The sequence below is a fragment of the Rathayibacter sp. Leaf248 genome (assembly GCF_920939495.1).
Taxonomy (GTDB): Bacteria; Actinomycetota; Actinomycetes; order Actinomycetales; family Microbacteriaceae; genus Rathayibacter; species Rathayibacter caricis.
Genome location: NZ_CAKLAV010000001.1, coordinates 224,141 through 281,433, shown reverse-complemented (window position 1 = coordinate 281,433; position 57,293 = coordinate 224,141). Strand labels below are relative to the sequence as shown.

Genomic DNA, 57,293 nt, shown 5'->3' with positions numbered 1-57,293 from the left:
CCAGCTACTCGCTCGCCCCGTCGCGGCCGGTCCTCGCGGACCGACTGTTCGCGCGCTCGATCGTCACCGATCTCGTCCTGGTGGTCGCCGCCGCGGCCTTCACCGCCGGGATGGCCCAGCTCTACATCCCGATGTGGCCCGTGCCGATCACCGGCCAGACCTTCGCCGTGCTCCTCGCGGGAACCACGCTGGGCGCGCTCCGCGGCGCGCTCGCGATGAGCGTCTACGCGCTGGTCGGCGTGCTCGGCGCCCCGGTCTTCACCGAGGGCTCGAGCGGCTGGGCCGTCCTCGCCGGCCCGACCGGTGGTTACATCGTCGGTTTCGTCCTCGCTTCGATCGTCACCGGATGGCTGGCGCAGCGTCAGTGGGACCGCCGCGTCGTCGGCACCCTGGTCACCTTCCTCGCGGGCACCGCGACGATCTACCTGGTCGGACTCCCCTGGCTCGCGACCGCGCTCGGCTCGCTCGGCTACCCCGCCGATCTCGGCTCCGTCCTCACCGCCGGTCTCGTCCCGTTCCTGATCGGCGACGCCCTCAAGATCGTGCTCGCCGCCGCACTGCTCCCCACGACCTGGGCTCTGCTCCGCCGCCGCTCGAACTGAGCCCGCACGACGGTACGGCGAAGGGCCGGGAGGATGATCCTCCCGGCCCTTCGCCGTACCGGTCTCAGATCGAGAAGCCGAGAGCGCGCATCATGTCGCGGCCGTCGTCGGTGATCCGCTCGGGACCCCACGGCGGCATCCAGACCCAGTTGATCCGGAACGCCTCGACGATGCCGTCGAGCGACTCGGCGGTCTGCTCCTCGAGCACGTCGGTCAGCGGACAGCCCGCCGAGGTGAGCGTCATGTGGATGACGAGAGCGTCGTTCTCGTCGTCCCACCCGAGGTCGTAGATCAGGCCCAGATCGACGACGTTGATCCCGAGCTCGGGATCCATGACGTCCTTGAGCGCCTCCTCGACCTGGTCGAAGAGCTTCGGCTCGAGCGTCGTGACGGCCATGATCAGGCCGTCGCCGTCGTGAGGAAGCGGTCGTAGCCCTCGTCCTCGAGTCGGGTGGCGAGCTCCTTGCCGCCCTGCTCGGCGACGCGGCCGGCGACGAAGACGTGCACGAAGTCGGGCTCGATGTAGCGCAGGATGCGCGTGTAGTGCGTGATCAGCAGCACGCCCAGTCCCGTGTTGGCGTGGGCGCGGTTCACGCCCTCCGAGACGATCTTGAGCGCGTCGACGTCGAGGCCGGAGTCGGTCTCGTCGAGCACGGCGAACTGCGGGGCGAGCAGCTCGAGCTGGAGGATCTCGTTGCGCTTCTTCTCGCCGCCCGAGAAGCCCTCGTTGACGTTGCGCGCCGCGAAGGAGGGGTCCATCCGCAGGTTGCCCATGGCCGCCTTGACGTCCTTGGTCCAGGTGCGGATCGCCGGAGCCTCGCCCGCGATCGCGGTCTTGGCGGTGCGGAGGAAGTTGGTGTTCGTCACTCCGGGGATCTCGACCGGGTACTGCATGGCGAGGAAGAGGCCGGCGCGAGCGCGCTCGTCCACGGACATGTCCAGGACTTCGACGCCGTCGAGGGTGATCGAGCCGCCGTCGACGTGGTACTTGGGGTGGCCCGCGATCGTGTAGGCGAGGGTCGACTTGCCGGACCCGTTCGGGCCCATGATCGCGTGGATCTCACCCTGGTTGATGGTGAGATCGACACCGCGGAGGATCTGCTTGGTCCCCTGCTCGGTCTCGACACTGACGTGGAGATCGCTGATCTGGAGAACGGACATTCAGACTTCCTTCGTGACGGTCGGGTCGATGTAGACGTCGCCGTCGATGATCTCGACGACGAAGACGGGGACCGGCTCGTAGGCCGGCAGGTTGAGGGGCGTCCCGGTGCGGAGGGAGAACTGCGAGCCGTGGGCCCAGCACTCGAGGCTGTCGCCCTCGACGAAGCCCTCAGAGAGGGAGATCTCGCCGTGCGTGCAGGTGTCGCCGATGGCGTGGATCTCGCCGGCCGAGTCCTGGACGACGGCGATGGCGACTCCGTCGACCTCGACGCGCATGGCCTGGTTCGGGACCAGCTCGGAGACCGAGCAGATCATCGCGGCGTTGCTCATGCGGACACCGCCGAGTTGCCGGAACCGGTCTGGCCGGCGCTGCCCGCCAGCTCGGCCTCGATCGCCAGCTGCAGGCGGTCCTCCAGCTCGGCGACCTTGATCTGCTGCACGATCTCGCTGAGGAAGCCGCGGACGACCAGGCGGCGCGCCTCGTCCTCTCGGATGCCGCGCGACTGCAGGTAGAAGAGCTGCTCGTCGTCGAACCGGCCGGTCGCCGAGGCGTGGCCCGCTCCGGCGATGTCGCCGGTCTCGATCTCGAGGTTCGGGATGGAGTCGGCACGGGTGCCGTCGGAGAGGACCAGGTTGCGGTTCTGCTCGTAGCTGTCGGTGCCGGTCGCGCTGTTGCGGATCAGGACGTCGCCGATCCAGACCGTGCGAGCGCCCTGGCCCTGCAGCGCGCCCTTGTAGGTCACACGGCTGCGGGTGTCGGGGGCATCGTGGTCGACGTACACCTGCTGCTCGAGGTGCTGGCCGCCGTCGGCGAAGTAGAGCCCGAAGAGCTCGCCGTCGGCACCGCGCTCGACGAGGTGTGCGGAGGGGTTGACCCGGACGATCGAGCCGCCGAGGGTGACGACGATGTGCTTGACCTTCGCGTCGCGGCCGACGCGGATGAAGTGGTTCGCCAGATGGCGCGCCTCGTCGTCCCACTCCTGCACGGACACGACGGTGAGCTGGGCTCCCTCGCCGACAAGGATCTCGACGTTCTCGGCGAGCGTCGCCGGGCCGTCGTTCTGGAGGACGACGACGCCGCGCGCGTACGGCGCCGCCTCGATGATCGTGTGAGCGGCGCGAGGAGTGGACCCGAGATCCGAGCGGACCAGGGTCGCCACCTTCTCGTCCTCGCCCGCGATGCGCACGACGAGGGCCTGCTCGAAGCTCGACCAGGCGTTGGCGGCCGCGCGGTCCTCGGGCAGTCCGGTGGTGCCGATCCGCTGGTCGTCGCGGCCGACCCACGAGACGTCCACGCCGTCGACCGCGGCGTATTCGAACGCGGTCGGCGAGCCGTCGAGCGGTCCGTCGATGAGATCGGCGAGGCGGGCGACGGGGGTCAGCTTCCAGGCGATCTCGCGCCCGGTGACGGCCTCGAAGGCGTCGACGTCGACCGACGCGAAGCGCTCCGAGCGCGTCTGCACGGGCGTGAAGGCCCCGTCGGAGTGGGCGCTGATGCCCAGGCGCTCGGCAGCGGCAGCGCCGTCGATCTCGGGGGTCGCGGCGCTCGTGGGGACCGTCATCAGGCGGTGGTTCCTTTCGATGGGTGCGGGGCGCCCCGTCCGGGCGCCCCTTCGAGGGGGGAGGCGGGCGTCAACCGACGCTGCCCTCCATCCCCATCTCGATGAGCTTGTTCAGCTCGAGGGCGTACTCCATGGGCAGCTCGCGGGCGATCGGCTCGATGAAGCCGCGGACGATCATGGCCATGGCCTCGTCCTCCGGCAGGCCGCGCGACATCAGGTAGAAGAGCTGCTCCTCGCTGACCTTCGACACGGTCGCCTCGTGGCCGAGCTGCACGTCGTCGACTCGGATGTCGATCGCCGGGTAGGTGTCCGAGCGCGAGATGGTGTCGACGAGCAGTGCGTCGCAGCGCACGGTGTTGGCCGAGTGGTGCGCGTTGGCGTCGACCCGGACCTCTCCGCGGTACCCCGCTCGACCGCCACCGCGGGCGATCGACTTCGAGACGATCGACGACTGCGTGTAAGGCGCCATGTGGACCATCTTCGCGCCGGCGTCCTGGTGCTGCCCGGGCCCCGCGAACGCGACCGAGAGGGTCTCGCCCTTGGCGTGCTCGCCGACCAGGAAGATCGACGGGTACTTCATCGTGACCTTGGATCCGATGTTGCCGTCGATCCACTCCATCGTCGCGCCTTCGTGCGCGATCGCGCGCTTGGTGACGAGGTTGTAGACGTTGTTCGACCAGTTCTGGATCGTCGTGTAGCGCACGCGGGCGTTCTTCTTGACGATGATCTCGACCACGGCCGAGTGCAGCGAGTCCGACTTGTAGATCGGCGCGGTGCAGCCCTCGATGTAGTGCACGTAGCTGTCCTCGTCGGCGATGATCAGCGTCCGCTCGAACTGGCCCATGTTCTCGGTGTTGATGCGGAAGTACGCCTGGAGCGGGATGTCGACGTGCACGCCCTTGGGGACGTACACGAACGAACCGCCCGACCACACGGCGGTGTTCAGGGCCGCGAACTTGTTGTCGCCCGCGGGGATGACGGTGCCGAAGTACTCCTCGAAGATCTCGGGGTGCTCGCGCAGCGCGGTGTCGGTGTCCATGAAGATGACGCCCTGCTCCTCCAGATCCTCGCGGATCTGGTGGTAGACGACCTCGGACTCGTACTGCGCCGCGACGCCGCCGACGAGGCGCTGGCGCTCCGCCTCCGGGATCCCGAGCTTCTCGTACGTGTTCTTGATGTCGTCGGGGAGGTCGTCCCAGGTCTGCGCCTGCTTCTCGGTCGAGCGGACGAAGTACTTGATGTTGTCGAAGTCGATCGCCGACAGGTCGGCGCCCCACGTCGGCATGGGCTTGCGCTCGAACAGCTTCAGCGCCTTCATGCGGCGGTCGCGCATCCAGGCGGGCTCGTTCTTGAGCGCGGAGATGTCGGAGACGACCTCGGGCGAGATCCCGCGGCGCGCGGACGCCCCCGCGGAGTCGGAGTCGGCCCAGCCGAACTCGTAGACGCCGAGGCTCTCGAGCTCGGGGCGGTCGATCAGGATGTCTGACATGTGTACCTCGTTTCCTACCCACTGCTAACCGGTCGGGTTCCGGAGTCATTCCCCGTGGGGCGACCCGGAGCACATTCCGGCTGGTCGCGATCGTGGACGATGCGCGGGGGCGGTTGATGTGCGTGCCTGAGATGTCCTAAGAGAAGTGCTGCGGCGCGTCATCGGGCCGGTGGTCCCTGTCGACGCCGTGTCCGCGCGGATGCCGGGGTCTCACGTCGTACCTGAACCAACTACTCATTCTACAGAGGCGCGCCCGGATGGGAACCCGCTCACCTGGGTGTCGGCCGGGTGCGACGTCCCGCGCCACCAGACGATGGTGGCCATACCGGTGTCGGTGGTCCGTGATGATCTTCGGGCATGCCGAACGACGACTCGATCCCACTGCTCCCCCGCCTCCTGCTCGCCTCCGCAGGCCTCGGGCTCCCGCCCGCGGAGGCCGCGCTCCACCGCCGCCTGGGCACCGCGCTCGCGCGAGACCTGCCCGTCCGGGCGCTGCCGCTCGCCCTGCTGCGACTCCGTGGGCACCTGCGGCGGCCGTCGCGAGGAGGCGCCGGTCGATGAGCCGCGGGGACCCGTCGGGAGCACGGCCGGCGGTGTCAGTGGACGGGCTCGAGCTCCTCCGCCGCCCGGCGGCGCTGAGCACGGACGGTGAACAGCCGGGGGTTCACGTCGAGGAGCACGCGCACGGTGCCCACCCAGACGAGCGCCGAACCCAGCAGGTGCACGGCGACCAGGGCCTCCGGGAGAGCGAGGAGGGACTGCGCGACCCCGACGAGCGCCTGCAACACGACCACGGCGATGTAGGTCGCCGCCCGTCGGCGCGCGAGCTCCGCACCGGCGACCCGGCGCAGGAGCGCGAACAGGACGATGCCGAGCGCGAGCGACGCCGTGCCGAGCACGCCGTGCACCACGGTGACGCTCTCCCAGTGGAAGCGCATCCGGGGCACCTCCGCGGAGTCGCCTGCATGAGGACCGGTGCCGGTCACGAGCGTGCCGACGAGGATCACCAGCAGGGTGACCACGACGAGGGCGATGCTGACGGCGCGGGTGAGCGCGTCCGGCTCGAAGTCCGTGGACTGCGACCGGTGGGCGCGGTGCCACGTCAGCGACGTCGTGGTGAGCAGGGCGATGGCCAGGACGAAGTGCCCCGCGACGATGTAGGGGTTCAGACCCGAGTGCACGGTCGCTCCGCCCGCGAGGGCGTTCGCGACGACCAGCCAGAACTGCGACCAGGCCAGTCGCGTCATCGTCCGGTCGCGCGGCTTCTGGAGTCGCGCCGCAGTGATCGCCCAGCCGACGGCGATGATCAGCACGCCGGTGAAGGCTCTGTTGGTGAACTCGATGAAACCGTGGATCCCGAGCTCCGGGGTCGATGTGAGGGATCCCGCGTCGCAGGCCGGCCAGGTCGGGCAGCCGAGGCCCGATCCGGTCAGTCGCACCACTCCCCCGAAGAAGATGATCAGGATGCTCGCGACGAGTGCCGCGGTCGTGCCCCAGCGCAGGGCCCGCGGCGAGAGCGTGACCCGCTCGGCGAGGAACGAGAAGGGGGTCACCATCAGAACGGCAGCAGGGGATCGATGCCGACGGCGAGGAACAGCAGGGTGAGGTACCCGATCGAGCCGTGGAACACGCGCATCGGCGAGACGTGCTCGTGACGGATCGCGAGGTTGTAGAGGCGGTGGGTCTCGGCGATGAACCAGACGCCGCTCGCGAGCGCGACGACGGTGTACACCGCGCCCATCCCGGCCACGGGGATCAGCAGGAGCGAGCAGGCCACCGTCGCCCAGGCGTACAGGATGACCTGCAGCCCGACGACCGTGCGGCCGCGGACCACCGCGAGCATCGGCACTCCGGCGGCCTGGTAGTCGTCGCGGTACTTCATCGACAGGGGCCAGTAGTGCGGCGGAGTCCACAGGAAGATGACCGAGAAGAGGATCACGGGCGCCCAGTCGAGCGAGTTCGTGACGGCGGCCCAGCCGATGAGCACGGGCATGCACCCGGCGATGCCGCCCCAGACGATGTTCTGCGGGGTGCGGCGCTTGAGGAAGAGCGTGTAGAAGACCACGTAGATGAGGATCGCCGCGAGCGAGAGCCCGGCGGCCAGCCAGTTCGCCGTCAGCCCGAGCCAGACGATCGACAGCACACCGATCGTCGTGGCGAACACCAGCGCGGCCCGGTCCGAGATCTCGCCCGTCACGAGCGGGCGGTTCTTCGTCCGGTTCATGATGCGGTCGATGTCGCGGTCGAAGTAGCAGTTGAAGGCGCCGGCCGACCCGGCGCTCAGCGCTCCGCCGATGAGGACGTTGAGCACGAGCCAGAGGTTCGGGATGCCGCCCTGGGCGAGGATCATCGTCGGGGCCGTCACCACGAGGAGGAGCTCGATCACGCGGGGCTTCGTCAGCGAGACGAAGGCCTTCACCTTGCGAGACAGGGTCGCCCCGGGCGATCCGCCCCGTTCGATCGCGGTGGTCTCTACGGCTACGTCCATTGCTCCTCTAACGTTCGACAATCCCGAACGAGTGTAATGCGCGCAGGCTGGACCCGGGCCCGGTCCATCGGTTCCGTCACACCGCTCCCGCCGCGTGCACGCTTGCCCAAACGACTCCCTACATATGCATCCCGCAACCCCCGTCGGCGAGCGCACCCCCCTCCGTATACTCGGGACTGCTCGCCAGAGCGCCCGGCACGCACCCGAGCCCGCCCCGACCGATCGGTCGCCGCGAGGCCCAGAGGGTCGCCGCCGGAGCATCGTGCCGAAGTCGTCGCGCGGCGTGCTCCACCATGCGAGAGGGCGGACGGTCTGCGTCTGCCCCACGTCTCGAGAAGGGTCAGTACCAAGTGTCAGAACTGCAATGGGAATCCATTGACGAGAAGGCAGTCGACACGGCGAGGGTCCTCGCCGCGGATGCCGTGGAGAAGGTCGGCAACGGTCATCCCGGGACCGCCATGAGCCTCGCTCCGGCCGCGTACCTCCTCTTCCAGAAGGTCATGCGCCGCGACCCCTCCGACAGCACCTGGATCGGCCGCGACCGCTTCATCCTGTCGGTCGGCCACTCCTCGCTGACCCAGTACGTCCAGTTCTACCTGGGCGGCTACGGCCTCGAGCTCGACGACCTGAAGGCGCTGCGCACCTGGGGCTCCAAGACCCCCGGGCACCCCGAGTACGGCCACACGGACGGCGTCGAGATCACGACCGGCCCGCTCGGCCAGGGCCTCGCCTCTGCCGTCGGCTTCGCCTACGCCTCGCGCTTCGAGCGCGACCTGTTCGACCCCGAGGCCGCCGCGGGCACCTCGCCGTTCGACCACTTCGTCTACGTGATCGCCGGCGACGGCGACCTGCAGGAGGGCGTCACCAGCGAGGCCTCCTCGCTCGCCGGCCACCAGCAGCTCGGCAACCTGGTCGTCATCTACGACTCCAACCAGATCTCGATCGAGGACGACACCAACATCGCCTTCACCGAGGACGTCAAGGCCCGCTACGAGGCGTACGACTGGCAGGTCCAGATCGTCGACTGGAAGAAGACCGGCGAGTACCACGAGGACGTCGCCGAGCTCCACGCCGCGATCGAGGCAGCCAAGGGCGAGACCGACAAGCCGTCGCTCATCATCCTGCGCACCATCATCGGCTGGCCCTCGCCGAAGAAGCAGAACACCGGCAAGATCCACGGCTCCGCCCTCGGCGCCGATGAGCTCCGCGGCCTCAAGGAGGTGCTCGGCTTCGACCCCGAGAAGACCTTCGACGTCGCCGACGAGGTCATCGAGCACACTCGCAAGGCCGTCGAGCGCGGCCAGGCGCAGCACGCCGAGTGGACCGAGCAGTTCGACGCGTGGGCCGCGGCCAACCCCGAGAAGAAGGCCCTGCTGGACCGCGTCCTGAGCGGCGACCTCCCCGAGGGCGTCGAGGACGTGCTCCCCGTGTTCGAGCCCGGCAAGGAGGTGTCGACCCGCGCCGCGTCCGGCAAGGTCATCAACGCCCTCGCCGGAGTGATCCCGGAGCTGTGGGGCGGCTCGGCCGATCTCGCCGAGTCGAACAACACCACCATCGAGGGCGCCGGCTCGTTCGTGCCGTCCGAGTTCTCGACCCACGAGTGGACGGGGAAGAAGGGCGGCCGCGTGCTGCACTTCGGCATCCGCGAGCACGCCATGGGCTCGATCCTCAACGGCATCGTCCTGCACGGGAACACCCGCCCCTTCGGCGGCACCTTCCTGATCTTCTCCGACTACATGCGCCCGGCGGTCCGTCTCGCCGCGCTCATGAAGGCGCCGGCCATCTACGTCTGGACCCACGACTCCGTGGCGCTCGGCGAGGACGGCCCGACGCACCAGCCGGTCGAGCAGCTCGCGTCCCTCCGCGCGATCCCGGGACTGGACATCGTCCGCCCCGGCGACGCGAACGAGGTCGCCTACGCCTGGAAGACGATCCTCGAGCGCCGCGAGGGCCCCGCGGGCCTCGCGCTGACCCGTCAGAACATCCCGGTGTTCGAGCGCGGCGAGGGCGAGGCCGAGGGCGAGACCTTCGCTCACGCCTCGAACGTCGCCAAGGGCGCGTACGTGCTCGCCGAGGCGCCCGGCGGCACGCCGGACGTCATCCTCATCGCGACCGGGTCCGAGCTCCAGATCGCCGTCGAGACGCGCGAGAAGCTGAAGGCCGAGGGCGTGAACGCCCGCGTCGTCTCGGCTCCGTCGCTCGAGTGGTTCGAGGAGCAGGACGCGGCCTACCGCGAGAAGGTCCTGCCCTCCGCTGTGAAGGCCCGCGTCTCCATCGAGGCCGGACTGAGCCTCGGCTGGCAGAAGTACGTCGGCGACGCCGGCCGCTCGGTCTCGATCGAGCACTTCGGCGCGTCGGCCGACTACAAGACCCTGTTCCGCGAGTTCGGGATCACCACGGAGGCGGCACTCGCCGCCGCCAAGGAGTCGCTCGCAGCCTCCTGAGCCGAAGGCCGCGTCCACACGGACGCGGCCTTCGCCGTCGGGGCTCCGGCTCCACGCCCGCATCACCTCCGAACGAAGAAGAGAAGAAGAGACATGACCGAGAACACCCCCACCGCAGACCTCTCCGCCGCCGGCGTCAGCATCTGGCTCGACGACCTCTCCCGCACGCGCATCTCCTCGGGCGGGCTCCAGAAGCTCATCGACGAGAAGAACGTCGTCGGAGTCACGACGAACCCGACGATCTTCGCGGCCGCCCTGGCCAACGGCGAGTCGTACGACGCCCAGGTGCGCGAGCTCGCCGCCTCCGGCACCTCCGTCACCGACGCCGTCTTCGAGATCACCACCGACGACGTCGCCGCCGCGTCGGACGTCTTCCGTCCGATCTACGACGCCACCAACGGCTACGACGGCCGCGTGTCGATCGAGGTCGAGCCCGGCCTGGCGCACGACGCGCAGGGCACCATCGAGCAGGCTAAGGCCCTGTGGGCCAAGGTCGACCGCCCGAACGCCATGATCAAGATCCCCGCGACCGTCGAGGGCCTCGAGGCCATCACCGAGGTCATCGGCTCGGGCATCTCGGTCAACGTCACGCTGATCTTCTCGCTCGCCCGCTACCGCGCCGTCATCAACGCGTACCTCGCCGGCCTCGAGAAGGCCAAGGACGCCGGCATCGACCTGTCGACCATCCACTCCGTCGCCTCGTTCTTCGTCTCGCGCGTCGACACCGAGATCGACAAGCGCCTCGAGGCCGTCGGCACCGACGAGGCGAAGGCGCTCAAGAGCAAGTCGGGCGTGGCCAACGCCCAGCTCGCCTACGAGGTCTTCGTCGAGGCGTTCGCGACCGAGCGCGCCCTGCTCCTGCAGGAGTCCGGCGCCAATCGCCAGCGTCCGCTGTGGGCCTCGACCGGGGTGAAGTCGACCGATCTCCCCGACACGCTCTACGTCACCGAGCTCGTCGCGGCCGGCGTCGTCAACACGATGCCCGAGAAGACCCTCGAGGCGACCTTCGACCACGGCGTCATCACCGGCGACACGGTCACGGGCGCCTACGCCGACGCGAACGCCGTCCTCGACGCCGTCGCGGCGCAGGGCGTCTCGTACGCCGAGGTCACCGAGCTGCTCGAGAAGGAGGGCGTGGAGAAGTTCATCGTCTCCTGGAACGAGCTGCTCGACACCGTCACCGCGGCTCTCGAGGGTGCGAAGGCGCAGGCCTGATCATGGCGATCCAGATCCACGTCAGCGGAGACGCCGAGAAGGCCGTCGACCGCGTCGTCCCCGATCTCGTCGCCGACGAGGTCGCCTCGGGCATCACCGCGCAGGTCCCCACGCTGTGGGGCGCCGCCGCGGAGGAGGAGTCGGCCAAGCGCCTCGGCTGGACCGAGTCGACGTCGGTGTCGCGCCCGCTGATCCCCGAGATCCTGGCGCTCCGCGAGGAGTTCGCCTCGAAGGGCATCGATCACATCGTGCTCGGCGGGATGGGCGGATCGTCGCTCGCCCCCGAGGTCATCACGCGCACGGCCGGCGTCGAGCTGACCGTCCTCGACTCGACCGCTCCCGGTCAGGTGCTGGCGGCCCTCCGGGACCGCCTCTCCTCGACCGCCGTCGTGATCTCGTCGAAGTCGGGCTCGACCGTCGAGACCGCGAGCCAGAAGAAGGCCTACGAGAAGGCGTTCACCGAGGCGGGCATCGACCCCCTCGAGCGCATCGTCATCGTGACCGACCCCGGCTCGCCACTGGACACGTCCTCACGCGAGGCCGGCTACCGCGTGTTCAACGCCGACCCGAACATCGGCGGCCGCTTCTCGGCGCTCTCCGCGTTCGGCCTGGTCCCCTCCGGACTCGCCGGCGCCGACATCGAGGCCCTCCTCGACGAGGCCGCGGAGGCCTCGCTCGGTCTCGCCGTCGACTCCCCCGAGAACCCGGGGCTCGTGCTCGGAGCGGCGATCGCCGCCACCAGCCCGCGCCGCGACAAGCTCGCGATCGTCGCCGACGGCACCCACATCGTGGGCTTCGCCGACTGGGCGGAGCAGCTGATCGCCGAGTCCACCGGCAAGGACGGCACCGGGATCCTGCCGGTCGTCCTCGGCACGCTCGCCCCCGAGCTGTCGGAGGACCTGCCCGACGTGCAGGTCGTCCGCCTGGTCGACGACGCGAGCGCGCTGCACCTGTTCCCGCGCGACCGCCACGAGGGCGAGATCCTGCTCTCGGGCTCGCTCGGCGCGCAGATGCTGACCTGGGAGTACGCGGTCGCCGTCGCAGGACGGCTGCTCGGCATCAACCCGTTCGACCAGCCCGATGTCGAGTCCGCGAAGATCGCGACCCGCGCCCTGCTCGAGAAGCGTCCCGAGCCCGAGGCGCCGGCCTTCACCGACGCCGGCATCGAGGTCACGGGCAGCCCCGTGGTCACCGAGGGCGTCTCGACCGTCGCCGAGGCCGTCGACCGCCTCCTCGCCCAGCTCGGCGAGGGCGGCTACGTGGCCATCCAGGCCTACGTCGACCGCCTCGCCGTGCCGCAGCTGGAGGGCGTCCGCGATCTCCTCGCCGCGCAGGCCCAGCGGCCCGTCACCTTCGGGTGGGGTCCCCGCTTCCTGCACTCGACCGGTCAGTACCACAAGGGCGGCGCCCCGACCGGCGTCTTCCTGCAGATCACCGAGCGCGCTACCGCCGATCTCGAGATCCCGGACAGCCCGTTCACCTTCGGGCAGCTGATCCTCGCGCAGGCGGCCGGCGACGCGAGCGTGCTCGCCGAGCACGGCCGACCGGTGCTGACGCTGACGCTGACCGATCCCGAGGCCGACCTCGAAGCCCTCTTCGAGGCCCTCAACAGCTGATCCGACGGGCACGCCGCTCCGCCCCACCGGGGCGGGCGGCGTGCCCGCGATCGGTCCCACCCACTCCTCATCGAGAGCAGTGCGCCGGAGAAGCCGGCACACAGAAGGACACTGCACATGTCTGTGGACATCACCCCCGAGTTCAACCCCCTGCGGTTGAGCTTCGACCGGCGGTTGAACCGGATCGCGGGGCCCAGCGGCCTCGTCATCTTCGGCGTCACCGGCGATCTCTCGCGCAAGAAGCTGATGCCGGCGGTCTACGACCTCGCCAACCGCGGACTGCTGCCCCCCGGATTCGCGCTCGTCGGCTTCGCCCGGCGCGACTGGGACGACCAGGACTTCGAGCAGGTGGTGCACGACTCCGTCAAGAAGTACGCGCGCACCGAGTTCCACGAGGAGGTCTGGGCGCAGCTCGCGCAGGGCATCCGCTTCGTGCAGGGCGAGTTCGACGACCCCGAGGCGTTCACCCGCCTGAAGACCACCGTCGACGAGCTCGATCGCGAGCGCGGCACGATGGGCAACTTCGCCTTCTACCTCTCCATCCCCCCGAAGTCCTTCCCGCAGGTCACCGAGCAGCTGCGCAACTCCGGTCTCGCGGAGCAGAAGGAGGGCCAGTGGCGGCGCGTCGTCATCGAGAAGCCCTTCGGCAGCGACCTCACGACGGCCCGTGAGCTGAACGCCGTCGTCGAGTCGGTCTTCCCGCCCGACTCGGTGTTCCGCATCGACCACTACCTCGGCAAGGAGACGGTCCAGAACATCCTGGCGCTGCGCTTCGCCAACATGATGTACGAGCCGCTCTGGAACTCGAACTACGTCGACCACGTGCAGATCACGATGGCCGAGGACATCGGAGTGGGCGGCCGCGCCGGCTACTACGACGGCATCGGGGCCGCGCGCGACGTGATCCAGAACCACCTCCTCCAGCTCCTCGCCCTCACGGCGATGGAGGAGCCGATCTCGTTCGACGCCGCCGACCTGCGCGCCGAGAAGGAGAAGGTCCTCGCAGCGGTCCGCCTCCCGAAGGACCTCTCCACGGCCACCGCCCGCGGGCAGTACGCCGGCGGCTGGCAGGGTGGCGAGAAGGTCCTCGGCTTCCTCGAGGAGGACGGCATGAGCCCCACCTCGACGACCGAGACGTTCGCGGCCATGCGCCTGGACATCGGCACGCGCCGCTGGGCGGGTGTCCCGTTCTACCTGCGCGCAGGCAAGCGCCTCGGTCGTCGCGTCACCGAGATCGCGGTCGTCTTCAAACGGGCTCCGCAGCAGCTCTTCGCAGAGAGCCAGACGACCTCGCTCGGTCAGAACGCACTCGTCATCCGCGTGCAGCCGGATGAGGGCGTCACCATGCGCTTCGGCTCGAAGGTCCCGGGCGCCGGCATGCAGGTGCGCGACGTGACGATGGACTTCGGCTACGGCCACGCGTTCACCGAGGCGAGCCCCGAGGCCTACGAGCGTCTGATCCTCGACGTCCTCCTGGGCGAGCCCCCGCTGTTCCCCCGCCACGAGGAGGTCGAGCTCTCCTGGAAGATCCTCGACCCGATCGAGGAGTTCTGGGAGACCCAGGGCCAGCCCGAGCAGTACCGCCCCGGAACCTGGGGCCCCGAATCCGCCGACGAGCTCCTCGCCCGCGACGGCCGTACCTGGAGGCGTCCATGATCGTCGATCTGCCCGACACCACGACCAGCGAGGTCTCCAAGACCCTGGTCAAGATCCGCGAGGAGGGCGGCGCCGTCGCTCTCGGACGCGTGCTGACCCTCATCATCGCGACCTCCCGGGGTCACGAGGAGGAGGCGATCGACGCGGCGAACGACGCCTCGCGCGAGCACCCGATGCGCGTCATCGTCGTCTCCAAGGACGACGGGCTCACCACGGTCCCCGTGGACGCCACCCCGCGCGTCGACGCCCAGATCCGGGTCGGCGGCGACGCCGGCGCGAGCGAGGTCGTCGTGCTCCGCCCCTTCGGCGACGCGGCGAACGACGAGGAGAGCCTGGTCACGGGCCTCCTCCTGCCCGACGCCCCCGTGGTCGCCTGGTGGCCGAACAGTGCGCCCGAGAGCGCCTCGAAGTCGCCCATCGGCCGCATCGCGCAGCGGCGCATCACCGACGCCTCGGCGCAGTCGAACCCGGCGGAGGCATTGCACCACCTCGCCTCCACCTACGCCCCCGGCGACACCGACTTCGCCTGGACGCGGCTGACCCTCTGGCGCGCGCAGCTCGCCGCGGTCCTCGACCAGCCGCCGTACGAGCCGATCACGGCCGTCGAGGTGTCGGGCGCTCCCGACTCGCCGTCGACGATCCTGCTCGCCGCGTGGCTCCAGCTCGAACTCGACATCCCGGTCGATCACGAGCTGACCATCAGCGCGACCGGGTCGAGCGGCATCCACGGCGTCAAGCTGATCCGCGCGTCGGGGACCATCGAGCTGGAGCGCTCGTTCCCCAACGTGGCGACGCTGACGCAGCCGGAGCAGCCCGTCCACGACATCTCGCTCCCCCGCCGCAGCCTCCGCGACTGCCTGGCCGAGGAGCTGCGCAGGCTCGACCCGGATGACCTGTACGGTGAAGTCATCTCGCGCGGCGTCGACATGCTCACCGAGCAGACCGGGGCCCGCAGCGCTTCCTGACACGGAGCCGACCATCCGCCGATCGGCATTCGAACCCGAAGGAGACCTCTCATGACCACCGAACGTCGAGTGCTCGTCCACCGCGACAAGCAGACCCTCGCCGGGTCGGTCGCCGCCCGCTTCATCACGAAGACGATCGACATCCTCGACGATCTGGGGTCCGCCAACGTGATCCTGACCGGCGGGACCATGGGGGCGGCGACGCTCGCCGAGATCGCCACGTCGTCCGCCTCCGGCAACGTCGACTGGTCGAGGGTCCACTTCTGGTGGGGGGACGAGCGCTGGGTTCCCCGCGGCCACGAGGACCGCAACGACGTCCAGGCGGGTGATCTGTTCACCCGCCTCGACGTCCCCGCCGAGAACGTGCACGCATTCCCGGCATCTGACGACGGGATCGACCTGGACGCGGCCGCGACCCTCTACGACGCGGAGCTGCGCGCTCACGCGACGGAGGGTCGCGACTACCCCCGGTTCGACATCACGTTCCTCGGAGTGGGTCCCGACGGTCACATCGCGTCGCTGTTCCCCGAGCGCTCGGCGATCCGCTCCACCGAGGCCGGGGTGCTCCCGGTGCGCAACTCCCCCAAGCCGCCTCCGGAGCGCCTCACCCTGACCCTCCCGCTCATCAACCAGTCCGACCGGATCTGGATGGTGCTCGCGGGAGCGGACAAGGCGTCTGCTCTCGGTCTCGCGCTCGCCGGTGCCAACACGAACGAAGTGCCGGTCGCCGGAGCCTTCGGCCGCAAGCGCACGGTCTTCTTCGTCGACCAGGAGGCCGCGGCCGAGGTTCCGGAGTCTCTCATCGCGCCCAGCTACTGAGCGCGCCCGGTCCCTCCGGGCCCACCACGGCGAAAGGCCCGATCCTCAGCGGATCGGGCCTTTCCTCGTTCCTGCGGGAGCAGGATCAGGACGGAGTCGCGGTGCCGCGACGGGCGCGCAACTGCTGCAGCGCCTCCTCGAGGAGCTGGGCCGCCTCGGCCTCGGTGCGACGCTCCTTCACGTAGGCGAGGTGTGTCTTGTAGGGCTCGGTCTTCGCGACCTGCGGGGGGTTCGCACGGTCGCGTCCCGCGGGAAGACCGGACTGGGGTGAGTCGATCACCTCGGGGATCTCGTCCTCGGGGAGGGCCGCCGAGAAGTGGCGCACCGTCTCGTTACCGAGAGCGTCCCAGTAGGACACCGCCACTCGCTCCGCGTGGAAGCCCCGGTCCTGCTCGCCCATGGGTCCCGCGCCGACGCGCGAACCGCGGATTGCACTGCCGCCTGATGCCATTCCGTGTACCCCTATGCTCCGGTGTCGAACTTGGTGATGAGACCGAGCACCACGATGCACGCCAGCCAGACGAGGCCGAGGATCACGGTGATGCGGTTGAGATTGCGCTCCGCGACACCCGAGGCGCCGAGGTTGGAGGTGACTCCACCGCCGAACATGTCGGACAGTCCGCCGCCGCGCCCCTTGTGGAGCAGGATCAGCATGGTGAGCAGGAGGCTCGTGATGCCCAGGATGACCTGGAGCACGACCTGGAGGATGTCCACGCGGTACCTTTCGAAGTTCCGGCGCATTGCGCGCCCCGACGAGTATAACGGCGCCTGCGAATCCGCGCGGAATGCGTCCACCCGTGTTCGGCTCGCTGTATACGGCGTCGTGCGACTGCTGGAGTGGGCGGAGGGGGTGGCCTCGTCGCGGCGCCCTCCCGCGCCCCTGCGGGGCGCCCGCCAGACCCGAGCCGGTCGCCGCGACGAGACCACCCCCTCCGCCCGCGTGCCGCGAGGCACCCCACCAGCAGTAACGGCGAACGACCTGGAACAGAGAATGGGATGGGATCGGCTCCGTCAGGTCGGTCCATCGGACGACGGCCCTCGCGCCGCGAGGCCGACCGGCGATCCACGTGCCAGCGAATCGCCGTGGCCGAACATACGACGCTCTGCGGAACGCAACCACCTCGAACAACCGACTGCGCCACGCCGCGTAGGAGCGGCGTCGACGACGGAAAGGCGGCGGGCCCGATGGGCCCCGTCCGGACGATCGATCGGACGACGGCCCTCGCGCAGCGAGGCCGACCGGCGATTCGCGTGCGAGCGAATCGTCGTGGCCGGACGCAGGACGCTCTGCAGAACGCGACCACTTCGATCAACCGACTGCGCCACGCCGCGCAGGGAGCGGCGTGGACGACGGAAAGGGGCGGGCCCGATGGGCCCGCCCCTCTTGTCGCAGAAACTCAGACCCCGACGTGGTTGCGGAAGCGCGCGATCGCGGCGAACTCCTCGACCTGGAGGCTCGCGCCTCCGACGAGGGCGCCGTCGACGTCGGGCTCGCGCATGAAGCCGGCGATGTTGCCGGACTTCACCGAACCGCCGTAGAGGATCCGGGTCTTCGCCGCGGTCTCGGCTCCGAGGATCTCGGAGACGACGCCGCGCAGCGCCTTGCAGACCTGCTGGGCCTGCTCGGGCGTCGCAGCCTGTCCGGAGCCGATGGCCCAGACGGGCTCGTACGCGACGACCAGGTCGGCGTCTGCGGGGAGGCCGGTGAGGGCCTCCTTCAGCTGAGCGACCGGGACCGCGGACGGTCCGTGCTTCTCGAGGTCCTCGGCGGTCTCTCCGACGCAGACGATCGGCGGCACGCCGTGCTTGACGGCCGCGGCCGTCTTCGCGGCGATGTCCGCGTCCGTCTCGCCGTGGAGCGTGCGACGCTCCGAGTGGCCGACGATCACGTAGTCGCAGTCGAGCTGCTTGAGGAACTGCCCCGAGATCTCACCGGTGTAGGCCCCGCTGTCGAACTTCGACAGGTCCTGCGCGCCGTACTTGAGCGGCAGCTTGTCGGAGTCGACGAGGATCTGCACCGGGCGCAGGTCGGTGAACGGCGGGAACACCGCGACCTCGACACCGTCGAAGTCGTGGTCCGCGTCCTTGAGGCTCCACGCGAGCTTCTGGACGAACGCGATGGCCTGGAGGTGGTCCAGGTTCATCTTCCAGTTGCCGGCGATGAGCGGGGTGCGGGTGTCTACTGCCATCCGAGGACCTCCAGTCCGGGGAGGCGCTTGCCTTCGAGGAATTCGAGGCTCGCTCCGCCTCCCGTCGAGATGTGGCCGAACTGCTCGTCCTCGAATCCGAGGGCGCGCACTGCGGCTGCCGAGTCGCCGCCGCCGACGACGCTGAGTCCGTCGACCTCGGTGAGGGCCTGGGCGACGGCCTTCGTGCCGGCCGCGAACGGCTCGATCTCGAAGACGCCCATCGGCCCGTTCCAGAACACGGTCTTCGAGGCCGCGACGATCCTGGCGAACCGCTTCGCGGTGTCCGGTCCGATGTCGAGGCCCAGACCGGAGGCGCCCCACGGGGTACCCTCGATCGCGTCGGCCGACGCCGTCTCGTACTCCGCGTCGGCGCCGAACTTCGAGGCGACGACCACGTCCGTGGGCAGCACGATCTCGACGCCCAGCTCCTCCGCCTTCGCGAGGTAGCCGAGCACGGTGTCGATCTGGTCGGCCTCGAGCAGGCTGGAGCCGACCTCGTGGCCCTGGGCCTTGAGGAAGGTGAACAGCATGCCTCCGCCGATGAGGATCGAGTCGACCCGCGGGAGGAGGTGGTCGATCACGCCGAGCTTGTCCGACACCTTCGAGCCGCCGAGGACGACCGTGTAGGGGCGCTCGGGCTTCTCGGTGAGCCGGTCGAGCACCTCGAGCTCGGCTGCGATGAGCGTGCCGGCAGCGCTGGGGAGCAGCTGCGCGAGCTCGTAGACGCTGGCCTGCTTGCGGTGCACGACGCCGAACCCGTCCGAGACGAAGGCGTCGCCGAAGGCGGCCAGCTTCTCGGCGAAGGAGCGGCGCTCGGCCTCGTCCTTGCTCGTCTCCCCCGCGTTGAAGCGGAGGTTCTCGAGCACGACGACCTCGCCCGCGGCGAGGCCCTCGACGGCCGAGGCCGCGGAGTCGCCGACGGTGTCCTCGGCGAACGACACCGGAGCGTCGAGGAGCTCGCCCAGCCGCTCGGCCACCGGCGCGAGGCTGTACTTCGGGTTCGGCTCCCCGTCGGGGCGCCCGAGGTGGCTCACGACCACGACTCGGGCACCCTCGGAGACGAGCCGCTGGAGAGTGGGCAGCGAGGCGCGCACGCGGCCGTCGTCCGTGATCGTTCCGTCCTTCAGGGGGACGTTCAGATCGCAGCGGACGACGACGCGCTTGCCGGCCAGGGAGCCCAGTGAGTCCAGGGTGCGGAACGTCACTGCGTCAGGCCCTAGAGCTTGCCGGCGACGAACTCGGTGACGTCGACGAGGCGGTTGGAGTAGCCCCACTCGTTGTCGTACCAGGACGCGACCTTGACCTGGCTGCCGATGACCTTCGTGAGGCCGGCGTCGAAGATCGAGGAGTGCGGGTCGGTCACGATGTCGCTCGAGACGATCGGGTCCTCGGTGTACTTCAGGATGCCCTTGAGGTCGCCCTCGGCAGCGGCCTTGTAGGCGGCGTTGATCTCCTCGACCGTGGCGGGCTTCGAGAGCTCGACGGTGAGGTCGGTGATCGAGCCGGTCGGGACCGGGACGCGGAGGGCGTAGCCGTCGAGCTTGCCGACGAGCTCCGGGATGACCAGGCCGAGAGCCTTGGCGGCACCGGTCGAGGTCGGGATGATGTTGACGGCGGCGGCGCGGGCGCGGCGGAGGTCGCTGTGCGGGCCGTCCTGCAGGTTCTGGTCGGCGGTGTACGCGTGGACCGTGGTCATGAGGCCGCGCTCGATGCCGAAGTTGTCGAGCAGCACCTTGGCGAGCGGCGCGAGGCAGTTCGTGGTGCAGGAGGCGTTGGAGATGATGTCGTGGGTCGCGGGGTCGTAGGTGCTCTCGTTGACGCCGAGGACCAGGGTCGCGACATCGCTGCCGGTGGCGGGAGCCGAGACGATGACCTTCTTGGCGCCCGCGGTGATGTGCTTGCGCGCGTCCTCCGACTTGGTGAAGCGACCGGTCGACTCGATGACGACGTCGACTCCCAGCTCGCCCCACGGGAGGTTGGCGGGGTCGCGCTCCTCGAGCACGATGATGGGCTTGCCGTTGACGACGATCTTGTCGCCGTCGAGCTCCACGGTGGCGTCCAGACGGCCGGTGATGGAGTCGTACTTCAGGAGGTGCGCGAGCGCCTTGTTGTCGGTGAGGTCGTTGACCGCGACGATCTCGAGGTCGCTGCCCTTGGCGAGGGCCGCACGGAAGAAGTTACGGCCGATACGGCCGAAGCCGTTGATGCCGATCTTTACGGACACAGATTTCTCCTGGTGAGGAAGGGCACCCGGACGGTGCAGTGGAGGGTTGGAACGCTGCGAGAAGGCGCCCCGGGCCGGGCCCGGGACGCCGACATCGCTACGACAGTAGCAGCAGGCCGGAAGTCTTCTCGCGGGCCTTCTCGAAGCGCGCGGACACGTCCGCCCAGTTCACGATGTTCCAGAAAGCCTTGACGTAATCGGCCTTCACGTTGACGTAGTCGAGGTAGAAGGCGTGCTCCCACATGTCCAGGAGCAGCACCGGCACGGTGGCGGCGGCGAGGTTGCCCTGGTGGTCGTAGAGCTGCTCGATGATGAGCTTCTCGCCCAGCGAGTCCCAGGCGAGGATCGACCAGCCGGACCCCTGGATGCCGAGGGCCGAGGCGGTGAAGTGCGCGCGGAACTTGTCGAAGGACCCGAAGGAGTCGTCGATCGCCGCGGCGAGCTCTCCGGCGGGCTTGTCGCCTCCGTCGGGAGAGAGGTTGTTCCAGAAGACCGTGTGGTTCACGTGACCGGCGAGGTTGAACGCGAGGTCCTTCTGCAGCTTGTTCACGTTCGCGAGGTTGTCGCTGTCGCGAGCGTCCTGGAGCGCGGCGAGGGCGGTGTTGGCGCCCGTCACGTAGGTGGCGTGGTGCTTGTCGTGGTGGAGCTCCATGATCCGCCCACTGATGTTCGGCTCGAGGGCCGAGTAGTCGTAGGGCAGTTCGGCGAGCGTGTAGTCAGCCATTCGCAATCTCCTGTTCGTGATCGTCGATCTCGAGAGGTCGGCCGGCCTCGATCCGTCTCCTCACGGGGAGGAGGACGGGCGCCGGCGGCGACCTGAGCGACCCACCCAGTCTAGTGACGAGGGCCCTTCGCACTCGGAGTCCCTCCGCCGTTCAACCAGGAGACACTCAGCGTTCGCGCACCGGTCTCAGCCGGTCACAGGTCCTGGAGCTCCGGGGGGAGGTTCGCGTCGGTGCCCGGGATGTCGAGCTCCGAGGCGCGCTTGTCGGCCATCGCCAGGAGGCGCCGGATGCGTCCGGCGACGGCGTCCTTGGTCATGGGCGGATCGGCGTGGTGACCCAGCTCGTCCAGGCTCGCGTCGCGGTGGGACAGGCGGAGACGACCCGCGTAGCGCAGGTGCTCGGGGATGTCGTCGCCGAGGATCTCCATCGCGCGCTCGACGCGGGCGCAGGCGGCGACGGCGGCCTGCGCCGAGCGGCGGAGGTTCGCGTCGTCGAAGTTGACGAGCCGGTTCGCCGTCGCCCTGACCTCGCGGCGCTGGCGCAGCTCCTCCCAGCTGGCGACCGTCGCGGTCGCTCCCATGAGGGTCAGCATCGCGCTGATGCTCTCCCCGTCGCGGACGACCACGCGGTGCACGCCGCGGACCTCGCGCGACTTCGCCTGCACGCCGAGGCGGCCGGCCGCTCCGACGATCGCCATGGCGGCCTCGTTCCCGGGGCAGACGATCTCGAGCGCGGCGGAGCGTCCGGGATCGGTGAGCGTGCCCTGCGCGAGGAAGGCCCCGCGCCAGACCGCCGCGAGCTCCTCGCGGGATCCGGTGGTCAGGCGGTTGGGCAGCCCGCGCACGGGGCGCCCGCGCTGGTCGAGCAGTCCGGTCTGGCGGGCGAGGGTGTCTCCGCCCTCGACCACGCGCACCAGCCAGCTGGTCGTTCGGCGCGAGCCGCCGGCCGAGACGATGCTGCCCTCACTGCGGACCCCGTAGAGCTCGGCGAGGTCGCGGCGGACGCGGGTCGCGAGAGGCGCGGAGTCGAGCTCCACCTCCACCGCGAGCCGGTTCGAGATGATGTGCAGTCCTCCGGAGAAGCGGAGGACGGTCGCCAGTTCAGCGGCGCGGACGGTGTTCTTGCGCGAGACGATCGCGACCAGTTCGCCCTTGACGTCTGCGGTGAGGGCCACGGAGTCTTCCTTACGTCGGGTGCGCGGCGGAGCGCGCGGGGATCATTCTCGGCCGAGGTCGCGGTGCGCCACGTTGACGGCGACTCCGGGGAGCTCGGCCAGCCGGGCCGCGACGCGGCCGGCGATGGCGACAGAGCGGTGCTTCCCGCCCGTGCATCCGACCGCGATGGTCGCGTGACGCTTGTTCTCGCGCTGGTAGCCGTCGAGGACCGGGCGGAGCGCGCGCGAGTAGGAGTCGATGAACTCCTCCGCGCCCTGCTGGGCCAGCACGTATTCTCGCACCTCTTCGTCGAGCCCCGTGTGCGGTCGCAGCTCGGGGATCCAGTAGGGGTTGGGGAGGAAGCGCGCGTCGGCGACCATGTCGGCGTCGGTGGGCAGTCCGTACTTGAAGCCGAAGCTCATCACCGTGACCTGCAGGCCGGCGCGACCCGCCTCGGCGAAGCGCTCGGTGATCGAGGTCGCCAGCTGGTGGATGTTGAGGTCGGAGGTGTCGATGACGATGTCGGCCGACTCCCGCAGCTGCGCCAGCCGCGTCCGCTCGGCCGAGATGCCGTCGAGGAGCGTGCCGCGGCCCTGCAGCGGGTGCGGGCGGCGGACCTGCTCGAAGCGGCGGACGAGCGCCGCATCCGTCGCCTCGAGGAACACGACCCGCAGATCGACCCCGGCTCGCAGCTCCCGGACGATCTCGCCGAGGTCGGCGAAGAAGTCGCGCCCGCGGACGTCGACGACCGCGGCGATCTTGGGCAGGGTGTCGCCCGCGCGCTGAGCGAGGTCGACGAGCGGCCGGAGCATCTGCGGCGGCAGGTTGTCGACGACGTACCAGCCCAGGTCCTCCAGGGCGTTCGCGGCCGTCGATCGGCCTGCGCCGGACATCCCCGTGACGATCAGCACGTCCTGCTGCTCGCTCTCCGTGCTCATGGTGTCTCCGTGCTCGTGTGTGAAGTGTCGGGCCCCGGTGGACGGGCGCCCGGAGGTCCAGCCTAGGGTGTGCGCCCTGCGAGGCCGCCCCTCAGGGGTGGAGGTGGGAGTGGATCGCGGCAGCCAGGGTGGGGCCGATGCCCTTGACCTCGGCGATCTCGGCATCGCTCGCGTCGCGCAGTCGAGCGACCGAGCCGAAGTGCTTCAGCAAGTCGCGGACGCGGGTGCCGCCGAGGCCCGGGACCTCGCTCAGCTGCGAGGAGATGTCGCGCTTGCGGCGCTGCCGCTGGTGCGTGATGGCGAAGCGGTGGGCCTCATCGCGGATCCTCTGGAAGAGGAAGAGCGCGTCGCTGTTGCGCGGGAGGATCACGGGGAAGTCGGAGTCGGGGAGCCAGATCTCCTCCAGCCGCTTCGCGATGCCGCACAGCGTGATGCCCGTGACTCCGGACTCGTCGAGCGCCCGCTGGGCGGCGGCGACCTGCGGCTGACCGCCGTCGACGATCAGCAGGTTCGGCGGGTAGGCGAACTTGCGCCGCTTCGCCTCCCCCGTCTCGGGATCGACGGCGGCCGGCTCGACCGGCTCCTTCAGGTAGGCGAGACGGCGCGTGAGCACCTGGTGCAGCGACTCCGTGTCGTCCGTCGAGTCGGCGATGGAGAAGCGGCGGTACTGGTCCTTCCGGGCCAGCCCGTCCTCGAACACGACCATCGAGGCGACGATGTTCGTACCGCTGAGGTGCGAGACGTCGTAGCACTCCATCCGCAGCGGCGCCTCCTCCATGCCGAGGGCGTCGCGGATGTCCTCCAGCGCCTGGGTGCGCGCGGTGAAGTCGGCGGAGCGCCGGGTCTTGTAGAGCATGAGCGAGTGACCGGCGTTCTGCGTCGCCGTCTCGAGCAGCGCGGCCTTGTCGCCGCGCTGGGCGGCACGGAGCTTGACGTTCGCGCCGCGCAGGCCGCTCAGCCACTCCTCGAGCGCCTCGTGATCCTCGGGCAGCTCGGGCACGACGACCTCGCGCGGAGGGATGTCGCCCGTCTCGTACGCGGCCTGGAGCGCGGTGTCGACGAGCTCGGCGGTGCTCATGTCGAGCTCCTTGTCGACCACCCAGCCGCGCTCGCCGCGGATCCGCCCACCGCGCACGCGGAACTGCTGGACCGAGGCCGCGAGCTCGTCGTGGACGATCGCGTAGAGGTCGACGTCGACGTTGTCCTTCAGCACGACGGCGCTCTTGGCGAGCACGGCGTCGAGTGCGGCGGCCTGGTCGCGCAGCTTCGCCGCGCGCTCGTACTGGAAATCGGCTGCGGCCTCGCGCATCTCCTTCTCGAGCTCGCCGATCATCCGGCGGTCGTGGCTCCCCATGAAGGCGACGAAGCGATCGACCATCGCGCGGTGCTCGGCGAAGGTGACCCGGTGCGAGCACGGTCCGCCGCAGCGACCGATCTGCGAGGCGAAGCAGGGCTTGCCGCTCTGCATCGCGCGCTTGTAGTTCGAGTCGTTGCAGGTCCTGATCGGGAACGCCTTGATCATCAGGTCGATCGTCTCGTGGATCGCCCAGATCTTGGGGTAGGGCCCGAAGTAACGGGCGCCGCGGATCTTGGCGTTGCGCGTCACCATCACCCGGGGCGCCTCGTCGCCGAGGGTCACCGCCATGTAGGGGTAGGACTTGTCGTCGCGGAACTTGACGTTGAAGGGCGGGTCGAACTCGTTGATCCAGGTGAACTCGAGCTGCAGCGCCTCGACGTCCGTGCCGACGACGGTCCACTCGACGCCGGACGCCGAGGTGACCATCCGCCGGGTGCGCTCGTGGAGCGACGGGAGCGGCGCGAAGTAGTTGCTCAGCCGGGCGCGGAGGTTCTTGGCCTTGCCCACGTAGAGCACCCGGCCCCGGGCGTCCTTGAAGCGGTAGACGCCCGGGAGGGTCGGGATCTCGCCGGCCTTGGGCCGGTAGTCGACGGTCTGCGTCATGCCTCGGTCTGTCCGTCCGCCCCGGTCACTCGAGGATCTCGGCGAGGAACGAGCCGGTGCGGCTCTCGGATACCTTCGCGACCTTCTCGGGAGTGCCGATGGCGACGACCTGGCCGCCGCCCGCACCGCCCTCGGGTCCCATGTCGATCAGCCAGTCGGCCGACTTGATGACATCCAGGTTGTGCTCGATCGTGATGACCGTGTTGCCCTTGTCGACGAGGCCGTTCAGCACGAGGAGGAGCTTGCGGACGTCCTCGAAGTGCAGACCGGTGGTCGGCTCGTCGAGCACGTAGACGCTCCGCCCGTTGGAGCGGCGCTGCAGCTCGGTGGCGAGCTTCACGCGCTGGGCCTCGCCGCCCGAGAGGGTGGTGGCACTCTGTCCGAGCCGGACGTAGCCGAGACCGACGTCGACCAGGGTCTTCAGGAAGCGGTGGATCGCCGTGATCGGCTCGAAGAACTCGGCCGCCTCGGCGATCGGCATGTCGAGGACCTCGGCGATGTTCTTGCCCTTGTAGTGCACCGTGAGGGTGTCGCGGTTGTACCGCGCTCCCCCGCACACCTCGCAGGAGACGTAGACGTCCGGCAGGAAGTTCATCTCGATCTTGATCGTGCCGTCGCCCGAGCACGCCTCGCAGCGGCCGCCCTTGACGTTGAAGCTGAACCGGCCCGGCAGGTATCCGCGGGCCTTCGCCTCGGTCGTCTCGGCGAAGAGGTTGCGGATGCGGTCGAAGACGCCCGTGTAGGTCGCCGGGTTGGAGCGCGGGGTGCGGCCGATCGGGTTCTGGTCGACGTGCACGACCTTGTCGAGGTTCTCGAGCCCGGTGACGCGGGTGTGCTTGCCCGGCACCTTGCGGGCGCCGTTGAGCTGGTTGGCGAGCACCCGGTAGAGGATGTCGTTCACCAGCGTGCTCTTGCCCGAGCCCGAGACGCCGGTCACCGCGACGAAGGCGCCGAGCGGGAACTCGACGTCGACCTTCTGCAGATTGTTCGCCGAGGCGCCGACCACCTTGATGACGCGCTTGCGGTCGATCTTGCGGCGCTTCTTCGGCACCTCGATCGACTTGCGCCCCGAGACGTAGTCGCCCGTGAGCGAGTGGGTGTTCTCGAGCAGCTCCTCGTAGGACCCGGAGTGCACGACCTTGCCGCCGTTCACGCCCGCGCCGGGGCCGATGTCGACGATCCAGTCGGCGGTGCGGATGGTGTCCTCGTCGTGCTCGACCACGATCAGGGTGTTGCCGAGGTCGCGCAGCTTGATCAGGGTGTCGATGAGGCGGCGGTTGTCGCGCTGGTGCAGGCCGATGCTCGGCTCGTCGAGGACATAGAGCACGCCGGTCAGTCCGGAGCCGATCTGCGTCGCGAGACGGATGCGCTGGGCCTCACCGCCCGAGAGTGATCCCGCGGCGCGCGAGAGGTTGAGGTAGTTCAGCCCGACCTCGATCAGGAAGTCGAGGCGGGCCTTGATCTCGCGGAGCACCTGCGCGGCGATGTGCGCCTCGCGATCGGTCAGCTCCAGCTTGCCCATGAACACCTGCGCGTCGCCGAGGCTGAGGTCGGCGACGTCGGCGATGCTCGCCCCGTGCACGAGGACGGCGAGCACCTCGGGCTTCAGCCGCGAGCCCTTGCAGACGGGGCAGGCCACCTCGCGGAGGAACTCGGCCCAGCGCGAGCGCTGCACGTCGGTCTCGGCTTGGACGTACTGGCGCTCGATGTAGGGCACGACGCCCTCGAACCCGGAGGTGTAGCTCATCTCGCGGCCGTAGCGGTTCTTCCACTTGACCTTGACCTCGAAGTTGTCGCCGTGGAGCACGGCCTGCTGCACCTCGGAGCTGAGGCGCTTCCACGGGGTGGACAGCGAGAAGCCGAGGTCGCGGGAGAGGCCGTCCAGGAGCTTCTCGTAGTACTGGAAGAGGCCCTTGCCCTGGGTGGTCCACGGGATGATGACGCCCTCGGCGATGCTGAGGTCGGGGTCGCCGAGCAGGAGCTCGTCATCGACCGACATGCGCGTGCCGAGGCCGGAGCACTCGGGGCAGGCGCCGAACGGCGCGTTGAACGAGAAGGTGCGCGGCTCGATCTCGGTCAGCGAGATCGGGTGGTTGTTGGGGCAGGACAGCTTCTCGGAGTAGGTGGTCCAGGCGCCGTCGCCCTCGCCGTCGACGAAGTTGATCTGCACGATGCCGTCGGTGAGGCGGAGCGCCGTCTCGAGCGAGTCGGTCAGGCGTCCGAGGATGTCGGGCCCCGCGACGAGGCGGTCCACGACCACCGAGATGTCGTGCTTGAACTGCTTCTTGAGCGTCGGCGGCTCGCTCAGCTGGATCAGCTTGCCGTCGACCATGGCGCGGGAGTAGCCGCCCGCGGTCAGCTCCTTGAAGAGGTCGACGAACTCGCCCTTCTTCTGCGAGACGACGGGGCTGAGGATCTGGTAGCGCGTGCCGGCGTCGAGCTCCATCAGCTGATCGGCGATCTGCTGGACGGTCTGGGCCGAGATCTTCTCGCCGCAGACGGGGCAGTGCGGGACTCCGATGCGCGCCCAGAGCAGGCGCATGTAGTCGAAGATCTCGGTGATCGTGCCGACGGTCGACCGCGGGTTGCGGTTGGTCGACTTCTGGTCGATCGACACGGCGGGGCTGAGGCCCTCGATGAAGTCGACGTCGGGTCGGTCGACCTGCCCGAGGAACTGGCGGGCGTAGGCCGAGAGCGACTCGACGTAGCGGCGCTGCCCCTCCGCGAAGATCGTGTCGAACGCGAGCGAGGACTTGCCCGACCCGGACAGGCCCGTGAACACGACCATGGAGTCGCGCGGGATCTCGAGATCGACGTCCTGCAGGTTGTGCACCCGGGCGCCGCTCACCACCAGCTTCGAGACTGAGTCGTCGAGCTGGGAGACGAACCGGTGGGGGTGGTGGGAGTGCTCGGAGGGAGCGGGAGCAGGGTCTTTGACAGCGTTCGAGATCGACACCTCGAAAGTGTATGCGGAGCCACCGACATCGCCGGCGGGCGTTCGCTGGGCGCTGATCCGGCCCCTCCGAGCTTGCGGATCAGGTCAGGTGACCGGCCTTCTCCATCTGCCGCAGCTCCCTCTTGAGCTCGGACACCTCGTCGCGCAGGCGCGCTGCGAGCTCGAACTTGAGCTCGCCCGCCGCCTGCAGCATCTGCCCGTTGAGGTCGCCGATGATCGCCTCGAGGTCGTTGCCGCCGTTGGCGGCGAGACCCTGACGGCGCAGGTTCGGAGTGGGGCTCTTCTTCTTCGCGTCGCGACCCGCGAGCAGCTTCGCCGTGTCGGCGCCCTCCCTGGCGAGCACCTCGGTGATGTCGGCGATCTTCTTCCGCAGCGGGGTCGGATCGATGCCGTGCTCGAGGTTGTAGGCCACCTGCTTCTCGCGGCGGCGATCGGTCTCGTCGATCGCGAGCCGCATCGAGTCCGTCACCTTGTCGGCGTACATGTGCACCTCGCCGGACACGTTGCGGGCCGCGCGGCCGATGGTCTGGATGAGCGAGGTGGACGAGCGGAGGAAGCCCTCCTTGTCGGCGTCGAGGATCGCGACCAGCGAGACCTCGGGGAGATCGAGGCCCTCGCGGAGCAGGTTGATGCCGACGAGGACGTCGTAGACGCCGGCGCGGAGCTCGGACAGCAGCTCCACCCGGCGGAGGGTGTCGACGTCGGAGTGCAGGTAGCGCACCCGCACGCCCGCCTCGGTGAGGAAGTCGGTGAGCTCCTCGGCCATCCTCTTGGTCAGGGTCGTGACCAGGATCCGCTCGTCGCGCTCGGTGCGGCGCTTGATCTCCTCGAGGAGGTCGTCGATCTGGCCCTTGGTCGGCTTGACGACGATCTCGGGATCGATGAGTCCGGTGGGGCGGATGATCTGCTCGACGATGCCGTCGGCGATGCCCATCTCGTAGCGGCCCGGGGTCGCCGACAGGTAGACCGTCTGGCCCACGCGCTCCTTGAACTCCTCCCACTTCAGCGGGCGGTTGTCCATCGCGGACGGGAGGCGGAAGCCGTGCTCGACGAGGGTTCGCTTGCGCGAGGCGTCGCCCTCGTACATCGCGCCGATCTGCGGCACGGTGACGTGCGACTCGTCGATGACCACGAGGAAGTCGTCCGGGAAGTAGTCGAGCAGGCAGTGCGGAGCCTCGCCGGACTCGCGGCCGTCGATGTGGCGCGAGTAGTTCTCGATGCCGGAGCAGAAGCCGATCTGCTGCATCATCTCCAGGTCGAAGGTGGTGCGCATCCGCAGGCGCTGCGCCTCGAGCAGCTTGTTCTGCTTCTCGAGGTCGGAGAGGCGCACCTCGAGCTCCTGCTGGATCGTGTCGATCGCCCGGTGCATGACGTCCTGGCTGGCGACGTAGTGCGAGCCGGGGAACACCGAGACGGAGTCGAGCTTGCGGACGATGTCGCCGGTGAGCGGGTGCAGCGTGTACAGCGCCTCGATCTCGTCGCCGAACATCTCGATGCGGATCGCGAGCTCCTCGTACATCGGGATGATCTCGATCGTGTCGCCGCGGACGCGGAAGGTCCCGCGGGCGAAGTCGACGTCGTTGCGCGCGTACTGCATCGACACGAACTTGCGGATCAACCGGTCGCGGTCCACACGCTGCCCCACCTGCAGGGCGACCATCGCCTCGAGGTACTGCTCGGGCTGGCCCAGACCGTAGATGCACGAGACCGTCGACACCACGATGACATCGCGCCGGCTGAGCAGCGAGTTGGTGGTGGAGTGCCGCAGGCGCTCGACCTCGGCGTTGACCGAGCTGTCCTTCTCGATGAAGGTGTCGGTCTGCGGGACGTAGGCCTCGGGCTGGTAGTAGTCGTAGTACGAGACGAAGTACTCGACGGCGTTGTTCGGGAACAGCTCGCGGAACTCGTTCGCGAGCTGCGCGGCCAGGGTCTTGTTGTGCGCCAGCACGAGAGTGGGCCGCTGCACCGCCTCCACCAGCCAGGCGGTCGTCGCGGACTTGCCGGTGCCGGTCGCGCCGAGGAGCACCACGTCGGTCTCGCCGGCGGTGATGCGGGCGCTCAGATCGGCGATGGCGCGGGGCTGATCGCCGCTCGGCTTGTATTCGCTGACGACCTCGAACGGGTGCACGGCACGGGTGGGCTCCATGACTCGAAGCGTAGCCGCGACCACCGACACCGGAGGCGGCGTGCGCTGGCGGCGAACGGTCCCGCTTCAGCCCTTGCCAGCGACCATCAGCGTCCCCGGCTCAGCTCAGCCCACAGCGCGTCCGCCCGGGCCAGCGTCTGCTCGAGCGTTCCGCTCGAGTCCAGGACGCGGTCGGCCAGAGCCAGCCGCTCCTCGTCGCTCGCCTGGGAGGTGACGCGGGCGCGCGCCTCCGTCTCGCTGAGGCCCCTGAGGGTGACGAGCCTCTCGATGCGGACGTCCTGCGGGGCGTGCACAACCACGACCTCGTCGAACTCGCCGACGCCGCGCCCCTCGGCGAGCAGCGGCACGTCGTACACGACGACCGCGTGCGGGTCGGCTTCGGCGGCCGCGGCGAAGAGCCGCTGCGACCGGGTCGTGACCGCGGGATGCGTGATCGCATTGAGGTCCGCGCGCGCCTGAGCGTCCGAGAAGATCAGTGCTCCGAGCGCGGCGCGGTCGAGGGTGCCGTCCTTCCGGAGCATCGAGGCGCCGAAGCGCTCGGCGATCGCGCCGAGGGCGGGCTCGCCCGGCTCGACGACCTCGCGGGCGAGGCGGTCCGCGTCGACGACGACCGCCCCGTGCTCGGCGAGACGGCGGGCGACGGTCGACTTCCCCGAGGCGATGCCTCCGGTCAGGGCTACGAGATGCACGCCGCCACCCTACCCAGCGCCCCCGGGAACGCCGAACGGCCGGCCCCCGAGGGGACCGGCCGTTCGTGGTGTGCACTCGATCAGTTGTTCGAGGACAGCTTCTCGCGCAGTGCGGCGAGCGACTCGTCGTCGGCGAGGGTGCCGCCGGTGGTCGACTCGTTGGTGAAGCCGCCGCCGACCGAGACGCCCTCGGAGACGGTGGCCGCCTCCTCCTGCGACTTGGCGACCTGGGCCTTGTGGGCCTCCCAGCGAGCCTGAGCAGCGGCGTACTCCTGCTCCCAGGCCTCGCGCTGGGACTCGAAGCCCTCGCGCCACTCGTTGGTCTCCGGGTCGAAGCCCTCGGGGTACTTGTAGTTCCCCTGGTCGTCGTACTCGGTGGCCATGCCGTAGAGGGCCGGGTCGAACTCGGTGCCCTCGGGGTCGACGTTCTCGTTCGCCTGCTTGAGCGAGAGCGAGATGCGACGGCGGTCGAGGTCGATGTCGATGACCTTGACGAACACCTCTTCACCGACGGACACGACCTGCTCCGCGAGCTCGACGTGCTTGCCCGACAGCTCGGAGATGTGGACGAGGCCCTCGATGCCGTCCGCGACGCGGACGAACGCACCGAACGGCACCAGCTTCGTGACCTTGCCCGGGGCGACCTGACCGATCGCGTGGGTGCGGGCGAAGACCTGCCACGGGTCCTCCTGGGTCGCCTTGAGCGAGAGCGACACGCGCTCGCGGTCGAGGTCGACCTCGAGGATCTCGACGGTGACCTCCTGGCCCACCTCGACGACCTCGGAGGCGTGCTCGATGTGCTTCCAGGAGAGCTCGGAGACGTGGACGAGACCGTCGACTCCGCCGAGGTCGACGAACGCACCGAAGTTGACGATCGAGGACACGACGCCCTTGCGGACCTGACCCTTGTGCAGGTTGTTCAGGAACGTGGTGCGGCTCTCGGACTGGGTCTGCTCGAGGAGCGCACGGCGCGACAGGACCACGTTGTTGCGGTTCTTGTCGAGCTCGAGGATCTTCGCCTCGATCTCCTGGCCGAGGTACGGGGTGAGGTCGCGGACGCGGCGCAGCTCGATGAGCGAGGCCGGGAGGAAGCCGCGGAGGCCGATGTCGACGATGAGCCCGCCCTTGACGACCTCGATGACCGAACCGGTGACGACACCGTCGGACTCCTTGATCTTCTCGACGTCGCCCCACGCGCGCTCGTACTGCGCACGCTTCTTCGAGAGGATCAGGCGACCCTCCTTGTCCTCCTTCTGCAGGACGAGGGCTTCGACGCTGTCGCCCACGTTGACGACCTCGGAGGGGTCGACGTCGTGCTTGATGGAGAGTTCGCGCGAGGGGATGACGCCCTCGGTCTTGTAGCCGACGTCGAGGAGGACCTCGTCGCGGTCGATCTTCACGACGGTGCCTTCGATGAGGTCTCCGTCGTTGAAGAACTTCAGAGTCTTTTCGACCGCGGCAAGAAAGTCTTCAGCAGACCCGATGTCGTTGATCGCGACCTGCTTGGCTGCCTTTTCGGTCGTTGCGGTTGTCATTAAGGGATGCTCCAGGATGGATGGGTATCGGGCGGCGGGCACCGGCGCGACTGGCGACGCGACCGAGTGGTGACCACCGCGGTGTGTGAGGGGATGTGCCGTCGGCCGGAGGCGGCTCCGAACGCCACCGGGCCGTGACCCGGGGCCTCTTCGCTCGCCGTGGCACGGCGGCGCCACAAACGTGACGGTCAAGACTATCGAACCCGGGAGCGCAGTGGCAATCGTCCGCGGTTCCGCTCGGAGCGATCCGGGAGACGGAGCGGTGCCGCGTCAGGAGGCGAGACTCGCGCGGAGCGTGTCGAGGCCCACTCCCCCGAGGTCGAGGGCCCGCCGGTGGAACGCCGCGAGCGAGAAGGACGCCCCCTCGCGGGCCGCCGCGTCGTCGCGCAGCTGCTCCCAGATCCGCTGGCCGACCTTGTAGGACGGCGCCTGCCCCGGCCAGCCGAGGTAGCGGTTGACCTCGAAGCGGATGAAGGCGTCGTCCATGTTCACGTTCCGTCTCATGAAGGCGAGGGCGGAGTCCGCGGACCAGATCTCGTCCGTCCCCGGCATCCGCTTGCCCAGGTGCACGCCGATGTCGAGCACGACGCGCGCGGCGCGCATCCGCTGGCCGTCGAGCATGCCGAGACGGTCGGCCGGGTCGTCGAGGTAGCCGAAGCCCTCCATCAGCCGCTCGGCGTAGAGGGCCCAGCCCTCGGCGTGGCCCGAGCTCCCGGCCAGCTGGCGACGCCAGGTGTTCAGGCTCGCCCGGTTGTACACGGCCTGGCCCACCTGCAGGTGGTGTCCGGGGACGCCCTCGTGGTAGACGGTGGTCAGCTCGCGCCAGGTCGCGAACTCGGTCACGCCGTCGGGGACGGACCACCACATGCGTCCAGGGCGGGCGAAGTCGTCGCTGGGGCCGGTGTAGTAGATCCCGCCCTCGTGGGTGGGCGCGATCAGGCACTCGAGCGCGAGGAGCTCGTCCGGGATGTCGAACGCCGTGCCGGCCAGCTCGCGGACGGCGCGATCGCTGGTCTCCTGCATCCAGCGCTGCAGAGCCTCGACACCGTGCAGCGTGCGGGAGGGATCGGCCTCGAGGTGCGCGATCGCCTCGGCGACCGAGGCGCCGGGGAGGATCTCGCGGGCGACGGCCTCCTGCTCCGCCGTCATCCGGGCGAGCTCCTCGATCCCCCACTCGTAGGTCTCGTCCAGGTCGACCGCCGCGCCGAGGAAGCGGCGCGACTGCAGCGCGTAGTGCTCGCGACCGACGGCGTCCTGCTCGGTCGCGGCGGGTGCGAGCTCGCTGCGGAGGAAGCGCTCGAGCTCGCCGTAGGCGGCGGCGGCGCGCCTCGCACCGTCCTCGAGCCGACCGGCGAGCGAGGCGGGCAGGGAACCCTCTGCCGGCGCCGCGTCAGCGGCGAGCTCGGCGAAGAAGCCGCGGGGTGCCGCGATCTTCGCGGCCTGCTCCGCGACGAGGCCGACCTGGCGTCGCGCGGGGACCACTCCCCTGCGGATGCCCTCGCGGAGGGTCTCGGCGTACCCGGTGAGCGCAGCCGGCAGTGCGTGGAGCCGCTCGGCGACGTCCTCCCAGTCGCCGACCGCGGCGGTCGGCATCAGGTCGAAGACGTCGCGCAACTCCTGCGCGGGCGACGCGATGACGTTCAGATCGCGGAACGGGAGGCCGGCCTCGTGCGCGTCGAGGGTCAGGCGGAGCTCGGCGCCGAGATCGGCGACCGTGACGCGGTCGACGTCGTCCACCGGCTCCGCGGCCTCGAGATCGGCCAGCGCCGCAGCGGTCGCGCTGCGCGCACGCTCGAGACCGACCGGGGACAGATCGGCGAGCCCGCCGCCGGGCCGGCCGAGCCAGGTCCCGACGGTGGGATCGAGCTCGACGAGGGTGTCGACCCAGCGCTCGGCGACCTGGTCGACGGACGTGGGCTCGCGGGGGGTGACGGTCATGCTGCGAGCCTAGCCACGACCACGGCGCGACCGACGGGACGGGTCAGTGCGCGGCCGCGTCCCAGTTCGCTCCGTGACCGACCTGGACCTCGAGCGGCACCGAGAGGTCGACGGCGTGCGCCATCCGCGCCCGCACGACGCTCTCGAGCGCCTCCTCCTCGCCGGGGGCGACGTCGAAGATCAGCTCGTCGTGCACTTGGAGGAGCATGCGCGAGCCCAGGCCCTGCTCGTCGATGTCGGACTGCACGCCGATCATCGCGATCTTCATGATGTCGGCGGCGGAGCCCTGGATCGGCGAGTTCAGCGCCGCGCGCTCGGCGTTGTCGCGCAGCACCCGGTTGGCGCTCTGCAGATCCGGGAAGGGACGGCGCCGGCCGAAGATCGTCTCGGTGTACCCGGTCTCGCGAGCCTGCTCGACGACGCTGCGGAGGTAGTCGCGGACCGCCCCGAAGCGGACGAAGTAGTCGGTCATCAGCTGCTTGGCCTCGGCGCTCGAGATCCGGAGCTGCTTCGACAGGCCGAAGGCGCTGAGTCCGTATGCGAGCCCGTAGGACATCGCCTTCACCTTGTTGCGCATCGCCGAGGTGACGTCGCCCGGCTCGACACCGAAGATGCGCGAGCCGACGAAGCGGTGCAGGTCCTCGCCGCTGTGGAACGCCTCGATGAGCCCGGCGTCGCCCGAGAGGTGCGCCATGATCCGCATCTCGATCTGCGAGTAGTCGGCGGTGAGCAGGGTGCTCGCCTCGTCGCTGTGCACGAAGGCGGTGCGGATGCGGCGGCCCACCTCGCTGCGCACGGGGATGTTCTGCAGGTTGGGATCGTTCGAGGAGATGCGACCGGTGGCGGTCCCCGTCTGGTCGTAGCTGGTGTGGATCCGCCGGTCGGGCGTCATCGACTTCTCGAGCGTCTCGATGATCTGCTTGAGCTTGGTCGCGTCGCGGTGCTCGAGCAGGAGGCCGAGGAACGGGTGCGGGTGCGACTCCTGCAGATCGGCGAGAGCGGAGGCGTCGGTCGTGTAGCCCGTCTTGGTCGCGCGGGTCTTCGGCATCGCGAGCTCCTCGAAGAGGACCTGCTGGAGCTGCTTCGGCGAGCCGAGGTTCATCTCGTGGCCGATCTCGGCGAACGCGCGGCTCGCGAGGTCGGCGGAGGTGGTGGTCAGCTCGCTCCGGAGGCGCGCGAGCACCTCGGGGTCGATCGCCACGCCCGTGAGCTCGACCGTCGCGAGGACCTGCACGATCGGCAGCTCGATGTCGACGAGGACCGACAGCATGCCCTCGCCGAGCAGCTCGGTGAGAGCTCCGACGAGGCGGAACGCGTACCAGGCCTCGGTCGCCGGGCTCATGGGCTCGACCGTCGGCACCAGCTGGTTCGGATCGCCCTGCGCCATCGTCTCGTCGAGGTACTGCGACACCTGCCCGGGCAGCGTCGCCGCGTGCCCGGTGGGCTGCAGGAGCCATGCCGCGATACGGGTGTCGAAGGCGAGGCCGGCGACCGGCAGACCGGCGGTGCGCAGCGCCTTCACCTGCGGCTTCGCGTCGGCGAAGTACTTGGGAGCGTCGCTCGCCAGCCACTGCTCGAGACCTGTGTAGTCGGGGCGGTCGGCCGCCCAGGGGACGTACGCCGACTCCTTCTCGACCGACAGACCGATGCCCTCGAGGCCGTCGGGGCCGACCTGCGCCTGGACGGCGACGGGGGTCGTGCCCTTGCCGGAGACGGTGGCGAGCCAGTGCGCGAGCTCCTCGTCGACCATCGTCCGCACCGCGGGGGCCGCGGTCGTGACGGTGTCGCCCGCGAGCGCGGCGGCCGCGCCCTCGACGCCCTCGTCGGCGGCGATCGTGAGCACGCGCTCCTGGAGCGTCTTGAACTCCAGGCGCGAGAAGATCTCGCGGACGGCGTCCGGGTCGATGGGCTGCCGGGCGAGGTCGGTGGGGCCCAGCGGGAGCTCGACGTCGGTGACGAGCCGGTTGAGGCGGCGGTTGCGGAGCGCGTTCTCCTTCTGCTCGCGCAGCTTCTCTCCGACGACGCCCTTGATCTCGTCGGCGTGGGCGATGATGTCGGCCACCGTGCCGTACTGGTTGACCCACTTGGCCGCGGTCTTGGGCCCGACCTTGTCGACCCCGGGCAGGTTGTCGCTCGTCTCGCCGACCAGGGCCGCGATCTCGGGGTACTGGTGCGGCTCGACTCCGTACTTCTCGAACACCTTGTCGCGGTCGTAGCGCGTGAGCTGCGAGACCCCCTGAGTGGAGGGGTAGAGAAGGGTGACGTCGGGGGTGACGAGCTGGATCGTGTCGCGATCGCCCGAGACGACGAGCACCCGGTAGCCGGCCTCGGCGCCCTGCTTGGCGAGGGTGGCGAGGATGTCGTCGGCCTCGAAGTCCTCCTTCGAGACGGTGCGGATGTTCATGGCGTGCAGCGCCTGCTCGAGCAGCGGCACCTGGCCCTTGAACTCCGGCGGCGTCTCGCCGCGCGTCCCCTTGTACTCGGGGTACTCGCGGGTGCGGAACGAGTACCGGGAGATGTCGAACGCGACGCCCAGGTGCGTGGGCTTCTCGTTCTTCAGCAGCAGGATCAGCATTGACAGGAAGCCGTGGATGGCGTTCGTGTGCTGGCCGTCACGGGTCTGGAAACTGTCGACCGGGAGCGCGTAGAACGCCCGGAACGCCAGGGAATGGCCGTCGACGAGCAGGAGGGTAGGCTGTTCCGGATCTGACACACGGCAAGACTACACAGCGCCTCCGACACCGGATCAGGACGGTTCCGAGCCGCTCGTCGGGCGCCTCGCAGGACGCGACGACGAGGAGATCCGTGACCGACTCAGCCCCCCTCGACAGCCCCTGGGTCCGTCCTCCGGCGCTCGACCTCGTGGCCGGCATCGGTCGCGGCATGGGCGAGCTCGCCGAGCGGATGGGCATCGTCTGGCACGAGCTGTCCCCGCACCACTCGGTCGCCTCGATGCCGGTGGAGGGCAACCGCCAGCCGGTCGGGATCCTGCACGGCGGCGCCCACGTCGTCCTCGCGGAGTCGATGGGCTCGATCGCCGCGAACATCCATGCCGGCGAGGGCCGGATCGCCATGGGGATCGAGCTGAACGCGAGCCACAGCCGCTCCGTCCGTTCCGGCTTCGTGATCGCCACGTGCGACGCGATCCACCTCGGGGGCACGCTGGCGACCCACGAGATCGTGGTGCGCGACGAGGCCGGACGCCGCCTCTCGACGGTGCGGATCACCAACATCCTGCGGTGAGGCGACCGGCCCGGGCGCGAACGCAAGCCCCGGTCGCTGGGAAGCTCGGAGCCTAGGCTCGCAGCGTGACCTTCCGCGATCTCCTCAAGAGCCTCCCGTCCATGCCCTCCGAGCTCCCCGCGTTCGACGTCGACGCGGCTCCCGAGGAGCCGCTCGAGCTGTTCGGGCAGTGGCTCGAGGAGGCCGCCGCCGCCGGGCAGCTCCTCCCCCACGGCGCGACCCTCTCGACGGCCGACGCCGACGGAGTCGTCGGGGCGCGGATCCTCGTGCTGCGGAACGCGGACGAGCAGGGCTGGGCGTTCTCGACCCACGCCACGAGCCCGAAGGGCCGCGCGATGGAGGAGAACCCGCACGCCGCGCTGACCTTCTTCTGGCCGGTCCAGGGGCGCCAGGTGCGCGTGGAGGGCCGCGTCGAGCGCGGCTCCGCCACCGAGTCGGCCGAGGACTTCCGCCGCCGCTCGGAGGCCGGGCGGACCGCACTGCTGGTCGGTCGCCAGAGCGAGCCGATGGCCTCCGCCGCCGTCTTCGGCCTCGTCACGCTCCAGACCAGCGTGGCCGTGAGCTGCTCTCCCGCGACGCTCGACCGCGAGTGGGCCGTCTACCGGGTCGTCCCCGAGCGCATCGAGTTCTGGCAGGCTTCCAGCGCACCCGAGCAGGACCACGTCCGGCTCGAGTACCGCCCGGGAACGACGGAGGCGGGCGACTCCCCGTGGGAGCGCACCCGCCTCTGGCCGTGATCGGGGACGTCGCCCCGGCGGCTACTTCTTCGGGCTCAGCTGCTCGATGATCGCCTGGGCGACATCGTGCATCGTGAGCCGACGGTCCATGGACGCCTTCTGGATCCAGCGGAACGCCTCGGGCTCGGTGAGGCCCATCTTCTCGTTGAGGAGCCCCTTGGCCCGGTCGACGAGCTTGCGGGTCTCGAAGCGCTCGACCATGTCGGCGACCTCGGCCTCGAGGGTCAGGATCTGTGCGTAGCGCGAGAGGGCGATCTCGATCGCGGGCAGCAGGTCGTTCGGCGTGAACGGCTTGACCACGTAGGCCAGCGCGCCGGCCTCGCTCGCACGCTCGACGAGCTCCTTCTGGCTGAACGCCGTGAGGAGGACGACGGGGGCGATGTGCGCCTTCGAGAGGCGCTCGGCCGCGGAGATGCCATCGAGCTGGGGCATCTTCACGTCCATGATCACCAGGTCGGGGCGGAGCTCGGTGGCGAGGGCCACAGCGGTCTCGCCGTCGCCCGCCTCGCCCACGACCTCGAAGCCGTTGTCGCGGAGGATCTCCACGATGTCGAGGCGGATGAGCGATTCGTCTTCGGCGACGACGACCCGACGGGGTGCGGTCGGCGCGGTTTCCTGGTCTGTCACGCGGACGAGCCTACGGTATTCTCGACGGGCTCGTGATGAGCCGGTGTGGCGGAATGGCAGACGCGGGGCACTCAAAATGCTCTGTCCGAGAGGGCTTGTGGGTTCGAGTCCCACCACCGGTACCGATGCGGTCGGAGCGGCCCGACCCGACCCGGCGGGTCCGCTAGCGTCGACGGATGAGCGGATGGACCTCGACCTGGCCCCTGTTCGATCTCGTGCTGCGGACGCCGCGGCTGGAGCTGCACCCGGTGCGCGACAGCGATCTGCCGGGACTCGCGGAGGCCGCCGCCGCCGGGATCCACGAGCCGGGACGGTCGCCCTTCCCGGCGCCCTGGGCCGAGGCGCCCGCTGAGGAGCTGCCCATGCAGCTCGCCCGCTACCACTGGTCGCTGCGGGCCGCGACGACGCACGACTCCTGGCGCGTCGCGTTCGCGATCCTCGAGGACGGCGTCGTGATCGGCTGCCAGGACCTGCTCGCCGACCGCTTCCGCGCGACCCGCTCCGTCTCCTCCGGATCCTGGCTCACCCGCCCGGCGCAGGGGCGCGGACTCGGGCGCGAGATGCGGGCCGCCGTGCTGATGCTGGCGTTCGACCACCTGGCCGCCGAGGTGGCCGAGAGCAGTGCCCTGGCCTGGAACGACGCCTCGATCCGCGTCTCCTCCGCGCTCGGCTACGAGCCCAACGGGACGAGCCGGACCGTGGGAGCGGACGGCGCGGGCGTCGAGGAGACCCGGTTCCGCGTCACTCCGGACACCTTCGTGAGGCCCTCGTGGAGCCTCGACGTCGGCGGCGTGGAGGACGCGCGCCGCGTCCTGCTCGGCCCTCCGGCGGACTAGAACCCCGTGAGGCTCCGCCGCAGGCCGCCGCCCGGATGCTCGCGGCGCAGGATCCCCCGCCGCCGCAGGATCGGGACCAGCTCGTCGAGCATCCGGTGCAGCGTCACGGGATGGAAGTCGCCGGAGAAGGCGATGCCGTCGTTGTCGGCGTCGTCGCCCAGCTCCTGGACGAAGTCGGCGACCTCCTCCGCCGTGCCCACGAGCCCGGCCCGGTCGGCGACGAGTCCGAGCCGCGCCTTCGCCGTGAGCAGCTCCCGCAGGGGCGCATCCGAGTCCGCCGAGCCGTAGAGGCCGGCGATGCTGCCGCGCGAGACGTGCCCGCCGAAGACGGAGGGATCGATCGCCCGATCGAGGTCGAGCGCGGTGAGGTCGGTCTCGAGATCGCTGGACCAGGCGGAGGCGATCGCGAGGAGCGCGGCCTCGTCCGGGTGCGCCGACGCAGCGACGAGGCGCTCCGCCTCCTCCCGACTCGACACGACGATCGGCTTCACGACGAAGAGGACCGTGAGGTCGTCCGGATCGCGGCCCTGCGACGCGGCCGCCGCCCGCGCCTTCTCGCGGTAGGCGCGCACGGTGGCGACGTCGAGCGAGGCGAGGGCGAGCTGGACGTCGGACTGCGCTCCCGCGAAGTCGATGCCGCGCGGCGAGCCTCCGGGAGACACGATGACCGGCTCCCCCGTGTCGAACGGCAGCGCGTTCAGCGGACCGTCGAAGGTGTAGTGCTCGCCGCGGTGGCGGACCGGGCGCAATCGGGTGCCGTCCGCGAACACGCCGGTCGCCGCGTCCTGGATCAGAGCGCCGTCGTCCCAGCTGCGCCAGAGCTCGCGGATCGAGTCGAGCCACTCGTGCGCGCGGTCGTAGGCCCCGTCGTGCGGCAGCGGCTCGAGCCCGAAGTGCCGGCTGCTGCCGACGTCGGTGACCACGTTGAGCCCGAGCCTGCCCTCGCTCAGGTGCTGCAGCGTCGCGAACTGGCGCGCCGCCTGGTACGGGCTCCAGGCCATCGGATTCACGGTGGGCGCGACACCGAGGTGCCGCGTCGCCTCGAAGAGGTACGGAGCGAGCAGGAGCGGGTCGTGCTTGGGCCCGCCGTAGGCGCGGCGCACGCGCAGATCGAGAGTGTCGGCGCTGCCGAGCGAGAGGGCGTCCTCGATGATCACGAGGTCGAAGCCCGCCTGCTCGAGCTCGCGGGCGCTCTGCCGGTAGAGGTCGGGCCCGGTCCAGCGCCGGTCCCAGTCCCAGTTCGGCTGCCCCCAGGCCTGCGGACCGAAGCCGCGCGAGAGGAACCAGGCGAAGTGCTGCAGCCTGCTCACGAGGCCACCGCCAGGACGAGCGGGGAGGCGGAGGCGAGGAGTCCGGTCTCGAGGTCGGCGAGGAGGTCCTCGACGTCCTCGATGCCGATGGAGAGGCGGAGCAGGCCCGGGCCGATCCCGGCGGCCGCGCGCTCCGCCTCCGTCCGACCCGTGTGCGTCGTGCTCGCCGGGTGCAGGACCAGAGAGCGGACGTCGCCGAGGTGCGTCATGCGGGTGAAGAGGGCGAGGGCGTCGGTGAAGCGGCGCGCCGCCTCCGCTCCCCCGCGCAGCGTGAACGAGAAGACCGAGCCCTGCCCGCGCGGGAGGTAGCGCTGCGCGAGTGCGTGCGACGGGCTCGAGGCCAGCCCGCTGTAGTCGACGCTCTCGATCTCGGGACGGCCCTCGAGCCAGCGCGCGACGACGAGTGCACTGCGCGACTGGTGGCGCACGCGGAGCGAGAGCGTCTCGAGTCCCTGCTCGAGCAGGAACGCCGTCAGCGGGGAGACGGTCGGGCCCATGCGGCCGGCGACCACGTCCCTGGCGTAGGCGAGGAAGGCCCGGTCGGGAGCGGCCGACGTCGCCGCGAGGTGCGGGAACGCGCCGGACCGGGCGCTCCAGTCGAACCGGCCGGCGTCGACGATCGCTCCCGCGATGACGGCGCCGTGCCCCGCCAGGAACTTGCTGGCCGAGTGGACGACGACGTCGGCCCCGTGCTCGATCGGGCGCAGGAGGTACGGGGTCGCGAACGTGTTGTCCACGACGAGCGGGACGCCCGCGCGGTGCGCGACATCGGCCACGAGGCGGAGGTCGACGACGTCGTTCCGCGGGTTGGGGATCGACTCGACGAGGACGACCCGGGTCCGCGGAGTGATGGCGTCCTCCCACGCGAGCGGATCGTCGGCGTCCTCGACGAAGGTGGTCGTGATGCCCAGGCGCGCGAGGTTCTCGAGCAGGAGGTTCCTGGTGCCCTCGTAGAGGCTCGCGGCGGCCACGACGTGGTCGCCGGCCGAGGCGAGGGCGAGGAGGGCGACCGAGACCGCGGCCTGCCCGCTGCCGACGAGGAGCGCCTCCGCACCGCCCTCGAGCGCGGCGAGACGGCGCTCGACCGCATCGGTCGTCGGGTTGCCGACGCGGGTGTAGGTGTATCCGTCCGCTCCCGCGAACCGGTCGCGCGCCTCGTCGAACGAGTCGAAGCTGAAGCCGGCGGTGAGGTAGATCGGGGTGCGCCTGGCGTGCAGCGCGTCCTCTGCCGCCCCCTCGTGCAGCTGGCGGGTCGAGAACCCCCAGTCGTGCGTCCGCTCGCTCATCCTGCTCCGCCTCCCGTCCCCGCCCCGCGGCGGTGCCCCACGATGGCATGCGACACAGCGGAGGGTCGCGGACGTTACCCGGCGTGACGTGCAGCACGCGGGACGGGCCGGAGCCGGTGCCGGGCCTCCTTCAGCAGAGGCGGTGACGACCGGACCGGATCACCAGAACGTCGTGCCCGGCGCGCCCTTGAAGGGTCCGACGACGCGGGAGGTGATCCAGCCTCCGTAGAAGTCGCCCGGCTGGGGCTGCACCGTCTCGCCGTCGACCGTGCACGAGCCCATCCGCCCCGGGTACACGGCGACGGTGTCCTGCAGCACCTCGAAGCCGGGCATCGGCTCGGGGTAGGTCCAGCCCGCGCTCTCGGCGATCGATCCGCCGCCGCGGACGCTCAGGTACGAGGCCGCGCCCTTGAACTCGCAGACGCTGCGCCCCGGAGCCGGCTCGAGCGCGCCGTCCGCGAACGCGGAGCGGGGCAGGTAGTAGACGGGCGGGTGGCTGGTCTCGAGGACCCGGAAGGAGGCGCTGGTGTCGGCGACGACCACCCCGCCGAGCCGCACGACGACGTGCTCGGAGCTCGCCTCGACCCGTGGCGGCCTCGGGTAGTCCCAGACGGATTCCTGGCCCTCGGCGGGCGGCACGCGCTTCATCCCTCCACGCTACGCGCCAGCGCCGAGCGGTCCATCGCCTCCCAGCCGATGCCCGGCGGCTCCGCGTCCCGCGACCGCGGATCACCGCCCCGGCGGCACGCCGACCCGTCGGTCGCGTAACGTCGTCCTTGCGCCGGACCCCCCGAGACCGTGCGCAGAAGGATCCAGCGTGCCCACCGAATGCATCCACGGCCTCGACATCGCGCTCTGCGACGTCTGCTCCCCCGCCAAGGCTCCCGAGCCCGCGGCCGGGCGCACGCGCACCCCGGCGCGCGTCCCCGGGACCTCCCGCGCGGCCACCGCGCGAGCGGCGGCGCGAGGAACGGCCCGCGAGAAGCCCCTGCCCAAGGTCGACATCGCCGCCCAGCGGATCTACCACGTCACGCACATCGACAACCTCGCCGCCATCGTGGCCGCCGGAGCGATCCTGGCCGACGAGCACCTCCCCGAGCGTCCCGCCATGGACGTCAGCGCGGAGACCACGCGCGAGCACCGCCGCGCCGTCCAGGTCCGCGACGGAGCGAGCGTCGCCGGCTTCGTCCCCTTCTTCCTCTCGCCCGACGCGGCCCTCTGGGCCGATCTGCGCGGCGAGCGGGTGCTGCCGCACTGGTCGCCCCGCGCCCACGACACGACGGCGTCGCAGTACGTCGTCCTCGTCGGATCGCTGGCCTCGGCACCGGTCCTGAGCGACGGCGACGCGTCCCACGTCCTGACCCGCTTCACCGAGGGCGACGCCCTCGTCCGCACCTTCGCCCGCCTGCTCGTCGACGAGCCCGCGCTGCGCAGCGCCGAGGCACTCGTGCCGGAGCGGTTCCCACTCGAGGAGATCGCCGTGGTCGGCGTGCCCTCGGTCACCACTCGCAATAAGGTGAAGGCGCTCTTCGAGGGCAGCTCCGCCTCACCGCGCGTCGCGGTCTACCCGCCCTGGTTCCACCCGGTCGCGGCCGAGGAGGAGTGAGCGCGGATCACGTCCCGCTCTGCAGATCGAGGCGCTCCGAGAGGTAGCGCTCGATCGGCATGAGACCCTGCTCGCCGAGGCCCGGTGCCCAGCGGACCAGGACGTCCGCGCCCCGCAGGGCGAGCGGCTCCGGATCGGCGCTCAAACCATCGGCGTCCAGCGCGAGCCTCCGCCAGCCGTAGTTGACGATCTCGCCCTCGCGGAACGGTCCGTCGAAGGCGGCGCGGCGGATCTCGCGGCGCGCTTCCTGCGACTCCGACTGGTTGTTCGCGTGCAGCGGCGCCACCGCGCGGGTGACCGATCCGACGGCGTACAGCGAACCGGTCCTCTCCAGGAGCAGGACGCCGAGTCGCCAGGCCCTGGTGACCGGAGCCATGACGGGAGCGCGGCGGAAGCCGAGGATCGCCCGGGGCCGGCGCAGCTCGGCGAGAGCCTGATCGGCGACGCCCCGGCTCTCGAGCTCGGCGACCATCGAGGCGAGCACCTCCCCGAGGCGCTCGGCGGCCCGCGCCGCGTCGGTCGAGTGCGTCATGGGCCTCCTCCGGTCCGTTCCGGCCAGCCTAGAACGGGTGGCAGAGCGGATCCGAATCGGCGGGCCGGGCGGACGGGCCCGGATACGATCGCCTGACGACACCGAGGGAGGACGAGCGATGCGCGTCATCATGATGGGACCGCCCGGCGTGGGCAAGGGCACCCAGGCGGCGATCCTGGCCGGGACGCTCGGCGTTCCGGCGATCTCGACCGGCGAGCTCTTCCGCGCCCACGTGGCCGACGGCACGGACCTCGGACGGCGCCTGCGCACGATCGTGGAGGCGGGCCGCTACGTCCCCGACGAGATCACGAACGCGCTCGTCGCGGAGCGGCTCGACGAATCGGACGCGCAGGACGGCTTCATCCTCGACGGGTACCCGCGGACGCTCGCGCAGGTCGCGGAGCTCGACCGGATGCTCCGGGAGCGCGACGTGGAACTGGCGCGGGCGGTACTGCTCGTGGCGGACACCGAGGTGGTGGTGGACCGGCTGCTCTCGCGCGCCGTGCAGCAGAAGAGGGCCGACGACGACGCCGAGGTGATCCGTCACCGGATCTCGGTGTACGAGCAGGAGACCGCTCCGCTCGAGGAGGTCTACGCGGAGGCGGGGATCCTCGTCCGCGTCGACGGCAGCGCCGGACAGGACGAGGTCGCCCGACGGGTGGCCGCGGCGTGCCGGTCGGAGTGACCGGGCACGCCGCGACGGCGGCTCAGATCGCCGAGGCGAGGACCTCGTCGAGCTTGGCCGAGGCCTCCTCGTCGGAGCCCTTGAGCGCGAGCGACAGCTCGGAGACCAGGATCTGACGGGCCTTCAGCAGCATGCGCTTCTCGCCGGCCGACACTCCGCCGGCCTGCTCGCGGCGCCACAGGTCGCGGACGACCTCGCTGACGCGGTACACGCTGCCGCTGGCCATCTTCTCCTGGTTGGCCTTGAAGCGGCGGGACCAGTTGCTGGCCTCCTCCGCGACGTCGCTGCGCAGGACGTCGTAGACCGCCTGGACTCCGGCGTCGTCGATGATCTCGCGCACGCCGACCAGCTCGGCGTTCTCGACGGGCAGGGTGATCGTGAGCTCGCTGGTGTGCACGTTCATGGTCATGAACGTCTTCTCGACGCCCTTGACCGAGCGCTTCTCGAGCCCGGTGATCGTCACCGCTCCGTGGTGCGGGTAGACCAGGGTCTCGCCGACCTCGAATGTCATCATGTCGTGCCTTTCATCGTGGGGCCTGTGGTGGGAGGGATCGGGGATCCGAGCGGCGCATCGGCCAGCCACGGAGGAAGGAGGGCGACGAGCTGCTCGACCAGCTCCTCGTCAGTGCCGTCGATCGAGCCGGCGAGCCAAGCTCCGACGACGGCGAGGACGCCGCCCGCGGCGAAGGTCGCGGTGAGCTCCGGGTCGACGGACGCCGGGACGCCGGCACGGGCCAGGACCTCGCGGTGCAGGCCCAGCACCGTGTCGAGCACGGCGTCGTCCGAGGCGACGCGCGCCGACGCGCGGGCGCGGAGCCGGGCGTGGAAGGCGTGCCGGTCGACGAGGCGCTCGACGAGCCGCGCGTAGCCGCGCCGCAGCGCGGTGGCTCCGGTGCGGTCCTCCGCGTCCCCCTCGGCGACCTCGGCGACGACGAGGTCCTCGCGCAGCAGAGCGGAGGCGACCGCGGCCGCGTCGTCGAAGTGCGCGTAGAAGGAGCTGCGGCTGATGCCGGCCTCGCGGACGATGTCGCTGACGGCGATGCCCTCCGTCCGCTGCTCGGCGTCGTGCATCACGAGCCGCTCGACCGCATCGAAGACGCGGCGACGCGTCCGGCGGGCCCGGGGATCGGCCGACGTAGGGCCGTGGGGTGCGCCCGCTCCGTGCAGGGAGGCGACGCGAGCGGAAGTCATCGGTGACAGTCTACCACTTCCCGGACAGGTGTTCGGGAGTGGGGACCACGTGGTGCTGCCGTCAGCGGCGGTGCGCCTCCTCGAGTCGGCCGAGTCGGGTCCTCGCCGCCCGCTCGCTGGGCGAGAGACGACCGAGGTGGAGCTCCAGGCCCCGCATCAGGAGCCGGTTGGCCGTGATCGCCGGCCACCAGGGGCGGCGGAGCCCGAGCAGCCGGCGGACCTCCGGACGGAGGGAGGCGACGGCACCGGCGAAGAGCAGCGGGTAGACGACGCCGGCCTCGCCGGGGAGGCGGATGTCGCGGAGGAACCCGACCGCCTCGCGGACCCGCTCGTCCGGCTTGAGCTCCGCCGCGAAGCCCGCGAGCTGCTCCCGGAGCTCGACGACGCTCTCGGGCGGGTTCGGCACTCCGAGCAGGCGGCCCGACTCCGCCCACTCGCGCACGTAGGCGTCGGGACCGCCCGGAATCGGACGACCCCAGATCTCGTGGGTACTGAGAAAGGCGTCGGTGAAGGCGTCGTGCACCCAGAGCAGCAGGTGCGGATCCTGCGCCGAGTAGGGGCGCTCGGCGCCGGCCGCGTCCTCGTAGGTCCCGGTGATCCGCTCGTGCACGCCGGTCACCCAGCGGGCGGCCCCGGTGGCGGCGGCGCGGTCGCCGAAGCTCGTCGTCAGCACCCAGCGGACGGTGTTGTCCAGACGCCCCATCGGATCCTCGCGATACGTCGAATGGTCGTGGACCCCGGCCATCGCGCCCGCGTGCAGGGTCTGCATCAGGAGCGCCCTGACACCGGCGATCATCGTCGGCATCGCTCCGTTGACCGCCCACACCGCACTGCCGGGACCGAAGAGTCCCGGGCCCTCGCCCTGCTCGAGTGCGACGACCCAGTCGGGGCGGGGACGGGGGCGGCGGCGGCTCATCCGGCCAGTGTGCGCTCGCCCCCTGTACCGCGGCTGTCTGTCACCCTTTCGGCCTAACGCGCCTCGCTACTCGGCCAGCAGCTCGCGCACGTCGTCGGCCGTCAGCGCCTGCGAGAACAGCTCCCCGTCGTCCAGGACGGCGGCGCCGAGGCGGGCCTTGCGCTCCTTCAGCCGCACGATCTTCTCCTCGATCGTGTCGAGGGCGACCAGACGGTAGACGTTGACCCGGCGCTGCTGCCCGATGCGGTGCGCCCGGTCGACGGCCTGGGCCTCGGCCGCCGGGTTCCACCAGGGGTCGAGGATGAAGACGTGGTCCGCCTCCGTGAGGGTGAGGCCGGTGCCGCCCGCCTTCAGGCTGATGAGGAACACCGGCGCGTCGCCGGAGCGGAAGGACTCGACGACTCCGGCCCGGTCGCGCGTCGATCCGTCGAGCTGCACGAACGGGACCCCGCGCGCCCGCAGTCGCTCCGCCGCCCGCTCCAGGTACGAGGTGAACGTGCTGAAGACGAGCGCGCGCCGTCCCTCGGCCAGCACGTCGTCGAGCTGCTCCACCAGAGCGTCGAGCTTGGCCGAGGGCACGTGCCGGTAGGAGGGATCGACCAGGGAGGCGTCGAGCGCCAGCATCCGCAGGAGGGTGAGCGAGCGGAAGACGGTGAACCGCTGCCGGTCGAGGTCCTCGACCAGGCCCAGCAGCTTCCTCCGCTCGCGCTGCAGATAGCCGTCGTAGAGCACGCGGTGCGCGGGAGCGAGGGTCACCTCGATCGTCTGCTCCTGCTTCTCGGGCAGCTCGGGCGCGACCGCCTCCTTCGTCCGGCGCAGGAGGAACGGGCGCACGCGTCGGCGGAGGCGCTCGAGCCGGCGGCGGGCTCCCTCCTCCTGCGAGACGGTCCGCCCCTCGGACAGGTCGGGCGACGCGATGCCCAGCGGCGCTTCCGCGTGCTGGATCGGCCGCGTGTACTCCTCCTGGAACCGGCGCAGCGGGGGCAGGAGGCCGGGCGCCGTCAGCGCGAGGATCGCCCAGAGCTCGTCGAGCGAGTTCTCGAGCGGAGTGCCGGTCAGCGCGAGCACGATCGGCGCGCCGAGCGAGCGAGCCGCCCGGTGGGTCTGCGAGGCGGGGTTCTTGACGAACTGGGCCTCGTCGAGGACCAGGGCGGACCAGCTCCGACCGGCCCACTCCTCCGCGGCCAGGCGCAGGACGGCGTAGCTCGTGACGACGAGATCGGCCTCGTCCGGTATCCCCGCGACACCGGTCCTCGCGCTCGAGACCGTGTGCACCCGCAGCCCGGGGGCGAAGCGCGCCGCCTCGGAGGCCCACCCGGGCACCACCGAGGTCGGAGCGACCACGAGGAACGGCGCGCACCGCTCCCCCGACGCGCGCGCCTGCTCGACCGCCTCCAGCATCATCGCGAGGGCCTGCAGGGTCTTGCCGAGCCCCATGTCGTCGGCGAGGATCCCGCCGAGACCGTGCCGTCGGCGATGGGCGAGCCACGAGTACCCCTCCTGCTGGTAAGGCCGGAGCTCGGCGCGGAGGCCCTCGGGAGCGGCGACGTCTCCCGGAACCCCGGCCGCCAGCGCCTGCTGCAGGACCTGCCGCCACGCGTCCGAGGCGACGCTGTCGTCGGCGAGCTCCTCCAGCTCCTCCCACAGCGCCGTCTGGTGCCGGCCGAGCCGCGGACCCGTCTCCCACTCGTCGAGCTGATCGGCGCGGTTCAGCAGCTCGCGCAGTCGATCGAGCCCCGGATGGGCGAGCGAGAGGTAGGAGTGGTCGACGAGCCGGATGCGGTCGCCTCCGGCTGAGAGCGCGCGGAACAGTGGGAGGAAGGGCACGCTCACGTCGCCGATCCTGACGACGACGGCCAGGTCGAACCAGTCGGCGTCCGCGGTGTCGACGGCGGTCACCGTGAGGGTGAGATCGCCGTTCAGGAGGCGGTAGTCGGGCGGGACGCCCTCGCGCTCCACCCGCACCCCGCCGACCTCCTCGAGACGCGGCAGGTGCTCGACGACGAACACCGCGGCGTCCGCTCCGCGCAGGAGGACACCGGCCTCGAGATCGGGGACGACCGGGGACCCGGCCTCCGCGAGCACGGCGGTCGCGCGCCGCAGGATCGCCGCCTCGAGGAACCCCGTGCCCTCGCCGTCGATCTCGCTCGAGCGATCGGCGCTGCGCCGCCAGCGCCAGCTCACCCGCACTGCGCGGCGGGGCTCGAAGGACACCGTGCAGACCAGCCTCGGCGGCTCCGGCTCGTCGATCTCGACGCCCGGTCCGCTCGGCCGGACGGCGACCCGGCCCCTCAGAGCGGGAAGATGGTCGTGGAGGAACTCGTCGACGTCCTCCGCGGGCACACTCGTCGCCTCCGGATGCCGGAGCAGTCGCAACTCCTCGTCCTCCAGCGCAGCCGCGGCCGGCGCGAGGAGCAGTGCGGACGGATCCCCGCCCTCGACGAGGTAGACGCCGTGGCGCGCGACCGGTCGGACCTCGTCGAGCTGCCGGTCCTCCTCGCCGAGGCGGAGGACCGGTCTCAGCTCGAGCGCTCCGGACCGATCGGTCGCGAGGAGGGCGATGTGCGCAGCGGGGCCGAGGCGCACCGCGCGGCGGTCCGGCGCCAGGAGGGGGATCCCGAGGGCGGGGGCCTGCTCGAGCAGGCGCCAGAGCAGCGGGCTCTCGTAGTCGTCGAGGTGGATCCAGTCGGGGTCCTGCCCGAGGTGCACCGTCCGCGTCGCGCGGTGCAGGGCGGCGAACTCCGCGAACCAGCGCTGGTGGGCCGGATCGAGCGAGAGGCGGTGCGTCTGGAAGTTCAGCGACTTCCAGGTGAGCGTCGAGCGGTTCCAGGCCCCGCCGCGCCCCGGGACGACGGGCCGCGTGGCGAGCCGGTGGTCGTCGCGGGCGGCGGGGTCGTAGTCCTTCGCGCCGACGCGCTCGCTCGTCGGCGCCCGCCACGGATCGTCGGCGCGTCGCACGAGACGGCGCAGCTCGAACTGCAGCCCGATGGGAGTGAGCGGCCCGGCCACGACGGCCGGCCGCTCCTCCGAGCCGCTGAGCTCGCCGAGACGGGCGCGCCAGGCGGACGGGAGCGGTTCGGGAGGCACGGCCCCATGCTCCCACGGCCCTCCGACACGCTCGCCGGTCCCCCGCAGGACCGCTGCGGCGAGGAGAATCGGCGCATGACCACGAGCGACTCCCCCACCCCCGTCCGCCTCGAGATCGGGAGCGATGAGCTCCGCGTCTCCGTCACCACGGCTGGAGCCGAGCTCACGTCGCTCCGCGATGCCGGAGGACTCGAGTACCTCTGGCAGGCGGGCCCGGAGTGGCGGCGGCACGCGCCCGTCCTGTTCCCGATCATCGGCCGCCTGCCCGACGACACCCTCCACCACGACGGCGTCTCCTACCCGATGGGGCAGCACGGCTTCGCCCGCGATCGGTCCTTCGAGCTCGCGGGCGCCTCGGGCGACGAGGCCGTGTTCCGGCTCCGCAGCGACGCCGCGACCCGCGAGGTCTTCCCGTTCGACTGGACCCTGCTCGTCGCCTACGCGGTCACCGGATCGACGCTGCGGATCACGCAGACCGTCGAGAACCGCGGAACCGGTCCGCTAGGCGCGTCGGTGGGAAACCACCCCGCGTTCGCGCTGCCGCTCCCCGGCGGGAACGGCGAGCACCGCATCCGCTTCGCCGAGGAGGAGCCCGAGGGCTTCCGCCGCGCGCCGGGGAACCTGCTCGCCGAGCCGCGCTTCCCCTCGCCGCTCGAGGACGGCGCCCTCGTCGTCGACGACGCCTGGTTCGAGAAGGACGCGGTGATCTTCGACACTCCGAAGCGCCGCGTGATGACCCTCGAGGCCGATGGAGCCCGCTCGATCACCGTCGACGCGGGCGACTTCGACGTCGTCGGCATCTGGAAGCCGGTCGGCGCACCGTTCGTCTGCATCGAGCCCTGGCGCAGCATCCCCACGCCGGCGGGCTGGGACGGCGACATCGTCGACAAGCCCGGGCAGTTCGTGCTGGCACCGGGCGCGCAGCGGGCCTTCTCCTACAGCATCGCGCTCAGCTGAAGGTCCTCGCGCTGCAGCTGCGCGTCGAGGAGCTCGAAGCGGCGGATGATCAGCCCCTCGCGGGTGGCCCACGGGCAGATCACGAGCTTCTCGACGCCGAGCGCGTCCATGGCCGCCTCGGCGACCAGGGCGCCGGCGAGCAGCTGCGGCGCGCGGAGGGAGGAGACGCCGGGCAGCGCGGAGCGGTCGGCCGCGCTGATCGCCGCCAGTCGCGAGCTCCAGAGCCGGAGGTCGACGAGGTGCAGCTCGCGGCGCACCAGGGGGCCCGCTGCGCTCGGAGCGGCGCCGGTGATCCGCGCCAGCGAGCGGAACGTCTTCGAGGTGCCGGCCACCAGGTCGGGACGGCCCAGCGCGAGGAACGCGCGGGCGGGATCGGCGAGCAGGTCGCGCGCGTGCCGTCGTGCGGCCTTGACGCTCACGGCCGACGGAGGATCGCCCTGCAGCAGGTCGCGCGTCACCCGCCCCGCGCCCAGCGGCACCGAGACGGCCAGCTCCGGCACCTCGTCCACTCCCATCGACAGCTCGAAGGAGCCGCCGCCGATGTCGAGATCGAGGATCGAGCCCGCGCCCCAGCCGAACCAGCGACGGACGGCCAGGAAGGTGGCGGACGCCTCGGCCTCTCCGCCGAGCTCCTGGAGGTGCACGCCGGTCTCCTCGCGGACGCGGGCGAGGACCTCGGCGCCGTTGCCCGCCTCGCGGATCGCCGAGGTCGCGAAGGCGAGGACGTCCTCCGCGCGATGCTCGCGAGCGACGTCGCGCGCCTCCGTGACGAACGAGATCAGCTCGCGCTGACCCTCCTCGGTGATGTCCCCTGCAGCGTCGAGGTAGGCGACCAGCGCGAGGCTGCGCTTGTGTGAGCGGTACGGGACGGGGCGGGCTCCGGGATGAGCGTCGACGAGGAGCAGGTGGACCGTGTTGGAGCCGATGTCGAGCACGCCGAGTCGCATGCGCCCACGCTAGCGCGGCCCCGCCCGCGCTCCGGACACGCAGGAGTCGTCCACGACCGAGGTCCGGAGCTGCTGCGGCCTGACGAGCCGTTCCCTTCGCGCGGCGAGATCAGCAGGACGACCGCGTGAGCGGAGTCCGACAGCGGGAGGACGTGGGTCTCGATACGCCGCTGCGCGGCTACTCGACCAGCAAGGGTGGCGTCCGCCCCTGGTCCACGCGCAGCGCGGCTCATCGACCAGCCGGGAGGACGTGGGTCTCGATACGCCGCTGCGCGGCTACTCGACCAGCAAGGGTGCGCAGGCTCCTGGTCCCGCAGTGCCGCGGACGACCACCCTCACCCCTCCCAGGGTCACCGGCGATCCGCGTGCGAGCGGATCGTCGTACCCGGAACGCGACCCGCTCCCTGGTGCGCGACCCCATGCGAATGCCGACCGCGCGACGATCGACGAGGAACGAGGAGAACGTCGAAGGGCCCGGTCGCACAGCGACCGGGCCCTTCAGGAACTCAGTGGTCCCAGTTCTCCACCGGCTCGACCGAGCTGGAGGAGCCGACGACGTGCACGCGCATGTCGTTGGTGGTGCCGGCGCGTCCGGGGGGCGAGCCGGAGACGACGACGACCGTCTCGCCGGGCTTCGCGAGGCCCTTGTTGAGCAGCACGGCGTCGACCTGCGCGAACATCGCGTCGGTGTGGTTGACGCGCGGCGTGACGAAGGACTGGACGCCCCAGTTGAGCGCCATCCGTCGGCGGACGGCGGGCTCCGGGGTGAAGCCGATGATCGGGATGCCGTGGCGTAGGCGGGTCATGCGGCGCACGGAGTCGCCCGACTCGGTGAACACGCAGAGGAACTTCGCCTCGACGAACTCGGCGACCTCGGCGGCGGCGAGGGTGACCGAGCCGCCCTGAGTGCGCGGCTTGCTGCCGAGCGGGGGGATCCGCTCGAGGCCGTGCTCCTCGGTCGACTCGACGATGCGCGCCATGGTCTGAACGGTCACGACCGGCCAGGCCCCGACGCTGGTCTCGCCCGAGAGCATGACCGCGTCGGCGCCGTCGAGGATCGCGTTCGCAACGTCGGACGCCTCGGCGCGGGTGGGGCGGGGGCTCTCGATCATCGACTCGAGCATCTGCGTCGCGACGATGACGGGCTTGGCCCAGCGGCGGGCCAGCTCGACGGCGTGCTTCTGGACGATCGGCACCGCCTCCAGGGGCAGCTCGACACCGAGGTCGCCGCGGGCGACCATGATGCCGTCGAAGACGTCGATGATCTCCTGTAGGTTGTCGACCGCCTGCGGCTTCTCGATCTTGGCGATGACGGGGGCCTTGCGACCCTCCTCCGCCATGATCTCGTGCACGCGGGTGATGTCGCTCGCGTTGCGCACGAAGGAGAGCGCGATGATGTCGGCGCCCAGGCGGATCGCCCAGCGCAGGTCGTCCTCGTCCTTCTGCGACAGCGCGGGGACGTTCACGGCGACACCGGGCAGGTTGATGCCCTTGTTGTTCGAGACGTTGCCGGGGACGACGACCTCGGTGACGACGCGGGGTCCCTCGACGGCCGTGACGCGGACCGCGACCTTGCCGTCGTCGATGAGGAGCATGTCGCCGGGGTTCACGTCGTCGGGCAGGCCCTTGAACGTGGTGCCCGAGAGCTCCTTGGTGCCCAGGACGTCCTCGGTCGTGATGGTGAAGACGTCGCCCTCGGCGAGGGCGTACGGGCCGCCCTCGAACTTGCCGAGGCGGATCTTCGGGCCCTGGAGGTCGACCAGGATCGCGACTGCGCGGCCGGCGTCGTCGGCCGCCTTGCGGACGATGCGGTAGATGCCCTCGTGGACGTCGTAGCTGCCGTGGCTGAGGTTCATGCGGGCCACGTCCACGCCGGCGTCGATGATCGCACGAATGGTCTCGTACGACGACGTTGCCGGGCCGAGGGTGGCGACGATTTTCGCTCGTCTCATTGAGGGGGTGCTCCGTTGTTCTGCGCCCGGAGGCGCGTCGTTAGCGGGGAGGGTGAGCAGGGATTGCCAGCGCGAGACTATCGCCTCGGCGGGACTAGAGGGTGAAGCCGCGGTCGTTCGGGCCGACGGGCGCGGGGAGCTGCGTGGTGCCCTCGAGGTAGCGGTCGACCTCGGCCGCGACGGAGCGGCCCTCGGCGATCGCCCACACGATGAGGGACTGGCCGCGACCGGCGTCTCCGGCGACGAACACGCCGGGCGCGGTCGTCTCGAAGTTCGCGCCGCGGTCGACGTTGCCCCGGTCCGTGAACGGGACCGACAGCTGACCGGCGAGGCGGTCCGACTCCGGGCCGGTGAAGCCCAGGGCCAGCAGGACCAGGTCGGCCGGGATCTCGCGCTCGGTGCCGCTCTTGGGGACGCGGCGGCCGTCGAGGTACTCGGTCTCGGCCACGCGCACGGCACGGACCTCGCCGACCTCGTTGGAGAGGAACTCTACGGTGGAGGCGAGGAACATCCGCTCGCCGCCCTCCTCGTGGGCGCTCGAGACCTCGAACACGGTCGGGTCCATCGGCCAGGGCTGGCTGTCCGGACGCTCCGACGGCGGCTGCTTGCCGATCGCCAGGTTGGTGACCGAGGCGGCCTTCTGACGGTGCGCCGTGCCGATGCAGTCGGCTCCGGTGTCGCCGCCGCCGAGGACCACGACGTGCTTGCCCTCGGCGCTGATCTGCTCGAACACGGTGTCCCCCGCGAGCACGCGGTTGGACTGCACGAGGTACTCCATGGCGAAGTGCACGCCCGAGAGGTCGCGACCCGGGATCGGCAGGTCGCGCGGCACGAGGGCGCCGGTCGCGACCACCACGGCGTCGTAGCGCGCCCGCAGGTCGTCCCAGGTGATGTCGGAGCCGATGTCGACGCCCGCGCGGAAGCGGGTGCCCTCGGCCTTCATCTGGTTCAGTCGCAGCTCGAGGTGCTTCTTCTCCATCTTGAAGTCCGGGATGCCGTAGCGCAGGAGGCCGCCGATGCGGTCGTCGCGCTCGTACACCGCGACGGTGTGCCCGGCGCGGGTGAGCTGCTGCGCGGCCGCGAGGCCCGCGGGACCGGAGCCGACGACCGCGACGGTCTTGCCGGTGAGGCGCTCGGGCGGGTGCGGCTGCACCCAGTCGTTGCCGAAGGCCTGATCGATGATCGAGACCTCGATCTGCTTGATCGTGACCGCGGGCTGGTTGATGCCGAGCACGCAGGACGACTCGCACGGAGCCGGGCAGAGCCGGCCCGTGAACTCGGGGAAGTTGTTCGTCGCGTGCAGGCGCTCGATGGCCTGGCGGCCCTCGCCGCGCCACATCAGGTCGTTCCACTCCGGGATCAGGTTCCCGAGCGGGCAGCCCTTGTGGCAGAACGGGATGCCGCAGTCCATGCAGCGTCCGGCCTGGCGACGCAGCACGGCGGAGTCGCCCTGCTCGTACACCTCTTTCCAGTCCATCAGCCGCACGGACACCGGGCGCCGCTTGGGCAGCTCCCGGTCCTGCACCTTCAGGAACCCCTTGGGATCAGCCACCGGTCACCTCCAGAATCCGTCCCCAGACGACGTCGCCGTCGGGGTCGAGCCCCTCTTCGACAGCGGATGCGCGCGTCGCGAGCACCGCGGCGAAGTCGCGGGGCAGTACCTTGACGAAACGCGAGACGGTTCCGTCGAAATCGTCGAGCATGCCCTGGGCCAGGGTGGACTCGGTCTCGGCGACGTGTCGCTCGAGCAGGTCGCGGAGCATCTCGACGTCGGCGCTGTCGAGCGCCGAGAGCGTGAGCTCCCCGGAGGCGAGCGCGTCGCGGTTGACGAGCTCGCGCTTCAGGCCGTGCACGTAGGCCGTGCCGCCGGACATGCCGGCGCCGAGGTTGCGCCCGGTCTCGCCGAGGATCACGGCGAGTCCGCCGGTCATGTACTCGAGAGCGTGGTCGCCCACTCCCTCGACGACCGCGGTCGCTCCGGAGTTGCGGACCAGGAAGCGCTCGCCGACCATGCCGCGGATGAACATCGTGCCCTGGGTCGCCCCGTAGCCGATGACGTTGCCCGCGATCACGTTGGTCGACGCGTCGAAGGTGCTGCGGCGGTCGGGCCGCACCACGATCTGACCACCCGAGAGACCCTTGCCGACGTAGTCGTTCGAGTCGCCCTCGAGCCGCAGGGTGATGCCCGCGGGCAGGAAGGCGCCGAGCGACTGCCCGGCCGAGCCGCGCAGCGACACGACGATGGAGTCGGCCGGAAGCCCGTTCTCGCCGAAGCGGACGGTGACCTCATGGCCGAGCATCGTGCCGACGGCGCGCTCGGTGTTCTTGATCTCGCGCTCGATCGCGACGGTGCCGCGGTGGTCGAGCACGTTCGCCGCGAGCCGGATGAGCTCGTTGTCGAAGTGCTTCTCGAGCTCGTGCTCCTGCGCGCGTCCGTGGCGGCGCGGCTCCTCGGCCGTGAAGACAGGGCCGACCAGGATCGGCGTGAGGTCGAGACCGCTCGCCTTCCAGTGCTCGATCGCCTGGTTGACGTCGAGCAGCTCGCGGTGGCCGACGATCTCGTCGATGCTCCGGTAGCCGAGCTGCGAGAGGTACTCGCGCACCTCCTGGGCGATGAACTCGAAGAAGTTGACGACGAACTCGGGCTTGCCCGAGAAGCGCTTGCGCAGCTCCGGGTTCTGCGTGGCGACGCCGACGGGGCAGGTGTCGAGGTGGCAGACGCGCATCATGATGCAGCCCTCGACGATCAGCGGAGCGGTGGCGAAGCCGAACTCCTCCGCTCCCAGCAGCGCGCCGATCACGACGTCGCGTCCGGTCTTCATCTGTCCGTCGACCTGCACCACGACGCGGTCGCGCATGCCGTTGAGCATGAGGGTCTGCTGCGTCTCGGCCAGGCCGAGCTCCCACGGG

The 57,293-nt window shown here is 70.6% G+C and carries 48 protein-coding genes, 1 tRNA gene and 1 pseudogene (2 of these 50 running past the window's edge); 15 read left to right on the top strand and 35 right to left on the bottom strand.

Features of this window, described 5'->3' with window-relative positions:
* Positions 1-602 carry the 3' portion of a biotin transporter BioY gene (locus LRG51_RS01360; protein ID WP_055792006.1) on the top strand. It extends 4 nt beyond the left edge of the window, so the window shows 602 of its 606 coding nt (coding positions 5-606); its start codon lies beyond the left edge, outside the window; its stop codon occupies positions 600-602.
* Between the two features lie 64 nt (positions 603-666).
* Here the strand turns inward: LRG51_RS01360 and LRG51_RS01355 are convergent, their stop codons facing one another.
* From LRG51_RS01355 to sufB, 5 genes are all read right to left on the bottom strand, one after another.
* Complete coding sequence (locus LRG51_RS01355) at positions 667-999, bottom strand: metal-sulfur cluster assembly factor (protein ID WP_055792004.1); 333 nt, start codon at positions 997-999, stop codon at positions 667-669.
* Between the two features lie 2 nt (positions 1,000-1,001).
* Entirely contained in the window at positions 1,002-1,763 is a 762-nt protein-coding gene (sufC, locus tag LRG51_RS01350) for a Fe-S cluster assembly ATPase SufC (protein ID WP_055792001.1), read from the bottom strand.
* On the bottom strand, positions 1,764-2,093 hold the full coding sequence (locus LRG51_RS01345) for a non-heme iron oxygenase ferredoxin subunit (protein WP_082481418.1): 330 nt from the start codon (positions 2,091-2,093) through the stop codon (positions 1,764-1,766). It lies immediately after the preceding gene.
* Positions 2,090-3,325 (bottom strand): Fe-S cluster assembly protein SufD, encoded by a 1,236-nt coding sequence (gene sufD, locus LRG51_RS01340; RefSeq protein WP_055791999.1) that lies wholly within the window; start codon positions 3,323-3,325, stop codon positions 2,090-2,092. Before sufD ends, LRG51_RS01345 begins: the two co-directional genes overlap by 4 nt.
* A 70-nt stretch (positions 3,326-3,395) precedes the next feature.
* Entirely contained in the window at positions 3,396-4,814 is a 1,419-nt protein-coding gene (sufB, locus tag LRG51_RS01335) for a Fe-S cluster assembly protein SufB (RefSeq protein WP_055791996.1), read from the bottom strand.
* Positions 4,815-5,171: 357 nt separating this feature from the next.
* Between sufB and LRG51_RS01330 the strand changes: the two genes are divergently transcribed.
* Entirely contained in the window at positions 5,172-5,375 is a 204-nt protein-coding gene (locus LRG51_RS01330) for a hypothetical protein (RefSeq protein ID WP_055791993.1), read from the top strand.
* Between the two features lie 35 nt (positions 5,376-5,410).
* On the opposite strand, the gene LRG51_RS01325 is transcribed toward LRG51_RS01330, so the two are convergent.
* Both LRG51_RS01325 and LRG51_RS01320 read right to left on the bottom strand, forming a co-directional pair.
* On the bottom strand, positions 5,411-6,370 hold the full coding sequence (locus LRG51_RS01325) for a COX15/CtaA family protein (RefSeq protein ID WP_230670540.1): 960 nt from the start codon (positions 6,368-6,370) through the stop codon (positions 5,411-5,413).
* A complete protein-coding gene (locus tag LRG51_RS01320; RefSeq protein WP_055791990.1) occupies positions 6,370-7,302 on the bottom strand; it encodes a heme o synthase in 933 nt (310 codons plus the stop codon). Before LRG51_RS01320 ends, LRG51_RS01325 begins: the two co-directional genes overlap by 1 nt.
* 350 nt (positions 7,303-7,652) lie before the next feature.
* Between LRG51_RS01320 and tkt the strand changes: the two genes are divergently transcribed.
* From tkt to pgl, 6 genes are all read left to right on the top strand, one after another.
* Positions 7,653-9,746, top strand: coding sequence for a transketolase (gene tkt / locus LRG51_RS01315; protein WP_230670537.1), 2,094 nt, complete (start codon positions 7,653-7,655; stop codon positions 9,744-9,746).
* Positions 9,747-9,839: 93 nt separating this feature from the next.
* Positions 9,840-10,961: a transaldolase gene (gene tal, locus LRG51_RS01310; RefSeq protein ID WP_107575243.1), complete on the top strand. Its 1,122-nt coding sequence runs from the start codon at positions 9,840-9,842 to the stop codon at positions 10,959-10,961.
* Positions 10,962-10,963: 2 nt separating this feature from the next.
* A complete protein-coding gene (locus tag LRG51_RS01305) occupies positions 10,964-12,577 on the top strand; it encodes a glucose-6-phosphate isomerase (RefSeq protein ID WP_107575244.1) in 1,614 nt (537 codons plus the stop codon).
* A gap of 117 nt (positions 12,578-12,694) precedes the next feature.
* Complete coding sequence (gene zwf / locus LRG51_RS01300; protein ID WP_055791978.1) at positions 12,695-14,233, top strand: glucose-6-phosphate dehydrogenase; 1,539 nt, start codon at positions 12,695-12,697, stop codon at positions 14,231-14,233.
* On the top strand, positions 14,230-15,198 hold the full coding sequence (locus tag LRG51_RS01295) for a glucose-6-phosphate dehydrogenase assembly protein OpcA (RefSeq protein WP_230670535.1): 969 nt from the start codon (positions 14,230-14,232) through the stop codon (positions 15,196-15,198). The genes zwf and LRG51_RS01295 overlap by 4 nt, the downstream gene beginning before the upstream one ends.
* A 51-nt stretch (positions 15,199-15,249) precedes the next feature.
* Complete coding sequence (gene pgl, locus LRG51_RS01290; protein ID WP_055791971.1) at positions 15,250-16,017, top strand: 6-phosphogluconolactonase; 768 nt, start codon at positions 15,250-15,252, stop codon at positions 16,015-16,017.
* Positions 16,018-16,102: 85 nt separating this feature from the next.
* On the opposite strand, the gene LRG51_RS01285 is transcribed toward pgl, so the two are convergent.
* From LRG51_RS01285 to polA, 15 genes are all read right to left on the bottom strand, one after another.
* Positions 16,103-16,468 carry an RNA polymerase-binding protein RbpA gene (locus LRG51_RS01285; RefSeq protein ID WP_055791968.1) on the bottom strand — a complete coding sequence of 122 codons (366 nt, stop codon included), beginning with the start codon at positions 16,466-16,468 and terminating at the stop codon, positions 16,103-16,105.
* 11 nt (positions 16,469-16,479) lie between these two features.
* Positions 16,480-16,731: a preprotein translocase subunit SecG gene (gene secG, locus LRG51_RS01280; RefSeq protein ID WP_055791960.1), complete on the bottom strand. Its 252-nt coding sequence runs from the start codon at positions 16,729-16,731 to the stop codon at positions 16,480-16,482.
* 683 nt (positions 16,732-17,414) lie between these two features.
* Positions 17,415-18,206, bottom strand: a complete 792-nt coding sequence (tpiA, locus tag LRG51_RS01275) for a triose-phosphate isomerase (RefSeq protein ID WP_055791958.1) — start codon at positions 18,204-18,206, stop codon at positions 17,415-17,417.
* Entirely contained in the window at positions 18,197-19,411 is a 1,215-nt protein-coding gene (locus tag LRG51_RS01270) for a phosphoglycerate kinase (RefSeq protein ID WP_230670532.1), read from the bottom strand. The genes tpiA and LRG51_RS01270 overlap by 10 nt, the downstream gene beginning before the upstream one ends.
* Positions 19,412-19,422: 11 nt before the next feature.
* Positions 19,423-20,430 carry a type I glyceraldehyde-3-phosphate dehydrogenase gene (gene gap, locus LRG51_RS01265; protein ID WP_230670529.1) on the bottom strand — a complete coding sequence of 336 codons (1,008 nt, stop codon included), beginning with the start codon at positions 20,428-20,430 and terminating at the stop codon, positions 19,423-19,425.
* A gap of 97 nt (positions 20,431-20,527) precedes the next feature.
* On the bottom strand, positions 20,528-21,154 hold the full coding sequence (locus LRG51_RS01260) for a superoxide dismutase (protein WP_055791950.1): 627 nt from the start codon (positions 21,152-21,154) through the stop codon (positions 20,528-20,530).
* A gap of 194 nt (positions 21,155-21,348) precedes the next feature.
* The gene (whiA, locus tag LRG51_RS01255) at positions 21,349-22,329 is read right to left on the bottom strand and encodes a DNA-binding protein WhiA (protein ID WP_055791947.1); all 981 of its coding nucleotides are present in this window, start codon (positions 22,327-22,329) and stop codon (positions 21,349-21,351) included.
* A gap of 42 nt (positions 22,330-22,371) precedes the next feature.
* On the bottom strand, positions 22,372-23,247 hold the full coding sequence (gene rapZ, locus LRG51_RS01250) for an RNase adapter RapZ (RefSeq protein ID WP_055791934.1): 876 nt from the start codon (positions 23,245-23,247) through the stop codon (positions 22,372-22,374).
* A 91-nt stretch (positions 23,248-23,338) separates the two neighbouring features.
* Positions 23,339-25,207: an excinuclease ABC subunit UvrC gene (uvrC, locus tag LRG51_RS01245; protein ID WP_055791932.1), complete on the bottom strand. Its 1,869-nt coding sequence runs from the start codon at positions 25,205-25,207 to the stop codon at positions 23,339-23,341.
* A gap of 25 nt (positions 25,208-25,232) precedes the next feature.
* The gene (gene uvrA, locus LRG51_RS01240; RefSeq protein WP_442966659.1) at positions 25,233-28,061 is read right to left on the bottom strand and encodes an excinuclease ABC subunit UvrA; all 2,829 of its coding nucleotides are present in this window, start codon (positions 28,059-28,061) and stop codon (positions 25,233-25,235) included.
* Positions 28,062-28,242: 181 nt separating this feature from the next.
* Positions 28,243-30,309, bottom strand: a complete 2,067-nt coding sequence (gene uvrB, locus LRG51_RS01235) for an excinuclease ABC subunit UvrB (protein WP_055791929.1) — start codon at positions 30,307-30,309, stop codon at positions 28,243-28,245.
* Positions 30,310-30,395: 86 nt separating this feature from the next.
* Positions 30,396-30,998, bottom strand: coding sequence for a dephospho-CoA kinase (gene coaE, locus LRG51_RS01230; protein ID WP_055791926.1), 603 nt, complete (start codon positions 30,996-30,998; stop codon positions 30,396-30,398).
* 80 nt (positions 30,999-31,078) lie between these two features.
* Positions 31,079-32,533 carry a 30S ribosomal protein S1 gene (rpsA, locus tag LRG51_RS01225; protein WP_055791923.1) on the bottom strand — a complete coding sequence of 485 codons (1,455 nt, stop codon included), beginning with the start codon at positions 32,531-32,533 and terminating at the stop codon, positions 31,079-31,081.
* Positions 32,534-32,803: 270 nt separating this feature from the next.
* Positions 32,804-34,471: a DUF885 domain-containing protein gene (locus LRG51_RS01220; RefSeq protein ID WP_230670526.1), complete on the bottom strand. Its 1,668-nt coding sequence runs from the start codon at positions 34,469-34,471 to the stop codon at positions 32,804-32,806.
* A gap of 43 nt (positions 34,472-34,514) precedes the next feature.
* Positions 34,515-37,184, bottom strand: a complete 2,670-nt coding sequence (gene polA, locus LRG51_RS01215) for a DNA polymerase I (protein ID WP_230670523.1) — start codon at positions 37,182-37,184, stop codon at positions 34,515-34,517.
* A gap of 170 nt (positions 37,185-37,354) precedes the next feature.
* On the opposite strand from polA, the gene LRG51_RS01210 reads away from it, so the two are divergent.
* Together LRG51_RS01210 and LRG51_RS01205 are read left to right on the top strand one after the other, a co-directional pair.
* Entirely contained in the window at positions 37,355-37,714 is a 360-nt protein-coding gene (locus LRG51_RS01210; protein WP_230673066.1) for a PaaI family thioesterase, read from the top strand.
* 65 nt (positions 37,715-37,779) lie between these two features.
* Positions 37,780-38,451: a pyridoxine/pyridoxamine 5'-phosphate oxidase gene (locus tag LRG51_RS01205; RefSeq protein ID WP_230670520.1), complete on the top strand. Its 672-nt coding sequence runs from the start codon at positions 37,780-37,782 to the stop codon at positions 38,449-38,451.
* 21 nt (positions 38,452-38,472) lie between these two features.
* Here the strand turns inward: LRG51_RS01205 and LRG51_RS01200 are convergent, their stop codons facing one another.
* Complete coding sequence (locus tag LRG51_RS01200; protein ID WP_055791910.1) at positions 38,473-39,078, bottom strand: ANTAR domain-containing response regulator; 606 nt, start codon at positions 39,076-39,078, stop codon at positions 38,473-38,475.
* A gap of 39 nt (positions 39,079-39,117) precedes the next feature.
* Between LRG51_RS01200 and LRG51_RS01195 the strand changes: the two genes are divergently transcribed.
* A tRNA-Leu gene (locus LRG51_RS01195) sits at positions 39,118-39,200 on the top strand.
* Positions 39,201-39,254: 54 nt separating this feature from the next.
* Positions 39,255-39,914: a GNAT family N-acetyltransferase gene (locus tag LRG51_RS01190; RefSeq protein WP_230670517.1), complete on the top strand. Its 660-nt coding sequence runs from the start codon at positions 39,255-39,257 to the stop codon at positions 39,912-39,914.
* Here the strand turns inward: LRG51_RS01190 and LRG51_RS01185 are convergent.
* From LRG51_RS01185 to LRG51_RS01175, 3 genes are all read right to left on the bottom strand, one after another.
* The gene (locus tag LRG51_RS01185; protein WP_055791903.1) at positions 39,911-41,224 is read right to left on the bottom strand and encodes an NtaA/DmoA family FMN-dependent monooxygenase; all 1,314 of its coding nucleotides are present in this window, start codon (positions 41,222-41,224) and stop codon (positions 39,911-39,913) included. The genes LRG51_RS01190 and LRG51_RS01185 overlap by 4 nt on opposite strands.
* Entirely contained in the window at positions 41,221-42,510 is a 1,290-nt protein-coding gene (locus LRG51_RS01180) for an O-acetylhomoserine aminocarboxypropyltransferase/cysteine synthase family protein (protein ID WP_055791901.1), read from the bottom strand. The genes LRG51_RS01185 and LRG51_RS01180 overlap by 4 nt, the downstream gene beginning before the upstream one ends.
* A 159-nt stretch (positions 42,511-42,669) precedes the next feature.
* On the bottom strand, positions 42,670-43,158 hold the full coding sequence (locus LRG51_RS01175) for a DUF427 domain-containing protein (protein ID WP_230670514.1): 489 nt from the start codon (positions 43,156-43,158) through the stop codon (positions 42,670-42,672).
* Positions 43,159-43,327: 169 nt separating this feature from the next.
* On the opposite strand from LRG51_RS01175, the gene LRG51_RS01170 reads away from it, so the two are divergent.
* Entirely contained in the window at positions 43,328-44,116 is a 789-nt protein-coding gene (locus LRG51_RS01170; protein WP_055791894.1) for a DarT ssDNA thymidine ADP-ribosyltransferase family protein, read from the top strand.
* Positions 44,117-44,123: 7 nt separating this feature from the next.
* On the opposite strand, the gene LRG51_RS01165 is transcribed toward LRG51_RS01170, so the two are convergent.
* Positions 44,124-44,648, bottom strand: coding sequence for a hypothetical protein (locus LRG51_RS01165; protein ID WP_055791891.1), 525 nt, complete (start codon positions 44,646-44,648; stop codon positions 44,124-44,126).
* Between the two features lie 118 nt (positions 44,649-44,766).
* On the opposite strand from LRG51_RS01165, the pseudogene LRG51_RS01160 reads away from it, so the two are divergent.
* Positions 44,767-45,355 (top strand): annotated as a pseudogene (locus LRG51_RS01160) (adenylate kinase); the annotation flags it as partial.
* On the opposite strand, the gene LRG51_RS01155 reads toward LRG51_RS01160, so the two are convergent.
* The 4 genes from LRG51_RS01155 to LRG51_RS01140 all read right to left on the bottom strand — a co-directional run bounded on the left by LRG51_RS01155 (position 45,356) and on the right by LRG51_RS01140 (position 50,527).
* Positions 45,356-45,844 (bottom strand): CarD family transcriptional regulator, encoded by a 489-nt coding sequence (locus LRG51_RS01155; RefSeq protein WP_055793090.1) that lies wholly within the window; start codon positions 45,842-45,844, stop codon positions 45,356-45,358. It abuts the pseudogene before it with no gap.
* Complete coding sequence (locus LRG51_RS01150) at positions 45,844-46,524, bottom strand: TetR/AcrR family transcriptional regulator (protein WP_230670509.1); 681 nt, start codon at positions 46,522-46,524, stop codon at positions 45,844-45,846. Before LRG51_RS01150 ends, LRG51_RS01155 begins: the two co-directional genes overlap by 1 nt.
* A 61-nt stretch (positions 46,525-46,585) precedes the next feature.
* Positions 46,586-47,440: an oxygenase MpaB family protein gene (locus LRG51_RS01145; protein WP_230670506.1), complete on the bottom strand. Its 855-nt coding sequence runs from the start codon at positions 47,438-47,440 to the stop codon at positions 46,586-46,588.
* A gap of 66 nt (positions 47,441-47,506) precedes the next feature.
* Entirely contained in the window at positions 47,507-50,527 is a 3,021-nt protein-coding gene (locus LRG51_RS01140) for a DEAD/DEAH box helicase (protein ID WP_230670504.1), read from the bottom strand.
* Between the two features lie 75 nt (positions 50,528-50,602).
* Between LRG51_RS01140 and LRG51_RS01135 the strand changes: the two genes are divergently transcribed.
* Positions 50,603-51,484, top strand: a complete 882-nt coding sequence (locus LRG51_RS01135) for an aldose 1-epimerase family protein (protein WP_230670501.1) — start codon at positions 50,603-50,605, stop codon at positions 51,482-51,484.
* Here LRG51_RS01135 and LRG51_RS01130 read toward each other — a convergent pair.
* The 4 genes from LRG51_RS01130 to gltB all read right to left on the bottom strand — a co-directional run.
* Complete coding sequence (locus tag LRG51_RS01130) at positions 51,463-52,431, bottom strand: Ppx/GppA phosphatase family protein (protein ID WP_055791875.1); 969 nt, start codon at positions 52,429-52,431, stop codon at positions 51,463-51,465. The genes LRG51_RS01135 and LRG51_RS01130 overlap by 22 nt on opposite strands.
* Before the next feature lie 506 nt (positions 52,432-52,937).
* On the bottom strand, positions 52,938-54,383 hold the full coding sequence (pyk, locus tag LRG51_RS01125; protein ID WP_055791872.1) for a pyruvate kinase: 1,446 nt from the start codon (positions 54,381-54,383) through the stop codon (positions 52,938-52,940).
* 94 nt (positions 54,384-54,477) lie between these two features.
* Positions 54,478-55,935 (bottom strand): glutamate synthase subunit beta, encoded by a 1,458-nt coding sequence (locus LRG51_RS01120; RefSeq protein WP_230670498.1) that lies wholly within the window; start codon positions 55,933-55,935, stop codon positions 54,478-54,480.
* On the bottom strand, positions 55,928-57,293 hold the end of the coding sequence (gene gltB / locus LRG51_RS01115; protein WP_442966629.1) for a glutamate synthase large subunit. It continues 3,230 nt past the right edge of the window; 1,366 of the gene's 4,596 nt are visible here — the last part of the coding sequence; the start codon falls outside the window, past its right edge; its stop codon occupies positions 55,928-55,930. Before gltB ends, LRG51_RS01120 begins: the two co-directional genes overlap by 8 nt.

What these genes read in the sequence shown, in the direction of transcription:
- LRG51_RS01355 (WP_055792004.1), bottom strand. Translation starts at nt 999, where the DNA reads ATGGCCGTCACGACGCTCGAGCCGAAGCTCTTCGACCAGGTCGAGGAG.
- sufC (WP_055792001.1), bottom strand. Translation starts at nt 1,763, where the DNA reads ATGTCCGTTCTCCAGATCAGCGATCTCCACGTCAGTGTCGAGACCGAG.
- LRG51_RS01345 (WP_082481418.1), bottom strand. Translation starts at nt 2,093, where the DNA reads ATGAGCAACGCCGCGATGATCTGCTCGGTCTCCGAGCTGGTCCCGAAC.
- sufD (WP_055791999.1), bottom strand. Translation starts at nt 3,325, where the DNA reads ATGACGGTCCCCACGAGCGCCGCGACCCCCGAGATCGACGGCGCTGCC.
- sufB (WP_055791996.1), bottom strand. Translation starts at nt 4,814, where the DNA reads ATGTCAGACATCCTGATCGACCGCCCCGAGCTCGAGAGCCTCGGCGTC.
- LRG51_RS01330 (WP_055791993.1), top strand. Translation starts at nt 5,172, where the DNA reads ATGCCGAACGACGACTCGATCCCACTGCTCCCCCGCCTCCTGCTCGCC.
- LRG51_RS01325 (WP_230670540.1), bottom strand. Translation starts at nt 6,370, where the DNA reads ATGGTGACCCCCTTCTCGTTCCTCGCCGAGCGGGTCACGCTCTCGCCG.
- LRG51_RS01320 (WP_055791990.1), bottom strand. Translation starts at nt 7,302, where the DNA reads ATGGACGTAGCCGTAGAGACCACCGCGATCGAACGGGGCGGATCGCCC.
- tal (WP_107575243.1), top strand. Translation starts at nt 9,840, where the DNA reads ATGACCGAGAACACCCCCACCGCAGACCTCTCCGCCGCCGGCGTCAGC.
- LRG51_RS01305 (WP_107575244.1), top strand. Translation starts at nt 10,964, where the DNA reads ATGGCGATCCAGATCCACGTCAGCGGAGACGCCGAGAAGGCCGTCGAC.
- zwf (WP_055791978.1), top strand. Translation starts at nt 12,695, where the DNA reads ATGTCTGTGGACATCACCCCCGAGTTCAACCCCCTGCGGTTGAGCTTC.
- LRG51_RS01295 (WP_230670535.1), top strand. Translation starts at nt 14,230, where the DNA reads ATGATCGTCGATCTGCCCGACACCACGACCAGCGAGGTCTCCAAGACC.
- pgl (WP_055791971.1), top strand. Translation starts at nt 15,250, where the DNA reads ATGACCACCGAACGTCGAGTGCTCGTCCACCGCGACAAGCAGACCCTC.
- LRG51_RS01285 (WP_055791968.1), bottom strand. Translation starts at nt 16,468, where the DNA reads ATGGCATCAGGCGGCAGTGCAATCCGCGGTTCGCGCGTCGGCGCGGGA.
- tpiA (WP_055791958.1), bottom strand. Translation starts at nt 18,206, where the DNA reads ATGGCAGTAGACACCCGCACCCCGCTCATCGCCGGCAACTGGAAGATG.
- LRG51_RS01260 (WP_055791950.1), bottom strand. Translation starts at nt 21,154, where the DNA reads ATGGCTGACTACACGCTCGCCGAACTGCCCTACGACTACTCGGCCCTC.
- rapZ (WP_055791934.1), bottom strand. Translation starts at nt 23,247, where the DNA reads ATGAGCACGGAGAGCGAGCAGCAGGACGTGCTGATCGTCACGGGGATG.
- uvrC (WP_055791932.1), bottom strand. Translation starts at nt 25,207, where the DNA reads ATGACGCAGACCGTCGACTACCGGCCCAAGGCCGGCGAGATCCCGACC.
- uvrB (WP_055791929.1), bottom strand. Translation starts at nt 30,309, where the DNA reads ATGGAGCCCACCCGTGCCGTGCACCCGTTCGAGGTCGTCAGCGAATAC.
- rpsA (WP_055791923.1), bottom strand. Translation starts at nt 32,533, where the DNA reads ATGACAACCGCAACGACCGAAAAGGCAGCCAAGCAGGTCGCGATCAAC.
- LRG51_RS01220 (WP_230670526.1), bottom strand. Translation starts at nt 34,471, where the DNA reads ATGACCGTCACCCCCCGCGAGCCCACGTCCGTCGACCAGGTCGCCGAG.
- LRG51_RS01210 (WP_230673066.1), top strand. Translation starts at nt 37,355, where the DNA reads ATGGGCGAGCTCGCCGAGCGGATGGGCATCGTCTGGCACGAGCTGTCC.
- LRG51_RS01190 (WP_230670517.1), top strand. Translation starts at nt 39,255, where the DNA reads ATGAGCGGATGGACCTCGACCTGGCCCCTGTTCGATCTCGTGCTGCGG.
- LRG51_RS01180 (WP_055791901.1), bottom strand. Translation starts at nt 42,510, where the DNA reads ATGAGCGAGCGGACGCACGACTGGGGGTTCTCGACCCGCCAGCTGCAC.
- LRG51_RS01175 (WP_230670514.1), bottom strand. Translation starts at nt 43,158, where the DNA reads ATGAAGCGCGTGCCGCCCGCCGAGGGCCAGGAATCCGTCTGGGACTAC.
- LRG51_RS01165 (WP_055791891.1), bottom strand. Translation starts at nt 44,648, where the DNA reads ATGACGCACTCGACCGACGCGGCGCGGGCCGCCGAGCGCCTCGGGGAG.
- LRG51_RS01155 (WP_055793090.1), bottom strand. Translation starts at nt 45,844, where the DNA reads ATGACATTCGAGGTCGGCGAGACCCTGGTCTACCCGCACCACGGAGCG.
- LRG51_RS01150 (WP_230670509.1), bottom strand. Translation starts at nt 46,524, where the DNA reads ATGACTTCCGCTCGCGTCGCCTCCCTGCACGGAGCGGGCGCACCCCAC.
- LRG51_RS01145 (WP_230670506.1), bottom strand. Translation starts at nt 47,440, where the DNA reads ATGAGCCGCCGCCGCCCCCGTCCCCGCCCCGACTGGGTCGTCGCACTC.
- LRG51_RS01135 (WP_230670501.1), top strand. Translation starts at nt 50,603, where the DNA reads ATGACCACGAGCGACTCCCCCACCCCCGTCCGCCTCGAGATCGGGAGC.
- LRG51_RS01130 (WP_055791875.1), bottom strand. Translation starts at nt 52,431, where the DNA reads ATGCGACTCGGCGTGCTCGACATCGGCTCCAACACGGTCCACCTGCTC.
- pyk (WP_055791872.1), bottom strand. Translation starts at nt 54,383, where the DNA reads ATGAGACGAGCGAAAATCGTCGCCACCCTCGGCCCGGCAACGTCGTCG.